The organism is Halobaculum saliterrae (assembly GCF_009831625.1).
Classification (GTDB): domain Archaea; phylum Halobacteriota; class Halobacteria; order Halobacteriales; family Haloferacaceae; genus Halobaculum; species Halobaculum saliterrae.
Genome location: NZ_WUUS01000004.1, coordinates 110,159 through 166,500 on the forward strand (window position 1 = coordinate 110,159; position 56,342 = coordinate 166,500).

The window sequence follows — 56,342 nt, forward strand, 5'->3', positions numbered from 1 at the left end:
CTCGAGGAACTCGGCGTCCTGCCGGTCGAACGCCTCCTCCCTATCGGTCGTCACTTGCAACACGCCCACGTCGCTGATCGGAACACTCACGACTGACCGAACGGCGACGTCCCGCGCCCGGTCCGGGTCGGACCGGTAGTCGCCGACGATCTGCGTCTCGCCCGTGCGGTACGTCCGCCCGGCGATCCCCTGATCGATATCCAGGCGAACGTTCACCTCGCCCTCGAGCGTGTGGCCGTGCGGATAGAACTCGTCGCCGTCGCGTAACGCGAGGACGCACCGCCCGTGTCCGAGGGCGTTCGTCACCGCCGACACAACCGTGTCGCTCACCTCCTCGACCGACTGACACGCGGTCAGCTCCTCCGTGTACGTGTTCAGCGCCGACAGCTTCGCGTTCGCCTCCGCGAGGGCGTTGCGCTCGCGTTCGCGCTCGATGCGCTCGGAGACGCGGCGCGCGAGGAGGTCCGTCCCGCCGTCGGTGGCGACGACTTCGTCGACCGGCACGGACGGGACCTCGTTCCCGTAGACGATCAACGGGACGTCCCTCGTCTCGGAGACGAGGTTCTCCACGCAGTCCGTCCGGTGCGACACGACCACGACACAGTCGAGCGTCGGCCCGATCTCGCGAAGGTACTCCGTGGCGACGGCGCCGCGTTTGTGCAGGACGGTCGCGTCCAGGCTGGACTCGATCGCCTCCACGACGTCCGCGCCGTAGTCGCTCGGCGTCCCGTCGGAGACCGCGACCAGAACGCGGGCGTCGTGTGAGGTGGGCATCGTTCGTCTCGTCGGTAATGACGGATCGCAGAGAGATAACTCATTCGTCTACCGAACGTCGTGACAGATCGAACTGGCACAGTGACGGACGGGTTCCGTGGCCCGCCTCTCAGACGTGTTCGTGGAGGAACTCGACGATCGCTCGGTACGCCTCGATCCGGTTCTCCAGCTTCGAGAAGCCGTGGCCCTCGTCCTCGAAGATCAGCTTCCGGGTGGGGACGTGCTCGCTCGCCTCCTCGACGATCTGCTCGGCCTCCCCCACCGGGACGCGCGGGTCGTTCGCGCCGTGGAGCACGAACAGCGGCGCGGCGATCTCGTCGACGTGGTTGATCGGGGAGACGGACTCGAGGAACTCCCGATCCTCCTCCAGCGACCCGTACTCGGCCTCCCGGAGCTCGCGGCGCCAGTCGCCGGTGTTCTCGAGGAAGGTCACGAAGCTGGCGATGCCGACGATGTCGATCCCGGCGGCCCACAGGTCGGGGTACTCGGTCATCGCGGCGAGCACCATGAACCCGCCGTAGCTGCCGCCCATGGCGACGATCCGCTCGTCGTCGACCGCGGGGTGGTCGTGGAGCCACTCGACTGCCGCCTCGATGTCGGCCACCGAGTCCATCCGCCGTTCCACGTCGTCGAGGTGCGAGTACGCCTTCCCGTAGCCCGCGGAGCCGCGGACGTTCGGCTCGAAGACGGCGTAGCCGTTGTTGAGGAAGTACTGCTTCACCGCGTTGAACGACGGTCGTCGTTGGCTCTCGGGGCCGCCGTGGATGTCGACGACGACCGGCGTGTCGCCCTCGCCCGCGTCGTCGGGCGTCGAGAAGAACGCGGGGATCTCGCGGCCGTCGAAGGTCGGGTAGTGGACCAGCTCGGGCTCGACGAACGTGTCCTCGGAGATGCCCGCCGTCGCGGCGTGCGTCCATCGCGTCGTCTCGCCGGACTTCACGTCCACGACGTACGTGTTCGTGTTGACGGTGCTGCCCGTGACCGTGACGGCGACGCGGTCGGCGTCGGGACCGAACGAGACGCCGCCGGCGACGCACTCCGGGAGGTCCGGTTCGGCGAACGCGTCGATCCGATCCGGCGCGGTGAACTCGCCGACCGTGAGCTCGGTGTAGCCCTCCACGTTTCGCGAGTAGGCGACCCGGTTGGTGTCCTCGTCGACGACGACGCCGTCGACGTTCCACTCGCCGCCGTCCTCGACGACGAACAGGTCGCCGAGCGCCTCGCCGGCCCTGTCCCCGTCGCCGCCGTCCGGTCCGCCGCCCCCGTCGCCGCTCTCGCCGTCGGTCCCGAGTGAGATCCGCTCCAGTCGGAGCGTGTCGGAGGCGTGATCGGTGCACACGTACACGCTGTCGCCGTCGGGGGACCACTCGGGGCTCTGAAACCGCGCCTCCGACGTGTGGGGCGTGAGGTGGGTGCGTTCCCCGGTCCCGATGTCGAGCACGTGGAGGTCGTGGTCGAAGCTCCCCCGGGCCTCGTGGACGAGCAGCCGCGTGTCGTCGGGGGACCAGCCGGCCACCGAGAGCCAGCCGTCGCCCTCGTACACCAACTCGGCCTCCTCGCCCGTCTCGTCGCGCCCCTGCACGTACACGTCGAAGACGGACTCGTCGCGGCGGTTCGAGGCGAACGCGAACCGCTCGCCGTCGTGGGACCAGCCGCCCCAGCGGTGTTTCGCCTCGGGCATCCCCGTCAGCTCGGTGACGACGCCGGCGTCGGGGTCGAGCCGGAACAGCTGCGCCCGCTCGTTTCCGCCCTCGTCCATACCGAACGCGAGCTCTCGCCGCTCCGGCGACCAGTCCACGAACGTGACGCGCTCGTCGTAGAAGGTGTGCTGCTCGGGCCACGCCCCCGGCTCGTCGAGGCTCCACACCTGCGGCGTGCCCGTGGTGTCCATCAGGAACGCGAGCGTGCCGTCGGGGGCGAACGCGGCGCTGTGGGCCGAGCGCACGTTCAGGTACCGCTCGATGTCGTACGTCGGGTCCGTCATGTCCTAACAGTCCCCGGCGCGCGTCGAAAGCGTTCGGGTCGGCGAAGCGTCCGGTCGAGGCGGCGGCGCCTCGGGGGCACTCGGCGGGCGCCCCTCGATGACCGTCGACGAGCGCCGACACCCGTCGGCCGATGACCGACGCCCGCGGGGAGTATCGCCTCCCTTTTTGTTCTCTCACCGGTAGCCGATCGCACATGCGCGTCGCGGTGGTCTCGATGGACACGGTGGCAACGCGGGACACCGCCGCGGTCCGTCGGACACGCCGCGTCGCCGCCGGGCTCGCCGCCCGCGGCCACGAGGTCCACTGGCTGTGTGCACAGTGGTGGGGCGGCGAGATCCGCCACTTCGAACAGGACGCGATCGAGTACCACGCCGTGACCGAGCGTCCCGCGCCGGGGCGCTTCCGGTCGAAGCTCCCGTTCCTCCTCCGCCGCGTCGACCCGGATCTCGTCCACGCCGTCTCCGTCCCGCCCGGACACGCGACGACCGCGAAGACGACCGCCGCGATACTTCGGGTTCCGGTCGTCCTCGACTGGTGGGAGCGCGACCCCGACCGCGGCTCCGACCGGCGCTACCGGAAGGCGGCGACGCGCGCGGACCGCGTGATCGCGCCCTCCGAGACGGTTCGAACGGCCGTCCGCGAGCACGGCGCAAGCGACGTGAGCGTCCGCGTGATCCCCGAGAGCATCGACGTCGACCTCGTTCGCTCGGCGGACGCGGACGACCGCTTCGACATGGTGTGGGGGCGCGACCTCGACGGCGACGCGAACGTCGGCGAGTTCCTCCTCGCGCTGGCGGAACTGCGCGACCGCGACTGGCGCGCGGCGGTCGTCGGCGACGGCCCCGCCCGCGACGACGCCGAGCGCATGGCCGCCGACCTCCGGATCGACGACCGCGTGCACTTCCTCGGCGACCTCGACGAGACGGAGTTCGTCCCGGTGCTCAAGGGCTCGCACGTGTTCGCGCAGACGGCCACCTACGAGCCGTTCGCGACCGAGCTGCTGTGGGCGCTTGCGTGCGGCTGCGTCGGCATCGTGGAGTACCAGGCGGGCTCCTCGGCGCACGAACTCGTCGAGGGGCTCGACCGCGGTCGGCTCGTCACCTCGCCGCAGGAGCTGGCCGACGAGATCGTCGCCTGCGGCGACCTTCCGGAGTGGGAACGGAACGACGGGTTCGCCGGCTTCGACCACGACGAGGTGCTCGACGAGTGGGTCGACTGCTACGAGGACGCGCTCGACGGGCAGGGCTGGTTCTAAACGAACCGCTTTTCACGGGGGCCTCGCGCCCCTCCGGGGCGCTCGACCCCCGCCAGACCTCGTTCATGATCAAACGGCCGCTCGCTCGGCCTTCGGCCTCGCTCGCGGTACGACCGCTAGCGACTTCCGCACCGCAACCGCGACCGCACCGCTTCAGCGACAGCGACCGCGTTCGCACCGCCTGCCCGCGGTCCCCCGACACGGATTCGATCGACGGATATACGTTCGGGACACGCCTAGCCGCGAGCATGGAAGACGACACGCTCAGCCGCCGGAGCTTCATCCGGGGTGCGGCGGGCGCGACCGCCGCCGCGGGCGCGGTCGCGGCGGGCGCCGGAACCGCAGCCGCACAGGCGACTGCCGACGGCTCCGGGACCGTGGAGGTCGGCGCCGGCAGCGACGGGCTGAAGTACACGCCGGGAACCGACGAACCGCTGTACGTGACGCCCGGGACGACCGTCACGTTCGAGTGGGTCTCCGGCGGCCACAACATCGCCGTCAACAGCCAACCCGACGGCGCCGGGTGGGAGGGTCACTCCCCGATCGAGGACGAGGGCTTCTCGACGGAGTTCACCTTCGAGACCACCGGCGTGTACGAGTACGTCTGTGAGCCGCACGCCTCCGTCGGCATGGAGGGCACCATCGAGGTCGTCGAGGAGCTCCCGACTCCCGAGCCGACGGCCGCCGGCCCGCCGGAGGTCCCCGACTCCGCGAAGAGCCTCGGCATCGCCTCGTTCATCGCGATGGTGTCGACGCTCGGACTCGCGTTCTTCTTCACGAAGTACGGCGGCGACTACGAGCCGCCCGAGGAGTAGCGCTTCACCCCTTCCCGCCCCAGTTTCCGCTCGTTCCGTGTGCTCGTTCCGCCCGGAGCGGCGGCGACGCGCTCCCGCGTTCTCTCTCGATCCCGACCGACGCCCCGTCGCCGACAGCGGCGCGAGCCCACCGACTCACCGCGTGGCGCAGCCGGGCTCGACACGTACCTCTCCACGATCCGGGATACACCGGGCATCCATCCTGCAATTAGTATCGGAATCTCGACAGATACATCACCGGCAGGCCGAAATCGGAGATGGGGGCGGAGGGGGATCCGAGAGGCACACGACGATCGCCCCCGACCGGGCGCGGTTCCGACGGGGGAGGGACCGCCCCGGAACCGTGATACGCCCGAGGCGACTCCTCGGCGGTCCGATCGCGAGAACGGTGATCCGACGGCCGTGTTATACTGCGCGGTGCAAGCGAGTCACAGCGAGTAGTCGTGGCCGCCGTCCTCGCTCGCGAGGAACGCCGTCAACAGGTCGATCGTCGAGCGGATGTCGTCGCCGTGAGCGGTCTCGGTGACTGTGTGGAGATACCGGGTCGGGATCGACACCGCGCCGACCGGCTTCGCGCCGTTGGCCTTCTGGAAGGCCGCGGTGTCGGTGCCTCCCGAGGGGAGCACCTCGAGTTGGTGCTCGATCCCCTCGGCCTCGGCCACGTCGCGCAGTCGGCGCGTCACCTTCGGGTTCGTGATGACCGAGCCGTCCTTCAGCTTCACTGCCGCGCCGTCGCCCAGTCGGGTCACCTGCTTGTCCTCGGCGACGCCCGCGGTGTCGGAGGCGATCGTCACGTCGAGCGCGATCGCGAGGTCGGGGTCCACGTCGACGCCGAGCGCCTGCGCGCCGCGCAGGCCGACCTCCTCCTGCACCGTCGCACAGAAGTGCACCGTCGCCTCCGGATCCTCCAACTCGCGGGCGGACTCCAGCATCGCGAACAGGCACACGCGGTCGTCGAGCGCCTTCCCGGTGACCGTGTCGCCCATCTTCACCGTCGACTGCTCCATCGTCACGAGGTCGCCGACGGAGACGACCTCCTCGACCGCCTCGGGCTCGCGCCCGAGGTCGATCACCACGTCCTCGACCGCGTCGTCCTTCTCGCGCTCCTCCTCCGAGAGCGTGTGCGGCGGCACCGACCCGATGACGCCCGTGAGGTCGCCCTGCTGGGTGTGGACGCGGACGCGCTGGGCGCGCAGCACGCGGGGGTCCCAGCCGCCGAGCGCGTCGACCTTGAGGAAGCCGTCGTCGGTGACGTGTTTCACCATGAACCCGATCTCGTCCATGTGAGCGGCGACGGCGACCTCGTAGTCGCCGCTGCCCTCGACGGTACCGATCACGTTCCCCATCTCGTCGGTACGTACCTCGTCGACGGCCCCGTCGAACACCGTGCGGACGCGGTCGCGAACGCGGTCCTCGTAGCCGGGCACGCCGCTGGCCTCTGTCAACTCGCGAAGCAGGTCGAAGTCGAAATCGAACGCCATGGACGACCGTTCGGCGGGGTCTGGATTAATCGCCGGGGTTCCGGCCCGCCCCGCCGGCTGTATAAACTGTCCCGGAGTTCCCCGTGGTTCCGGAACGCTTTTGCGGCTATCGCCACGCTGTATGCGTATGTCAGACGACGTCGAGGCCGACCTCCGCGAGCAGTTCACGGACGCGTTCTCCGGCGCCGACTTCCCGGTGTCGAGCCAGATGGACCTCGTGCCCGCGCTGCCGCAGGGCCCGGGCACGAAGTTCGAGTCCGGCGACTTCTCGGTCACCGCGATGGAGCTTGCCGCGAAGCTCGGATCCAGTCAGGACTTCCCCTACGAGGACGTCGAGACCCTCGTCGACGACGTCATCGAGGGGCTGAAGGACAACGGGATGATCTGAGGAAGGCGACGCCGCAGCGACGCCGAATCGACGGACAGCAGCGTTCTCGTTCCCATCGACTGCCGACCGTACCGTTCGCGCTTGAGCGACCGCGCCCGGACTCGCCGCGTACCCTGACGCTACGGGTCGGGACGGGCCGTTCCACCGGCGCCGAGGGGTTCAATAGCGCCCGTCGCCAATCGCGGGTGTGTTCGGTGAGTGGATCGCGGCGCTTCCGGGGTGGCTGGTGTGGGGAGTCGCGGCCGGCGTGGTCGCCTCCGCCGGCGTCGCGAGCGTCTTCCTCGCGGCGAACCGACTGTTCCCGGACCCGCCGGCGCGCTCGGGGGGTCCCGACCGTGGGTCGCTTCGCCGGGAGGCCGAGATCCGCGAGTACCTCCGCCGGATCGACGAGCGGTTCGTCGAGGACGTCGACCTCGACGGCACGCGCGTCGCCTTCTACCTCCCCGAGCGGGGCGTGGCGCTCACCTTCGACGTGCACGCCTACTTCGCCATCCGGGACGACGAGGAGCGTACGGATCGCGTGATCCTCTGTGAACACGAGATGCCCGGGCGTCACCTCGGTCGCCGCCTCCCGTTCGAGGTGCCCGAGGTGGACGTCGGCCCGGGCTCGGGAACCGCGGCGGGGTCGGCGCCGGTCGCCTCGGCGTTCGACACGCTCGAATTGCCGACGACCGCCGGCGAGGAGTCCGTCGAGCGGGCCTACCGAGAGAAGGTGAAGGAGACCCACCCGGACCAGGGCGGGAGCCGGGAGGCGTTCGCGGAGGTCCGCGAGGCGTACACGACCGCGCTGGAGCACGCGGAGGGCACCTCCGGCGACGGGCGCGGCCCCGGGGACCGAACGGTCGACCGCGGACGCGCCTGACCGTTTTTTCCTGCGGGAATCTCCCGACCCCGAGGACGCCTCCTACCGAGAGATGCCGCCGTCCCCCTCGTCGATCACTCGCTCGACCTCCGCCGGGGTGACGACCGCGAGGTCGCCGGCGATCGTTCGCTTGAGCGACGCCGTCGCGGCGCCCCACTCCAGCGCCTCGTCGACGCTCCCGCCGTCACAGCGCTTCGAGAGGAAGCCGCCGACGAACGCGTCGCCGGTGCCGATGGCGTCGAGCGTGTCGGCCTCGTACACCGGCTGTTCGAACACCTTGTCGCCGTGGAGCGCGAGCGCGCCGCTGTCGCCGCGGGTGACGACCACCGTCTCGAAGCCGAAGTCGGTCGCCAGCCCGTGGGCGATCTCGACGGCCTCGCCGTCGCGGTCGAGCACCGCCTCGGCGTCCCGCTTCGCGACGAACAGCGCGTCGACGTGCTCGAACAGCACCGTCAGGGTCTCGCGGGCCTCAGCGTGGCTCCAGAGCTTGCTCCGGTAGTTCAGGTCGAGGCTCGTCGTCGTCCCCGCGGTCTCCGCGCGTTCCAGCACCGCGCGCGTCGTCTCCGCGGCGGCCTCGGACAGCGCCGGCGTGATCCCGGTGGTGTGGAACGCGGTCGCCTCCCCGAGCACGTCCAGCGGAAGCTCCTCGGGCGTCACCGTCGTCACCGCCGAGTCGGCGCGGTCGTAGACGACGTTCGTGCCGCGGGGCTCGCCGCCGTGTTCGAGGTAGTACGTGCCGAGGCGCGCGTCGTCGTCCCACGCGACGCCCGTGCGGACGCCGTGGGCGCGCAACTCGCTGACGACTCGGCGACCCAGCGGCGAGCGCGGCAGCTTCGAGAGCCACACCGAGTCCAGCCCCAGCGACGCGCCCGCGACGGCAACGTTGCTCTCGGCGCCGCCGACGCGCACGTCGAACTCCTCGGTCGTCTCCAGTCTGGTCCCCCGCGGCGGGGAGAGCCGAAGCATCGTCTCCCCGAACGTGACGAGATCGGTCATACGCGGGACGACGGCCGGGGCCGTCAAGAAGGGTCTGGAAGCGCCCCGGCGTGGGTCGACCCGTGTCGCGATCGGCGATGGCCCCGAGTTCGCCGCCTCGGTGGTCCGACCCGGTCGGCGCTACTCCGCGCGCCGGCCGCCGTGGCCCGGGTAGTCGCGCTCGAATCGATCCTCGATCTCCTCGCGCCCGAACTCCACGATCACCGGGCGACCGTGCGGGCACGCGTAGGGGTTCTCACAGTCGTCGAGGGCGTCGAGCAGGTCGGCCACGCTCCCCTCGGTGAGCGAGGTGTTGCCCGTCACGGAAGGGTAACAGGCCAGATCCGCCAGCAGCGCGTCGGCCACCTCCGAGACGGGACGGTCACCGGCAGTCACCTCGTCGGCGAAGGCGGCGAGCACGTCCCGCAGGAGATCCGGGTCCAGCGTCGCGTCGAACACCGCGGGGACCGCCGTCACCGCGACGACGTGGCTCGGGGGAACGTCGCCGCGGTCGTCCCCCGCTCCCCCGTCGGCGTCGCCACCGACGCCGGTGACCCCGTCGTCGCCGTTCCCCCGATCCACCCGCTCCGCGCGGAAGCCGACCTCGCGCAGGGCCTCGCGGAACGTCTCGAACAGCTCGGACTCCCGGGCGGTCAGCTCCAACTCGACGGGCGTCGCGAGCGTCTGTGCCGGCGCCTCGTCGCCGACGGCGCCCCGAAGTCGCTCGTAGTTGACGCGCTCGTCGGCGGCGTGTTGGTCGAGCAGGACGAGGCCGGCGTCGGTCTCACAGACGACGTAGGTGTCGTCGTACTGGCCGAGCACGCGCATCGCCGGCAGCCGGTCGTGTTCGGTCCGCTCGTCGGTGGTACCCCCCGCGAGCGTCGCCTGCGAGGGCGCTCCCCACGTTCGATCTCGGGCCCGGTCGGCCGCCGTCGTCGCCGCGGGATCGGTGTCGGAGTTGGGGGCCGCGTCGTCCGATCGTTCGCCGTCGCCAGTCTCGTCACTGTCGTCCGCCTCGTCGCCGCCGGACTGCCACGCGCGCGGTGACGGCGCCCCGCCCGCGGTCGCGTCCGTCCGCCCGCGCTCGGGGTGGTCCGTCGGGCGGTCGGTCGCGTCGCCGCCCCCGCCGATGTCGACTCGCCACGCCTCGTCGTCGGCTGCGGTGTCTCCGTCCACAGGTGTCGGGTCGTCGGGCGTCCGCTCCTCCGCGCCGGACTCGGCGGCGTTCGAGTCCGAACCCGAGGTCGCTGGCGGCGTTACGCCGTCGGTCGGCGCGTCGGCCGGAGCTTCGGAGTCCGCGGCGTCGGAGCCGCCCCAGGCGTCGAGCACGGAGGAGGTCGTCTCCGAGCCGGGGCTCGTCGCGTCGCGGTCGTCGTCGCGGCTGACGGCGGCGTCGACGGAGTCGGCAGCGTCGTGGTCGTCGTCGCCGGCGTCGCCGTCCGCCTCCCGTCGGTCGCTCGCGGCGCGCTCGTGGTCGGTGCCGGCGCCGCCGACGACCTCGGGGTCGACGGCGGCCTCCTCGGGCGCCGAGCGCCCGCGCGGCGCCGACGATCGAACGAGCCCGTGCTCCAGCAGCGCGGCCCGAACCGCCTCGCGGACGGTGTCGACCACGCCGGCGTCGTCGTCGAAGCGCACCTCCGTCTTGCGGGGATGAACGTTCACGTCGACGGCGACGGCCGGCACGTCGACGAACAGGACGGCGAACGGGTAGCGGTCGGTGGCGAGTTGGCCGCCGTAGGCGTCGACGACGGCGCCCCGGAGGTCGCCGTCGCGCACCCAGCGGTCGTTCACGTACGTGGTGAGGTACTCCCGGCCCGCGCGGGTGGTCTCGGGATGCGAGACGAGCCCCGAGACCGTCACCTCCCCGGAGTCGGACTCGTACGCCACGTCCACCATCGACTCGGCGACCTCGCGGCCGTACACCGCGAGCACCGCCGAGCGACGGTCCCCGTCGCCGGGGGAGGCGAACACCTCCCGGCCGTCGTGCTCCAGCGACACCGCCACGTCCGGGTTCGCGAGCGCGTACGCCGAGACGACGCCGCTGACGCGGTCGAACTCCGTGGCCGGCGTCTTGAGGAACTTCCGACGGGCGGGCGTTCGCCCGAACAGGTCGCGCACCTCGACGGTCGTGCCGACGGGACAGCCCGCAGGCTTCACCTGGCCCTCGTCGCCGTGGTCGACGACCAACTCCGCGCCGGTGTCGGCGTCCGAAGTGCGCGAGCGGACCGTCAGCTCCGCGACCGCACCGACGGAGTGGAGCGCCTCGCCGCGGAAGCCGAGCGTGGCGACGCCGGAATCGAGGTCGTCCATCCCATCGAGCTTGCTGGTCGCGTGTTTCGCCACGGCCATCGGGATCTCCTCGGGGGGGATCCCGGCGCCGTCGTCGCGGACGCGGATCCCGTCGATGCCGCCGTTCTCGACGGCGACGGCGACCCTCGACGCGCCGGCGTCGAGGGCGTTCTCGACGAGTTCCTTCACGACGGAGGCGGGCCGCTCGACGACCTCGCCCGCGGCGATCTCGCGGACGGTTCGGTCGTCGAGCGCGCGGATCTCCCCAGTCATCGCTCCAACGCTCGGGGGCGAAGGGTATCAATCCCGTGTTCGGGTCCGCGATGCGCGCCCGAACCGAAGCGCCGTCGCGTCCGGTGTCCGCCGTCGTCGGCCGGCCGTGGCCGGCGGGGTACGGCCCCGCCCGCCCGCGATTCTACGCGCTGAGAACTTCGACAAACCGATTAAATACTCCCTCCGAATACATCCGGGTACGCAGATGAGTGGGAGCGGGACACGACAGGGAACGGGGCCCCGAGAGGACGAGTGGGAGCGTTCGTCGAACGCCGAGTTGGTGTTGACGCCGCCGGGACCGGAGCGACGGACGATGGTGAAACGGCAGGCCGTCGCGGGGTACGCGGAGCACCCCACCGTCGTCGAGTTCACGTACGACACCGACCCCGTGACGCTTCACGAGCGCTGGCGCACCGAGGTCGGGGCCCCGCCGTGTCACATGATCGTCGACGCGTCCGGAACGGGCGAGGTCCCCGGCCCGCGCGTCGCCGCCGACGGCGGGTCCTTCGCCGTCGAGGGGGCCCACCCACAGGACCTCACCGGACTGTGCATGAAGTGGCAGGACGCCCTGCAGGAGGCTAACGGCCGGGGGAACCTCTTCGTCGCGTTCGACTCGGTGACCGCGCTCCTCCAGTACGTCGACCTGAGCGTGGCGTACCGCTTCCTCCACACGCTCGTCACCGGCGTCCACCGCGCCGGCGCCCGCGCGCAGTTCTACCTCGACCCGAAGGCGCACGACGAGCGGACGGTCTCGACGGTCCAGGGGCTGTTCGATTCGGTCCGTCGGATCAGCTGAACGGTGAAGGAGCGTCATCACCGATCCGCGATAGGTTGATCTCTCCCCCTCGCGTACGGGCGGGTATGAAGCTCCGACGACGGTGCGCCGACCTCGACGTGTTCTGGGAGCGCCACGCCAACCCCAAAAGCGGGTGGTCGCGCCTCCTCACGATGCCGCTGCTGCTCGCGGCGGCGTACACCCGCGACCGACGGCTGCTGACGGTCGCGCTCGGCTGGACCGTCGTCAACCCGGTCGCCTTCTCCCGGGTCGACCGCGACCCCGAGGCCGACACGGCGTGGATGACTCGCGTCGTCGACGCCGAGCGCGCGTGGCTTCGCGAGGAGGTGACGCCGGGCCCGTGGGACCGGCTGAACGCCGTCTCCGGCCCGGTCTCCGCGTACGCGCTGTACGCCGCCTACCGCCGTCGTCCCGGCCGCGCCGCGCTCGCCGGGGCGCTGTCGATGGCGCTGAAGTTGGCGTTCGTGTGGGGACTGGAACGGCGGTGGCGGGTCGGAACCGCCGAGGAGAGCTGATTCAGGACGCCACGAGTCGGGCCGGAACACTTCCACACCGTCTCGCCCTCGGCCGCTCACGGGTCACTTCGTTCCCCGTTCGCTTTCTCGTGGCCCCCCTTCGGTCGGCCACACGCCGTTCGCGTTATCGAGGAAGTTCCACTTCCTCGCCGTCCGCCCACACGGTCGGCTCGGTCACGATCCCGTCGAGGTGCAGCGGCGCCTCGGTGTCGCCGCCGATCCCCGCGTCGTCGCCGATGGCGATGTGCACCGTCCCCGCGGCCTTCTCGTCCAGCAGCACCGAGCCCACCAGATCCGTGACGCCGACGTTCGTCCCGATCCCCAGTTCCGCGAGGTTGTAGGCGTCGTCGCCGACCTCCTCGGCGGCGGCCTCGACCTGCTCGCGGACCTCGTCGTCGGAGATGTCGGTGACGAAGCCGTCCTCGACCTCGAAGCGGAGTTCCCGCCCGTCCAGCAGCCCGTGGGGCATCATCGTCCCGTCGACGACGTAGGTCCCGTTCGCGTTCTCGGGGCTGACGAACACCTCGCCCGCGGGAAGGTTCGAGAACGACCCCGCCTCGCTCACGTCGCCGGTGTCGGACAGGAACTCGCGGTCGCCGGGTTCGAAGGTGATGTCGGTCCCCGCCTCCGTCGTGACGCGGATCTCGTCGGCGCCGTCGACCTGCGCGCGCACGTCGGCGCAGTGTCGCGCGATCGTCGCGTAGTTGGCGTCGAGACCGGCGACGAACACGTCGCGGGTGATCCCGGGCAGCGTCGCGCCGCGGGCGCCCGCCTCGCAGGCGGCACCGCGGGCGCGGGTGTGGCTGAGGCTCTTCGTCGTCGGCGCGAGGAAGGCGTCGGCCTCCCGCATCGCGGCGGCGACTGGGGCGGGCGGCTCCTCGCCGTGCTGAGTCGCGGGCGGGTAGCGGACGACACTCGCGTCGGCGGTCACCTCGCTTGCGACCGTATAGAGCGCCTCGCCGATCGTCTCCCGCTCGTCGTCAGTGACGACCGCGAGCGACTCGTCGCTCCCGAGGTCGAGACACTGGTGGATCGCCGTTTCGGCCGCGGCACGGAGGTCGTCGTCCATACCGACGCTGGGATCCGATCCGATTTGGGCCTGTCGGAGCGGACCTCGAACTACAACGCTCGGAACCGCCACCCTACTCGTCCGGCTCGCCCCGTCGACCGCGGGATCCAGCGTTCCTCCTGAATTCCGTGCTCTTACTCGCTCTGTAGTTGCTTTCTGATTACTCGACCCGTAACGATTAACCTCGGCCACGAGGGACCATCCGACAATGATCCAGGTTGGCGTCAACGGGTACGGCACGATCGGGAAGCGGGTCGCCGACGCGGTGGCCGCACAGCCCGACATGGCGCTGACGGGCGTCGCGAAGACGCGCCCGAACTACGAGGCGGAGGCGGCGGTCCGGAAGGGGTACCCGCTGTACGCCGCGATCCCGGAGCGCGCGGACCTGTTCCACGACGCCGGGATCGACCTCGCGGGCGAGGTCGAGGACATGGTGATGACCGCCGACGTGATCGTCGACACGACGCCCTCCGGCGTCGGCGCCGACAACCGCGAACTCTACGAACGATACGACACGCCGGCCATCCTTCAGGGTGGGGAGGACGCCGACGTGGCGGACGTGAGTTTCAACGCCCGTTCGAACTACGACCTCGCGCGCGACGACGACGTCGACACCGCCCGCGTCGTCTCCTGTAACACGACCGGGCTCTCGCGCCTGCTCACGCCGTTGATCGAGTCGTACGGCGTCGAGAAATCCCGCGTCACGCTGGTCCGCCGCGGTGGCGACCCCGGGCAGACATCGCGCGGGCCGATCAACGACATCCTTCCGGACCCGGCGACGATCCCCTCCCATCACGGACCGGACGTGAACACGATCATCCCCGACGTGGACATCGACACCCTCGGTGTGAAGGTGCCGGCGACGCTGATGCACCTCCACTCGGTGAACGTGACGCTGGATGAGGCGCCCTCGGCCGACGAGGTGCGCGACCTGCTCTCGGCCGAGTCGCGGCTGTTCCTCGTCCCCGAGGAGACGGGTATCGACGGGACGGGGAAGCTGAAGGAGTTCGCGATGGACACGGGCCGTCCCCGCGGCGACCTCTGGGAGAACTGCATCTGGGAACACTCCGTCTCGATGGAGGGCCGCGACCTCTACCTGTTCCAGTCGATCCATCAGGAGTCGGACGTGATCCCGGAGAACATCGACGCGATCCGAGCGCTCCTCGACTGGGAGGACCGCGAGACGAGCATGGCGACCACCGACGAGACGCTCGGCGTCGGGCTGGAGTCGCTGTTCGACGGGCAGCGCAAGCGGGTCGTTCCCAAGAGCAACGGCGACGACTGAGGTGAGACCGACCGAAGTCCTCGTGAACGGGGCGAACGAGGGCACGCGGGACGAGCAGGGCGAGTCTCGCGGAGGGAGTCCTCGGGAAAACGGCGGCGGACCCCGGAGGTCCGCCGCCCACGAACGCGGCGTGACGCGAGCGGAGCGAGGCGACGGGAGCGCGACGGAGCGGTCCCTCCGCCGCGCTTGTCTACCCCAGATCGTGGACGGTCACGTCGCCGGACTCCGTGTCGACGATCACCGCGGCCGGCTCCTCCTCTCGGCCGGGGATCGGCACGCCGCCGGGGTTGAGGTGGACGGTGCCCTCGCGATCCTCGTGGACGCGCTCGTGGGTGTGGCCACGACAGACGTAGTCGTAGCTCCCGCTCGCGACCAGGGCGTCGACGATCGGCTCGCTGGTACCGTGGTAGACGGCGAACGCGGTCCCGTCGAGCGTCAGCGAGGCGAACTCGCCGTGGTAGGTGCCGAACGCATCGACGGCGTCGGCGAGGGCCCACTCGCCGTCGTTGTTGCCACGGACGGCGTGAAACTCCCAGTCGGCGCCCGAGGCGTCGACCGCGTCCGGATCGAACGGACTCGCGGAGAACGGCGCGACGATGTCGCCGCAGTGGATCACGGCGTCGGCGCCCGCGTCCGCGAACGCGTCGACCGCGGCCTCGACGTACTGTGCGTTGTCGTGGGTGTCGGAGACGACGCCGACGAGCATGGTCGCCAGATCGCGTCGCCGCCTAATCAACCGTCCGCCCGATCCGTTGTGGTCACCTCGGCTTCCTGTTACGCGTCGCGCTCCGCGCTTCGGATCAGCAGTTCGACCGCCGGCAGCGGCTCGCCGGTGAGGGCGCGGATGTACGCGCCGCCGGCGATAGACACGTGTGAGAAGTCGTCCTCGTCCATCCCGTACATGGTGATGGCGCGAGAGGTGTCGCCGCCGCCGACGACCGAGAAGCAGTCGGTCTCGGCGATGGCCTCCAGCACACCGACCGTCCCGACGCTGAATCGTTCGTCCTCGAAGACGCCCAGCGCGCCCTTCACGAACACGGCCTCGGAGTCGCGGATGACCGGCTCGTAGTCGGCAACGGTGTCGCTACCGATGTCGAGGAACGACTGGGTCTTCTCAACGATATCGTCGACTGCGACCTCGGCGCGCTCGCCGTCGGCGTCCGCGTACGCCAGATCCGACGCGAGCGTCACCTGATCCCGACGCTCGTCGAGCACCGAACGGATCGTCTCCTCGTTGGCATCCCACTGCTCGTCGAACAGTTCGGTGTCGATGTCCTCGCCGACGGGGTAGCCGGCCGCCCGGAGGAACAACTCGCCGGCGACGCCACCGAGGAGGAACCGGTCGACCTTCCCGTCGAGCGCCTCCATCACGCCGATCACGTCGGTCGCCTTCGTCCCGCCGACGACCATCGTCACGTCGCCGTCGAACTCGCGCTCGGCGATGGCGGTGTTCGCCTCGTACTCCGTCTCCATGACGCGACCCGCGTAGCTCGGGAGCCGCAGCGGGAACCCGACGAGCGACGCGTGCTTTCGGTGGGCCGCCGAGTACGCGTCGTTGACGAACGCGTCGAACTCCGGTCCGAGCGTCTCGACGAAGTCGCTCGCGGCGTGTTCCTCGGGCTCCTTCTCCGGCAGTTCGTCGTCGGTCATCCGGGTGTTCTCCAGCAGGAGCACGTCGCCCGTGTCCAGATCCCGGACGGCGGCGAGCGCGTCGTCGCCGAAGGTGTCGGCGACGAAGTCCACGTCGACGCCGGCGTGCTCGGCGAGGATCTCGGCGTGCTGTTCCAGCGAGACGAAGGTGTCCCTCCCGGGACGGCCCTGATGGGCCATGAGCGCGACGCGGTGGCCGGCCTCGGCGAGTTCCGCGACGGTCTCGGCGTGGCGGGAGAACCGGCGGTTGTCCTGTACGACGCCGTCCTCGACCGGGGAGTTGAGGTCGAGACGGACGAGGACGCGCTGCTCGGCGGGGAGGTCGTCGAGAGTACGGAAGGAGCTCATCATCCGGGGTGTCGGAGGTTATCGACTTAGAAGGCGCGGATGGCACGAGCGCTGTCGCTCGAACGATGGCGAACAGGTGGCCGTGCTCGGGGCGAGGACGGGTCCGGTGTGGACGCCGACACCGTCGTCAGGACGCGCCGTCGGGCCACGCGCGCTCACGGCTGTCGCCGTTCGCATCGAGGCCTCCTTTGTCGGCCTCGCACTCCGCGTTCCGGCGCGCCGTCTCGGCTAGCGCATCGGCGATGCTGGTTCGGTATCGGTGAAGAAGGTTCACCCGCTTGCTCCGCTCGGTTCGCGCCTCGATCGCTGTGCGCGGGTCACTCCCGCCTCGATCGTGGGCGGCTCGGGCCGCGCGGCTTCCCCGCGCACACCTCGCCGTTCACGAGACCACAGGTCTCGTGAGCTCACAAATCGCAGAGCGATTTGTGAACGCCGGTTCTCCGAGGCCTCGGTCGCTCGCTGCGCTCGCTCCCCCGACCTCGCCTCAGTCGTCGCCGGCTTCCGCCTCGGTCCGCGAGGCGCGCTTCGCCGCGCGGTCGATGAACTCCTGGGGAAGCTCGTCGATCTCGCCGGCCTGCACGCCCCACAGGTGGCCGTAGAGGCCGTCCTCGCTCAACAGCTCCTCGTGGGTGCCGCGCTCGGCGATCCGGCCGTCCTCGAGGACGACGATCTGGTCGGCGTCCTTGATCGTCGAGAGACGGTGGGCGATGGCGAAGGTGGTGCGGTCCTCGGTGAGCTTGTCGATGGAGCGCTGGATGAGCATCTCCGTCTCCGTGTCGACGTCGGAGGTCGCCTCGTCGAGCACGAGGATCTCCGGGTCCTTCAGCATCGCGCGGGCGATGGAGAGGCGCTGGCGCTGCCCGCCGGAGAGCTTCACGCCGCGCTCGCCGATCTCGGTGTCGTAGCCCTCCGGCAGGTTCGTGATGAACTTGTGGGCCTCCGCCGCCTTCGCGGCCTCGATCACCGCCTCGTCGTCGGCCTCGAAGGTCCCGTAGGCGATGTTGTCGCGGACCGTCCCGTAGAACATGAACGTGTCCTGACTCACGTAGCCGAGCGACTGCCGCAGGCTCGGGATCGTCACGTCGCGGATGTCCTGTCCGTCGATCGTGATCGAGCCCTCGTTCACGTCGTACATCCGGAGGAGGAGCTTGAGCACGGTCGACTTCCCGGCGCCGGTCGGGCCGACGAGCGCGAGGGTGTCGCCGCCGTCGACCTCGAAGGAGATGTCGTCGACGATCGTCTCCCCCTCGTCGTAGCCGAACGTCACGTCGTCGTAGACGACCTCGCCGTCGTCGACGACGAGGTCTTCGGCGGCCGGGTCCTCGACGATGCGCGAGGGCGTGTCCATCAGGCCGAACAGGCGCGCGCTGGACGCGCGGGCGCGCTGGTACATGTTGATGATGGAGCCGAACTGCGCCATCGGCCAGATGAACCGCTGGGTGTAGAGGATGAACGTCGTGAACACGCCGACGGTCAACTCGTTGCCGCCGGTCAGCCAGAACGGCGCCTCGCCGAGCACCCAGAAGCCGCCGACCGCGAAGGTGATGACGAACCCGATACCGGCGATGACGCGCAGCGCGGGGAAGAACTTGATCCGGGTGGTGATCGCGTCCCAGTTGGCGTCGTAGTAGTCGTACGAGACGTCGTCGACGCGCTCGGATTCGAACCCCTCGGTGTTGAACGTCTTGATCACCTTGATGCCGCCGAGGTTGTTCTCCAGTCGCGAGTTGAGGTGACCGACCGTCTTGCGCACGTCGGCGTACTTCGGCTGGATCACGTCGATGAACTTCCAGGTCACGACGGCGATGACGGGCACCGGCAGAAGGGAGACGACTGCCAGCCGGGGGTTGAGCCAGAGCATGATGGCGGCGATCCCGATCACCATCACCGACAGGCGGAACGCGGAGTTCATGCCGTCGTTGAGGAACCGCTCCAGGCGATTCACGTCGTTCGAGAGCACGGACATCATCTCGCCGGTCTGCTTCTCGGCGAAGAAGTCCATGTTCAGCCGCTGCATCTTGTCGTAGGTGTCCGTCCGGATGTCGTGCTGGATGTTCTGGGCGAAGGAGTTCCAGCCGTAGTTGCGGATCCAGTGGAACACCGACCCGCCGAAGAACGCGAACGCGATGATGCCGACGGTGAACACCAACTGGTCCCGTGGACCGGTCGGGATGACGCTCGCGGGCACCAACGGGAGGTCGAACGGAACGTTCTGCTCGAACACGGCGTCGATCGCGATCCCGAGGAGAAGCGGCGGGAGCAGATCGAGCACGCGCGCGGCGACGCTGCCGAAGAAGCCCAGCCCGAAGTACCGGAGGTTTCTGGACCCGTACTCCGAGAACAACCGCTTCATCGGATTATCCGTCTTCTCACGGATGTCCTCGAAGGGGTCGTCCTCGTCGGAGGGATGACTCATTACCTACTCTCAGCGACACCAACGCCCTAAACGGTTCGCTTCGAAACGAAACACCTCCGGTTCGGAACGGTCCCCTCTGCCACGATCCGCGGCGGCGACGCTCAGTAGTCGCCGGCGATCTCGACGGTGTCGCCCTCGCATACGCCGTGGTCGGTCGTCCAGCCGAACGGCACTTCGAGCACGTACTTCCCGGTTCCGCGGTACCGTTTCAGTTCGGACTCGCTCGTTCCCTCGGGCGGGAGTTCTGCGTGGTGGATCCGGGTGATCGTGCCGTTGGCGGCGACGAACACGATGTCGATCGGGAACGCCATGTCGCGCATCACGTACGCGTGGCTGTCCTCGTTGTCGTGGACGAACAGCATGCCCTCGTCCGGCCCGAGCGACTCGGTGTCGGAGAGTCCGGTGTAGCGCTTGTCGAAGGTGTCGGCGACCCTGGCGTCGACGCTGCCGAGTTCGGTGCCGCTCCCGTCGACGACGGTGACCGTCGTGCGCTCGTACTCGCCGTCGTTCGCGACGTTCGCCACGGTGCCGGTGCAGCCGGCGAGCACGACCAGGAGCGCGAGGAGCGCGGGGGCGACGCGGCGGCGGAGGGCCATACCGACACAGTCGGGCGGCGATCGGGAAAGCGTATCGGGCGAAAGGTAAGCGTTATTCGAGCGCGGCCGGTGTGTCCGGGTACGGGCTCGTGGTCTAGTGGTTATGACGCTTCCCTTACAAGGAAGAGATCGGTGGTTCAACTCCGCCCGAGCCCACTCCTCCGCTTTAGACCCGTCGCCGACGGGGTGCCGAACGCGACGTTACTTCGCGGGAACGGGCTCCTCCGCGTAGGGGAAGTTCCCGATCGTCTCCTCGCGGAACGCCTCCTCGTCGAAGGAGTACTCGCCGTCGAAGAAGTCCATCAGCGTGTGGGTGTCGCGCATCGCGTTCTTGAGGCACGTCGAGGCCCCGGGCGACGGCGTGATGTTGAAGACGATGTCCTTGCCGACGATCTTCGCCTCCCCCATGTCGAGCGAGCGCTTCTCGGTGTCGACGATCTGCGGACGAACGCCGCCGTACCCCTTGGCGCGCTCGATGTCGTCGAGCTCGACGCTCGGAACGACCTTCCGAACGTTCGGGAGGAACTGCTTCGGTCCCACCGCGGGGAGGTCGTACACGAGGTTCCGGAGCACGTACGGCAGGAGGATCCGGTCCGCGAGGATGGTGGCGTAGCTGAGGAACGACGCCGCGTTGAGCCCGAACACGTCGAGGAAGTCCGACACCGTCGAGACGCGCCCGCGTTCGAGAGCGGGAACGAGCTTCGCCGTCGGGCCGAACCGCGTCACGCTCGGGTCGTGCACGTCCGCGTCGCCGTGGACGGCCGCGAAGGGGAGCTTCTTCATCTGCAGCGTGTACACCTTGCCGTTCAGGAGATCGTCGGCGAGGAAGAAGCTGCCAGCCACGGGCAACAGGACCTTGTTCTGGCCGTACCCGAGCTCCTTCGCCATCTGGAGGCTGTGTGAACCGGCGGCGACGACCGCCGCCTGCGACTCGATCTCGCCTGCGGACGTCTCGAACGTGTAGCCGTCGGGGGTTGGCTCGACCGACGTGACCGCCGTTCCGGTCTTGATGTCGACGGTCGTCTCCTCGCTGGCCTCCTCGACGAACGACTCCGTCGTCTCGCCGTAGTCGACGACGTAGCCGTCGGGCGTCTGCAGCGCGAGCATCTCCGTGCCCGGGTCGCGCCCCTCGACGACCTTCGGCTCGATCTCGGCGATCTCGTCGCGGCCGATCGGCCGGAGCTTCGGGAAGAGGTCCCCGAACCCGTTCTCGTAGCGCTGTTCCAGCTTCTCGACTTCCTCGTCGCCGACGCCGAGCACCATCTTGCTGCGCTTGGCGTGCATCTCCCGGTCGGCGTCCTGATTCTCGAGGTAGCCGGCGAGCAGTTCGGCGCCCTCCTTCACCTCCTCGGCCTTCTCGAGGGTGTAGTTGGTCTCGATGTCCCCGAAGTGCAGGGTCTGGGAGTTGTTCGTGTGATGGGAGTTGATCGCGGCGACCTCCGGCTCCTTCTCGATCAGCGCGATCGACTCGATGTCGGTGAACTTCGCCGTCGTGTACAAGAGCGAGGCACCGCTGATTCCGCCGCCGACGATAACGAGGTCGTACGTGTCGGGCATTGTGGTGGGTACTACCTACACCGCGATACTGGAGGGTGATAACTCGTCTTCTTTGTGTCCGTTATTGCCGGCCGCCCGCCGGGCGACGAACGGCGTCTCGTCGCGCCGTTCGCCCTCCTGTGTCTCCCACGACAGGATTTACAACGGTCCGAAGGAATCATCAGTGTCAGCGGAATCCGTCAGGACGAACCATGAGCGACCGGGAGACCTGGACGTCACGAGTCGGATTCATTCTCGCCGCCGTCGGCAGCGCGGTGGGGCTCGGAAACATCTGGTCGTTCCCCTTCCAGACCGCCTCCAACGGCGGGGCCGCGTTCCTCGTCGTCTACCTGCTGGCGGTGACCCTGATCGGGTTCCCGGTGATGCTCGGGGAGTTCGTCATCGGACGACGAAGCGAGCGCAACGCCGTCGAGGCGTTCCGGTCGCTCGGTTTCGGCGAGTGGTCGATCGTGGGCGGGCTGGGCGTTCTCGCGTCGTTCGTGACGCTGGCGTTCTACAGCGTCGTCGGGGGATGGGTGTTGAGCTACATCGTCGGCAGCGTCACCGGTGGCTACCTCGGCGACGCGGGCGCCTACTTCGCCGCCGTCTCCGCGGGTCCGATCACGGTCGCCGCCCACGCGGTGTTCATGGGGCTGACGATCGCGATCGTCGCGCTCGGCGTCACCGACGGTATCGAGCGCGCGACGAAGCTGATGGTGCCCGCGATCTTCGTTCTCATGGGCGGACTCGCCCTCTGGGTGAGTACTCTCGACGGCGCGGCCGAGGGATACGCGTACTACCTCTCCCCGGACGTTGGCGTGATCGCCGGCAACCTCGCGGGGATCGTTCCGCCGGCCGTCGGTCAGGCGTTCTTCACCCTCTCGCTGGGGTTCGGTGTGATGATCGCCTACTCGTCGTACCTCGGGCGCGACGACAGTCTCCCGGCCGACGGGTCGGCGATCGTCGTGGTGAACACGCTGGTCGCGCTGCTGGCGGGGTTCGTCGTCTTCCCGGTCCTGTTCGCGATCGAGGGCTCGATCCCCTCCTCGGGCGGGGCGGGCACGGCGTTCACGGCACTCGCCGGCGCGTTCAGCCAGATCCCCGGCGGCCGGGTCATCGGTCTCGGCTTCTTCGTCGTGCTCCTACTGGCCGCGCTCTCCAGCTCGATCAGCCTCCTCGAGGTCCCCACGTCGTTCGTCGCCGACCGGACCGGGTACGACCGAACCCCGACCGCGCTGGGGCTCGGCGCGCTCGTCGCGCTCGTCGGCGTGCCGACCGCGCTCGACACCGGCGTCCTCGGCTGGTACAACGACGTGGTGTTCAACCTGCTGCTGCCGCTGGCGGTGCTTTTCATCTCGCTGTTCGTCGGCTGGGTCGCCGACGACCAACTGGCGGCGGAGTTGAACCTCGGGAGCTCGTTCGGGAGCGGGTTCTCGTCGGTCTGGCTGTGGTGGGTCCGGATCGTGATCCCGGTCGCCATCGGGGGGACGCTGTTGCTCGGGATCCAGTCGCTGCTCGTGAAGGCGGGGGTCCTCGCGGCGCCCATCGTCCTCGGGTAGTCGGGTCGCCTTCCCGGGGAACTCGCTCGGCGGACGATCCCGGTGCCGCGACTGAATCCCGGTTGATCCGAGTTGAGGTGGACGAATGAACACACCTCCTTTTATCGCTCGCGACGGTACGTTCTCCCCATGCACGAACGCACCTGCGGGGGGAAGCCACGATGAACCTGAAGGCGCTCGCGGCCGTCGGCGCCGTCGTCCTCGTCGTCGCTGCCGGCGGTGCCGCGGCGTTCATCGCGGGGATCGGTCCGCTCGGCGACATCGGCGGCGGCTCGTCCGACACCGTGACCGAGACGCCGGCGTCGACCGGGACGGTGTACGGCGATACCGGCGGCTCATCCGGCGGTGACACCGATGGGAGCGCCGGCGAGAGCACCACCTCGGACGGTTCGAACACTGCCGAGTCGGTGCCGCCGTACACGTTCGCGGTCGAGTCGATCGAGGAGTGTGGACAGACCTGCCGGGACGTGACCGTCCGACTCGACAACAACCGCGACGAGACGGCGACGGGGATCAACGTCTACACGCGAATATTCGCCGGCAACTCCACCGACTCCGGCGACAAGGTGTGGGAGGGCACCCGCGACGTGGGGTCCCTCGAGGCGGGCGCCTCGACCACGGAGACGAGCCGGGTGGAACTCTCGTTCTCGGAGGGATATCAGATCCAGCAGGCCGACGGCTGGATCACGATCCTCACGACCGTCGAGTCCGACGACGTGACGATCACGTTCAAGGAGCGCCGTCAGGTCCTGTGACCGCCGGCCCGCGGGCGATTCGAAACGCTTTTTCATACCGCCGGGGTTCGTTGAGACGCGCCGCCTTAGCTCAGATTGGGAGAGCACTCGACTGAAGATCGAGCTGTCCCCCGTTCAAATCGGGGAGGCGGCATCTCCTCCGGCCGACAACGCGAACGAGCGGGGCGAGTGAGCCGTCGGCCGGTGGTCGTGCGTTCCCGACACGATTTGAACAGACGAGTCACAGCCCGGGAGCGCAGCGGAGCGAGCACCCCGGAACGCCTCGGCGAGTTCAAATCGGGGAGGCGGCATGTTCTGAACCCGTGAGCGACAGCGAACGGGTGAGGAGACGACGCCGGACCGATCTGAGCAGACGAGTCGCAGCGGCCGAGCGAAGCGAGGCCGACCGTCTCGGCGAGTTCAAATCGGGGAGGCGGCATGTTCTCGATTCCACCGTGGCGAGCGAGGCGAACACCGGTGGATCGTTCGTCACCGGAGCCGGCCACTGGACTCTGGGGGCAACGTCCTTGACCCCTCGTTGCGAAGGCCGAGCGATGGCAGACATGACGCCGTCCGACTCGTCTCGAAGGCGCCCCCTCCTGTACGCCATGAGCGCGGTGTACGTCGTCGCCGGCGTGCTGCACCTCGTCAAACCCGGACCGTTCGAACAGATCGTCCCCGAGGAACTGCCCGCACCGCGCGCGCTCGTGTACCTCTCCGGACTCGCCGAGGTCGCCCTCGGGGTCGGCGTGCTGGTTCCCCGGACGCGACGACGCTCCGCGAAGGGCCTGATCCTGCTGCTGATCGCGGTGTTTCCCGCGAACGTCAACATGGCGACTCGCGGGGTCGGGCTGGAGGCGGTCCCCGACCGGTTGCGACCCGCCGCGACCGCGGCGGCGTGGGTCAGGCTCCCGCTGCAGGCGGTACTGATCGCGTGGGCGTGGGTGTACGCCCGCGCTGACGACGACTCCAGTTGACATCGCCGTCGCCGTTCGATACCCACGTCGCCGGTCGATACCCACGTCACACGTCGCCGCCCCCTTGGACGACCAGTGGCGGCGGCGCAACGTCGCCGCGGCGTTTATCACGCGGGTCGCCGAAGCGGCCAGTCGATGACGAAGCTCGCGATCACCCTCCGGCGCCGGGAGGGAACGTCGTTCGAGGAGTTCCGGGAGTACTACCGCGAGGAGCACGCGCCGCTGGCGGCCGACCTTCCGGGGTTGGAGCGGTACGCCGTCTCGTTCCCGTCCGACCCGGAGTCGGCGTCGTACGACGCCCTCGCGGAGCTGTACTTCCCGGACGGCGAGACCATGGCGGCGGCGTTCGACTCCGACCTCGGCCGGGAGGTCACCACCGACGCCGAGACGTTCGCCGACATGGACGCCGCCGAGCGCGTCGTCCTCGAGGAGGACGTCGTCGTCGACTGATCGCGCCGCCGCCGGCCGAGCCGCGTCGATCGACCGGTTCGCACCCCGAACGGCTGTGAATCCGATCCCGTGAGTGGGTCCCTCTCACGCGCGACGACGACTCGGAAGGGTTAACCGTTACCCGCCGCTCGTACCGTGTATGGCAACTGGGAAGGTCGACTTCTTCAACGACACCGGCGGCTACGGATTCATCGAGACTGAGGACGCGGACGAGGACGTGTTCTTCCACATGGAGGACGTTGGCGGTCCTGACCTCGAGGAGGGGCAGGAGGTCGAGTTCGACATCGAGGAGGCCGAGAAGGGCCCCCGCGCGAAGAACCTGCAGCGCCTGTAAGGTTCCGACGAATCGGTCGAGAGACCGTACCGCAGTTTTCACCGTTTTTCATCCGACAGCGAGCGACCGCCGTGCCGTTCGGCCCCGAACGCGACGGGGCCGCGGTCGTTCGTCAGCGACGGCGGTAGCGACACCGACGGCACCGGCGGCTCCAGCGCGTCGCTTATCTTCGACCGCGCCGAACCCGCCGACGTGAACACGGGACGGCGGTGGTCAGGGTGACGGCGACGACGCTCCACGAGCCGGCACACCGGGAGGCGCTGTGGGAGCTGGAGTCGGCGTTCGACCGCGGCGACCTGGTCACGCTGTTCGGCACCTGTACGGTCGAGTACGACGGCCGCGCCGCCTCCTCGCTGGGGCCCGGCGCGCGGCTGCTCGTTCTGAAGCCGGACGGCTCGGCGCTGGTACACACCGACGAGGGCCGAACCCCCGTGAACTGGCAGCCGCCGGGGAGCGAACACCGCGCGGCGGTTCGCGACGGACGCCTTCGCGTGCGCAGCGTGCGCGAATCGCCCGACGAGACGCTCGACGTGTGGTTCACCGCGGTGGACCAGCTCGCCGCCTACGGCGTCACCGGCGGCCGCGCCGTCGAGGTGATCGGGAGCGAGGCGGACCTGAAGGAGCGCGTACTCGAGGACCCCACGCTCGTCGAGGAGGGGTTCGAGCCGCTGGCAACCGAGCGCGAGACGGACGCCGGGCCGATCGACGTGTTCGGTCGCGACGACGCGGGCCGCCCGGTCGTCGTGGAGTTGAAGCGGCGCCGCGTCGGTCCCGACGCCGCGGGCCAACTCGCCCGGTACGTCGGCGCCGTCGACCGCGAGGAGCCCGACGGAACGGCGGTCCGCGGGGTCCTGCTCGCGCCGTCGATCACCGACCGGGCGCGGGACCTGCTCGCCGACGAGGGGCTCGAACACGTCGCCGTGGAACCTCCGACGGGCGCCGACGAGGGCGGATCCGGCGGGGACACGTAGTCCACGCCCCCGTCCGAATGCTCGACTCACCCGCCCGTCGATCGGTTCATCCGCCCGTGCGGGCCGGCCGCACGGCGGGCGGGCGAAACGTAGGGTTTAACCACGCCACCGCCGTCGTCTCGGTCAAGTAACCATGTCCGAAAAGCCGGCCTCCATGTACCGGAAGATCGACAAGCCGTCGTACACGCGGCGTGACTACGTCACCGGTATTCCGGGTTCGAAGATCGCACAGCACAACATGGGCGACCTGACGAGCGACCCCGAGGACTACCCCGTCCACATCTCGCTGGTCACCGAGGAGGACGTCCAGATCCGCCACGGCTCGCTGGAGTCCGCGCGCCTGTCGGCCAACCGCCACCTCATCCGTGAACTCGGCGAGGGGAACTACAAGATGGTCCTCCGCAAGTTCCCGCACCAGATCCTGCGCGAGAACAAGCAGGCGACCGGTGCGGGCGCGGACCGCGTCTCCGACGGGATGCGTCAGGCGTTCGGCAAGCCCGTGGGCACCGCCGCGCGCATGAACGCCGGCGAGACCGTCTTCACCGCGTACGTCGACGCCGACCAGGCCGACGCCGTGAAGGAGGCGTTCCGCCGCGCGTACAACAAGATGTCCCCGCCGTTCCGCGTCGTCGTGGAGAAGGGCGAGGACCTGCTCGTTCGGTAACGTCGGACGGTCGACGCCCGGACCCCCGTTCTCATCGTTCTCGCTTCCGCGAGCGACGGCGTCGGTGCTCCAGACGGCGTCGTTCGCGACGTCGGCTCCGTCGAAAGACAACCCGGACCCGAGTGAAAACGCCACACAGCGCCAGCGAGAACACGGAACTCCGGCAGGTCTTTGGCCCGCGGGCGACCATCCACGCACATGACGGGAGTACGAGTCGCGGGGGTCGGGCTGACGCCGTTCGGCGAGCACGCCGGGCGGACCGGGCGGGACCTGTTCGCGGAGGCGGCGCTCGCGGCGCTCGACGACGCCGGCGTCGCCGGCGACGAGGTGGAGCATCTCAACTACGGCAACTTCATGGGCGCGCTCGCCGAGCGGCAGGGGCATCAGGCCCCCATCATGACCGAGGCGGCGGGCCTGCGCTGTGCGGGCACCCGCTACGAGGAGGCGTGCGCGTCGGCGGGCGTCGCCGTCCGCGAGGCCGTCCGCGCGGTCCGCTCGGGCGAGAACGACGTCATGCTCGCCGGCGGGATGGAGCGGATGACGAACCTCTCGACGGCGGAGGTGACCGAGTCGCTGGCGGTCGCCGCCGACGAGCTGTTCGAGGTGCGTGCGGGCGTCACCTTCCCCGGGGCGTACGCGCTGATGGCACGCGCCTACTTCGACGAGTACGGCGGGGACCGCGAGGACCTGGCCCACGTCGCGGCGAAGAACCACGCCAACGCCGTGAACAACGAGTACGCGCAGTACCAGCGCGAGATCACCGTCGAACAGGCGCTGGACTCGCCGCCGGTGGCGTCCCCCCTCCACCTGTTCGACGCGTGCCCGATCACCGACGGCGCGAGCGCGCTCGTGCTCGTCTCCGAGGAGTACGCCGAGGAGCACGACCTCGACGCGTCGGTCGCGATCACGGGAACGGGACAGGGCGGCGACCGCGCGGCGCTGCAGGACCGCACGGACATGGCCCGCACCCCCGCCGCCGCCGATGCGGCCGCCGAGGCGTACGGCGACGCCGGCGTCGGGAGCGATCAGGTGGACGTGGCGGAGGTGCACGACTGCTTCACCATCGCGGAGGTGATGGCGCTGGAGGCGCTGGACCTGTTCGACCCCGGCGAGGGGGTCGGCGCCGCGCGCCGCGGCGACACCACTCGCGACGGCGACCTCCCGGTGAACCTCTCGGGCGGCCTGAAGGCGAAGGGGCACCCGGTCGGCGCGACCGGCGGCTCGCAGATCGCCGAGATGACGCGCCTGCTGCGCGGCGATCACCCGAACAGCGACGCCGTGCCCGACGCGACGGTCGGGCTCACCCACAACGCGGGCGGAACGGTCGCAAGCGCCGTCGTTCACGTGCTGGAGGTGGCCGAATGAGCGACGCCGAGCCCGATCCGCCGGCGAACACCGGGTACGACGAGTGGGCCGACGCGCTGGCTGACGGGGGGTACTTCGTCGAGTGCGCGAACGGGCACGGCAGCCTCCCCCCGCGGCGCGTGTGCCCCGAGTGCGGGAGCACCGACCTCTCGGAGGAGTCGCTTCCCGAGACCGGGGAGGTCGCGACGTTCTCGGAGGTCCACGTCGCGCCCTCCGGCTTCGGCGAGGAGCCGCCGTACGTCACGGCGGTCGTCGGGTTCGGGTCCGTCCGGCTCACCGGCATCGTCCGGGACCTGTCGGCCGAGGAGATCGAGATCGGAACCCCCGTGCGCCCCGACGTGGAGCGCAACGACGCCACCGGGAACCGGCTGGTCGTGTTCCGGCCGGCCTGAGGGATCGGTCGACGTGGAAGTGACGCCGCCCCCGGTCGGTTCTCTCCTACTCCCGTTCGTCCTGCTCGACGGTCACCGTCCCGTCGGGTCGCTCGCCGACGACGACGTCGACGAACTGATCGCCGAACTCGACGTGCGGGAGCAGCATCGCGTCGTCGAACACGACCAGCTCGCAGCCGGCGGCGTCGGCTAACTCGCGCCCCTCCGACAGCGGCGGGAGGTCGGCCTCGCGCCCCCACACGATCGTCGCCGGGGCGTCGAGGGCCGCGAGCGCGCCCGCGAGGTCCACGTCGCTGTTCAGGAAGCCGGAGACGAACGACGCCGGCGCGAAGCGCGCGCCCTTCTGGTGGGTCGTGCGCCACTCGTACGCCTGCCACTCCTCGCCGGCCTTCTCGGGGTCCCAGTAGCCGTGGTCGGCGTTGAAGTAGGCGATGGAGGGCTTCGAGGCGAGCAGGCCGAAGACCGCGTCGCCGACGATCGGCGCCCGGAGCAGCTCCCGGACGGCGGTCTTGGGCGGCTCGGGGCCGGCGATCGCGGTCGGGCACACGAGGGTGAGATCGGCGAGATCGAGGTCCTCGGCGACGCCGACGACGTACGCCGCCGTCAGCGACGACGCGACGACGCGCGGCTCGTCGTACTCGGCGAGGAAGTCGCGTACGAAGTCCTCGTACAGCGCCGCCGAGTAGCGCAGCGGCGGCCGGTCCGAGCGACCGAATCCGGGGAGGTCGGGCGCGACGACGCGGTACTCCGCCGCGAGGGCGTCGAACACCTCGCGCCACTCGCCGGCGGATCCGGCGGCGTTGATCCCGTGGAGGAGGACGAGCGTCTCGTCGTCCTCGTCGCCGGCCTCCGTACAGGAGATGTCCATCCCGCGCCAGCGATAGCTCCGTTGTCGTCCGTCGAGCGGCGGCTCGAGTTCGCCCGCCCTCGCGCGCAGTGCCCGCGTCGCGGCGACGCTGGCGCCCGCGCCGAGCGCGACGTACTTCGCGGTCGAGGCGAGCTTCGATCGGAGAGTCATATCGTCTCATACGGGCGCCGTCGACTTAGTTCGCGTGGCACCAGCGTGACACGCCGGCGCGGGCGGACCGCCCGAACGGTCGGTGCCGTCGGGGATCCGGCGCCCGCCTACAGCGGCTCCTCGCCGTCGACGATCCGCAGGCACCGCTCGGCGAGCGCCGGCACCCGCGTCTCCATCGTCGGGTACAGCGGGTCGTCGCTGTTACCCTCCAGGTACCGCCGGTAGAACATCTCCCCCAGCGCGGCGAGCTTGTACACCGCGAGCGTGCGGTAGAAGCGGTCGTGCTCGTAGTCGATCCCCGTCGCGTCCTCGTAGCGCGCGACGAGATCGCGCCGGCTCGGGTAGCCCTCGCGCTCCATGAACGTCGAGGTCAGCTCCGGCGTCGCCGGCGCCGGGTCTCCCGGGTCGCGCCAGAACGAGAGCATCCAGCCCAGGTCCGTGAGCGGGTCGCCCAGCGCCGACAGCTCCCAGTCGAGGACGGCGACCAGTTCCGGCGGGGTCCCCGGCGCGAACATGACGTTGTCGAGCTTGTAGTCCCCGTGAACGAGCGCGTGCTCGTGGTCGGCCGGGCAGTTGTCCCGCAGCCAGTCCGTCACCTCAGCGATCTCGGGCACCTCGCGGTCCTCGGCGGTCACCTCGAACGCCCACCGGAACTGCGTCGCCCACCGGTCCACCTGTCGCTCGGTGAAGCCCGCGGGACGGCCGAAGTCGCCGAGGCCGACCGCCCCGGGGTCGACCGCGTGGACCGCCGCGAGGGTGTCGACGAGTTCCTCACCGACGCGGCGGCGGTGCTCGGGCACGGCGAAGCGCTCGGGCTCGTCGTCGCGGAGCACGTCGCCCGCGGTCCGGCCCATCACGTAGAAGTCCGAGCCGAGCACGTCGCGGTCGTCGCACGCGAGCACCGTCTCGGGCAGCGGCACGGAGGTGTCCTGCAACGCGTCCATCACGCGGTACTCCCGGAGCACGTCGTGGGCCGTCTCGGCGGTCTCGCCGGGCGGCGGCCGCCGGATCACGAGCTCTCGGTCGCCGTAGGTGACGAACAGGGTCTCGTTGGAGTGACCCTCCGGATGGCGGCGCACGTCGAACTCGTCGACCGGCCCCAACTCGGCGGACAGTCGCTCGCGCAGCGCTGGCGGGTCGACGAGGCGGCGGAAGTACGCCTCGGAGTCGTCCGACATGCGGGTCAGTTGCACACCCCGAACGAAAAGCGCCGGGGGTCGTGAGCACCGCGGCAGCGTCCCCGCCGTGCGGTTTGAGCGACCGTTCGGGGGTACTGTTTTGCCCCGGCGGCCGGACTCGATGGTATGGAGTACGACGACAGCGAGGCGGCGCGCGCGCTGGCCGAGCGGACGCGGGAGTTCGTCGAGGAGGAGGTCATCCCGGTGGAGCGGGAGGTCCTCGGGGACGGACCCGTGAGCGACGAACAGCTCTCGGATCTCCGGGAGGCGGCTCGCGAATACGACGTGTTCTGCCCGCAGATCGGCGAGGAGTTCGGCGGCATGGGGATGGACTTCCGCGACGTGCTTCCCATGTTCGAGCAGGCGGGGCGCTCGCTGTTGGGCGCGGCGGCCTGCCGCGTCGACGCGCCCGACGAGGGCAACATGCACACGCTGGAGCTGTTGGGCACCGACGAGCAGCAGGAGCGGTGGCTCCGCCCGCTCGTCGCCGGCGAGATCTCCTCGGGGTTCTCGATGACCGAGCCGATGCAGGGCGGCGGGTCGGACCCGAAGATGATCCGCACGAGCGCGGAGAAGGAGGGCGACGAGTGGGTCATCGACGGCCACAAGTGGTGGACCACCGGCGGCACCGAGGCGGACGTGCTCATCGTGATGGCGCGCACCGACCCCGACGCCCACCCGTACGAGGGGACCTCGCTGTTCCTCGTGCCCGCGGACGCGCCCGGCGTGAACGTCGTCCGCGACGTCGCCCACGTGGGCGGCGAGGTGACCGGCGTCGGGCACGCGGAGATCGAGTACGACGGCGTGCGCGTCCCCGAGGAGAACCTCCTCGGGAACCTGAACGAGGGGTTCGCCCACGCACAGCAGCGTCTCGGCCCCGCGCGGCTCACCCACTGCATGCGGTTCGCCGGGATGGCCGAGCGCGCGCTCGACGTGGCGAAGGCGTACACCAGCGAGCGACAGGCGTTCGGCGGGCCGATCGCCGACAAGCAGGCCGTCCGCCACGACGTGGCCGACGCCGAGACCGAACTCCACGCCGTGCGGACGATGGTGCGCGACGCCGCCGACCGCATCGACCGCGGCGAGGAGGGACGGGTGCAGGTGGCGATGAGCAAGACGTTCGCCGCCAACACGGTACAGGACATCGTCGACACCGCGCTCCAGCTGTGCGGCGGCAACGGGATCGGGAAGGACCTCCCGATCGCCGACTTCTACGAGTCGGTGCGGCAGTTCCGCATCATCGACGGCGCCGACGAGGTCCACCGGCGCGTCATCGCCCGGGACGCCTTCTCGGACGTGGACGAGTCGGAGCTCGAGAACGTCACCCGGTACGGCGAGCCGACCGAGTAGGCACGGACGGCGGTTCGGTGCCGCACGGGGACCGCCGTGGAGACGGCGGCTGACCGCCGCCCCGATTTTTGTCCCCGGCGGGCGACGCCACCGCCATGGTCGCACTCGACGCGGATCACGAGGCGTGGACGGCCGCCCAGTCCTCGACGACGGCCGTCGTCGACGGGAACGAACTCGACGTGGCGTACTACGAGGCGGGCGGCGACAACGACGGCCCGCCGGCGATCTTCCTCCACGGGATCCCGACGTGGTCGTTCCTGTGGCGGGGGATCGCACCGGCGGTCGCCGAGGACCGGCACGTGATCGCGCCGGACCTCGTCGGCTACGGCAACTCCCAGCGCAGCGACGACTTCGACCGCTCGATACGCGCCCAGACGAGCGTGCTCTCCGAGCTGATCGCCGAGGCGGGCTACGACGAGGTGGATCTCGTCGCCCACGACATCGGCGGCGGGGTCGCGCTCCGCTACGCCGCCGCGCGCCCCGAGGAGGTGCGGAAGCTCGTGCTGTCGAACGCGGCGTGCTTCGACTCGTGGCCGGTCGAGTTCATCAACTCCCTCGGCGTCCCCGGCGTCGTCGAGGGCTGGGACGACGAGGAGTTCGAGGGGAAGATGTCGTTCCTGTTCGCCGAGGGCGCCCACGGCGAGGCCGACCCCGAATTCGTCGCCGGGATGCGGGCGCCGTGGGCCCGCGATGGCGGCCGGACGGCGCTATCGCGGGCGGCCGTCGCGACGAACACCAACCACACGACGGGCATCGACTACGGCGAGATCACCGCCGAGACGCTGTGTCTGTGGGGGGCCGACGACGTGCTCCAGCCGATCGACAACGCCGAGCGCCTCGCTGATGCCGTCGCCGGCGACGCCGCGGTCGTCGGGCTGGACGACGCCTTCCACTGGGTCACCCACGACCGAACCGAGACGTACCGCGAGGAGGTCCGGGCGTTCCTGGCCGACTGATCGGTCCGGGACGGCCGCGATCTCGAAGGTGTTCGCCGCGGATCCCACGCGGCCGGCCTCGTCGGGAATTATTTGTCAGTGGAAAGTTTATCGCCGCTATGTCGTTCCAACTCTCGAGCGAACAGGAGGCCGTCCGCGACGTGGTCAGGGAGTTCGGCGAGAACGAGATCCGCCCGGTCGCGCGCGAGCACGACGAGACGCGCGAGTACCCCCACGACCTCGTCGAGGAGGCCGCGAAGTACGACCTCGTGGCGCCGACGATCGCCGAGGAGTACGGCGGCGCGGGGATGGACCTGCTGACCGCGGTCGTCGTCACCGAGGAGCTGTGGCGGGCGGACCCCGGGATCGGCTCGGCCATCGGCTCTCGCGGCTTCGGCACCACGATGATCCAGGAGTTCGGCGACGAGTGGATGAAGGAGGAGTGGCTCCCGAAGGTCGCCGCCGGCGACGCCGCGACCTGCTCGTGCATCTCCGAGCCGGCCCACGGCTCCGACGTGGCGGGCATCGAGACCCGCGCTGAGCTCGACGAGGAGGCGGGCGAGTGGGTGCTCAACGGCGACAAGATGTGGATCACCAACGGAACGATCGCCGACGTGGCGGTCGTGATGGCGAAGACCTCGCCCGGCGAGCGCCACCGCGGCATCACCGCGTTCCTCGTCGAGGCAGACCGCGAGGGGTTCGAACCGACGAAGATCGACAACAAGCTCGGCATCCGCGCGTCCGACCTGGCGGAGATCCGTCTCAATGACGTGCGCGTTCCCGAGGACAACGTGATCGGCGCGGTCGACCAGGGCTTCTACCAACTGATGGCCTTCTTCGCGGGCGGGCGAACCTCCGTGGCGGCGCAGGCGGTCGGCGCCGCACAGGGCGCGCTCGACGCGGCGATCGACTACGCCGAGGAGCGCGAACAGGGCGGCCAGAAGATCAAGGAGTACCAGGCGATCTCCCACAAGGTGGCCGAGATGGCCACGAACGTGGAGGCGGCCCGGTCGCTCACCTACCGCGCGGCGTCCGTCGTCGACGCCGACGGGAACGACCAGCTGGCCGCGAAGTTCGCGTCGATGGCGAAGCTGTTCGCCTCCGAGCGCGCCGTCGAGGTCGCCGACGAGGGGATTCAGGTCCACGGGGGCGCCGGCTTCGTCACCGACCATCCCGCCGAGCGCTTCTACCGCGACGCGCGCATCACGAAGATCTACGAGGGCACCTCCGAGATCCAAAAGAACATCATCTCCGATCAGGTTTTTTGAGGCCCCGTCCGGGTCGCGGTCCCCGCCGCCCCCGGGATTGATGTGACGCGCCGCCCGAGTCGGGGCCGATGTTCGAATCCCCGCCTCCGGACGGTTCGACGATGCATGCCACGCGAACGCCCGCGGATCCGACGCAGATCACGGGGTGGACGGCGTGACCGACGCCGGCGACGACGCCGCGTCCCGCCTCGCCGAACGCTTCTCGCTCGTCGACTCCACCGCGGTGATCACCGGCGCCTCCAGCGGCATCGGCCGAGCGATCGCCGAGGAGTTCGCGGCCGACGGCGCCGACGTGGTCGTCTGCTCGCGCGAGCAGGGGAACGTTGACCCCGTCGCCGAAGGGATCAACGAGGCCGCGGAGTCGGCGGACAGCCACGGTCGCTGTCTCGCCGTCGAGTGCGACGTGACCGACCGCGACGCCGTCGACGCGCTCGTCGAGGCGACCGTCGAGGAGTTCGGCGGGATCGACGTGCTCGTGAACAACGCGGGCGCTTCGTTCATGGCGTCGTTCGATGACATCTCCCCGAACGGCTGGGAGACCGTCGTCGACATCAACCTCCACGGCACGTTCCACTGCACGCAGGCCGCCGGCGACCACCTCGCCGACGGCGGCGGCGCGGTCGTCAACCTCGCGAGCGTCGCCGGGCAACGGGCCGCCGAGTACATGAGCCACTACGGCGCCGCGAAGGCGGGCGTGATCAACCTCACCGAGACGCTCGCGCTCGAGTGGGCCGGCCGAGACGTGCGGGTCAACTGCATCGCTCCGGGGTTCGTGGCGACGCCGGGCGTCGAGCAACAGATGGGCGTCTCCGCGGACGAGGTCGACCGCGGCGACGTGGACCGCAGGATCGGCACGAGCGAGGAGATCGCGGACGTCGCGCGATTCCTCGCGAGCGACGCGGCGAGCTATATGACCGGCGAGACGGTGGCCGCCCAGGGCGTTCCGCAGGGCGAGGAACTCCCGCAGCAGTAGCCGATCGCGTCGATGGCGAGGCGTCGTTCCCGGCGTCCGACGCGCCGCTCACAGCGTCCGAACCCCGCTCACAGCGCGATGCTGGCGAGGCCGAGCGCGGCAAGCGCCGTCACCGTGAACACGGCCGCTGTCGCGAGGCCGAGTCGAACGCGGACGGCGGTCTCGGTGCGCATACCATCAACTCCGCGACTCCCTACTTCAACGTACGCCTCCGAGAATCGGTTCTGAAAACGAGCGTTACGGCTCGTGTGACGCGTCCACGACCTCGTAGCCGACGGCGGTCTCGCGGAGCCCCTCGGCGTGCGCTGACAGTTGGCTGGCGACGACGACGAGCACGACGTCGAGCCCGCGCATGGCGGCCTCGCGGACCGCGTCAGTCGTGCCGAAGCGCACGTCCGGCTCGCGGTCGAGCCTGCCGAGGGCGGCCATCGACTCGGTTCCGGCGGCGACGACGAGGTCCGCGTCGTCGACGAGGGTCCGCAGCCGATCCGGGTCGACCGCGCCGCTCCCGCCGTCGCGGACCGCGGGGACGGGGACGGCCGTGACGGCGCCCAACTCGTAGTCGACGACGCCGTCGAACTCCGCGACGCCGACGTCGCGCCCGGACTCCGCCGAGGTGACCGCCACCGCGGTGGCGCCGTCGGCGTCGTCAGCACCGTCGGTGTCGCCGTCGGAACCGGCGGTGGCGTCGCCCACGTCGCCGTCCACGACGCTTCGCGCGTGGAGGGCCCCGTCACGCATCGACAGCGCGACGCGGTCGCCCTCCTGAACGGGACCGTCCGCGAGGGCGGTCTCGACCTCCACGTCCCCGAGCACGTCGCTGGTGACGTGCTCGAGGTACTCGCTGAGCTCGTCGGTCCGGGAGATGAGCCAGTCGACGCCCTCCTTGGTGACGCGGTAGCGGCCGCGCCCCTCGCGGTCGACGAAGCCGCCCTCCACCAGGTCGCCGAGGTGCTCCGAGACCGCCTGCGCGGTGATCCCGATGGCGTCGGCGATCTCGCGCTGGCTCACCGCGGGCTGGCGCTCGGCGATCTCGACGAGGATCCGGTACCGCGTCGCGTCGCGCTTGTGTCGGAGGACGCCGAGGTCGGCGCCGCCGTCCGTGCCGTCGTCGCTCACACCGTCAGTTGGTGACACGGACACAAATAGGATTGTGGTCCGCCTCCCGAAATCACGGCCGTGAGGCGTTCGACCGCAACCGCGTTTGTGCTCGCGGCGTCAGTTCCCCTCGAGCAGCCGGCGGAGGTGTGCCGGGGGCACCGCCCCCCGGGCGGCGTGGCCGTCGGCGACGAACGTCGGAACGCCCGTGACGCCGCGCTCGCGGGCCGTCTCGAACTGCGCCTCCAGCTCCTCGGCCAGCGTCTCGTCGTCGACGGCGTCGCGGATCTCCTCGCCGTCGACGCCGACCGACTCGGCCAGCTCGACGAGGGTGTCGAGGTCGTCGATCTCGCGGCCGTCCTCCCAGTGAGCCTCGAGGACGGCGTCGTAGAACGCGCGGAACGTGTCGAGGTCGTACGACTGCTTGACGTACAGCGCGGCCTGCTGTGCGTCCCACGAGTCGGCGTCGTGGACCTCGTCGAACTCCAGCATCTCGTCGGCGTCGTACTCCTCGCGCAGGCGTTCGACGTTCTCGCGAACCTGATCGTAGTAGTCCTCGTCCTTGCCGTCCTCGACGTCGTCGCGGATCTCGCCGTCGGGGCCGCGCTTGTGTCCGCGGAGGTCGAAGAACTGCCACTCCACGCCCACCTCGGGCAGGTCTCGCTCCGCCCGCTCGTCGCGGTACTGTCGCAGCGACGCCCGTCCGAGGTAGCAGAACGGACAGACGAAGTCGGAGTAGACCGTGACCGGTCGTCGATCGCTCGCCTCGTCGGCCGGGGTGGCGTCGTCGGTGCTCATGGACCGATCGAGGTCGCCCACGGGTTAGTGTTCGTCGCTCCCGGAGGAACACCGCTGCCGAGACGTCACCGTTCCGGCGGGACGCTCGGGCGCCCACCGGCGGATTTTTCAGGGGTGCGCGCCCCGTCGGTGGTATGGATATCCCCCGTCTCGGCGGTCCGACGGGTCGCAAGCGACCGTGGCTCGCGGTCCTCCTCGCGCTCGCGGTCACCGGGCTCGGCCACGCGTACCTCCGCCGGTGGCTCCGCGGGTTCGCGTGGTTCGCGGCGACGTTCGCGGCGGTCCTGCTGTTGGTCCCGCCGGACGTCATCGAGGCGCTCAACACGGCCTCCCCGATCGCGAACCCGGTCGAGGCGCTGCCGCCGGTGCTCGTCGTCGTCGCCAGCGCGGTCGACGCGTACTTCCTCGCGCGCGAGACCCACGAGCACGCGGGCGTGAATCGCCCGAGTACCGCCGCCGTCGCGGACGACGTGGACGGTGTGGACGGCGCGCCCCGAACCGGCGCCGCGAGGGGTGCCGCCGACGCGGGCGGGCGCGGGACGACGGCCGGTGCCGTCGAGGCGCCGGCGTGCCCCAACTGCGGGAAGGACCTCGACGCGGACCTCGACTTCTGTCCGTGGTGTACGACGAGGCTGGACTGGGGCGATCCCGGGGGATCGGACGCGACGAGGGACGGCGACGGCCGCAACGGATCGAACCCATAGCCCTCGCCTGGCCGACCTCGTGACCCTTGCCAGGCCGACCTCGTAACCCTCGTCTGGCCGACCCCGCCACGTTTTCCACGGTGGCCGACCGACGCGACGTATGGTCGCCGCTCTCGACTCGCTGATCGTGTTCGTCGTCGGCGCGCTGGTGGGGGGGATCGGGATCCACATCGGCGCGCTGGTGTTGTCCGACGCCCGGAGCTACGAGCACGCCGTCTGGACCGCCGTCATCGGCGCGCTGGCGTGGCTCGTCGCCTCCGTCCTGTTCGGGTGGCTGCCGCTGCTCGGGACCGTCCTCACCTATCTCGCGTACCTCGGGGTGATCAAGTGGCGCTACAGGGGCGGGTGGATCACCGCGGCCGGGATCGCGCTGGTCGGGTGGCTCGCGGCGTCGGTCGTGTTGTCCCTGCTGGCGGCGGTCGGCCTCGGCGGGTTCTCCGCGCTCGGCGTCCCCGGGGCGTAAGTGACGGCGTCGACGGGGAGGCACCGCGGGTTCGGAGGCGAAACGTAGAAGCGCCCGCCGGAACGCAGTAGGAACCGTCGCCGCTTCTCCGCGGGCGTCGGGTAGGGGCGTCGCCCCGGGCCGCGGCGGCTCCGTACCGCTGCTCGAGTCGGACCCGTAGCGTTTTACCCCGACACGGCACCACCCCCTACCAGACAATGACGACCGACGCCGGCGGCATCGTGGGCGAGTTCCTCTCGCTGAAGGAGTCCACGGACGCGGACGTGCTCGCGATGCAGTGCGGCGACTTCTACGAGTTCTTCGCCGACGACGCCGAGCTGGTGGCCGACGAGCTCGACCTCAAGGTCTCCCAGAAGTCGAGCCACGGGTCCTCGTACCCGATGGCGGGCGTTCCGCTCTCGGAGCTGACGCCGTACCTGAAGGCGCTCGTCGAGCGGGGCTACCGCGTCGCCGTCGCAGAGCAGTACGAGACCGACGACGGCCACGCCCGCGAGATCGAGCGCGTCGTCTCCCCGGGCACCGTCGTCGATCCCGACGGCGCCGAGGCGCGCTACCTCGCGGCCGTTGAGCACGACGACGGCGACGACGGCGACGCCTGGGGCGTCGCGTTCGCGGAGGTGACGACGGGGCGGTTCCACGCCGCGGCGTTCGCGGAACTGGACGACGTGCGCGCGGAGCTGCACCGCTTCGCGCCGGTGGAACTCCTCCCCGGGCCGGGGGTCCGCGACGACGACGCCCGGCTGGCCGACCTCCGGGAGGCGACCGACGCCCGGCTCACCCTCCACGAGGCCGAGGCGTTCGCACCCGGGCGCGCCAGACACCGCCTCGGCGACCACTTCGGGACGCAGGCGCTCGCGGCGGTCGGACTCGACGCCGACCCCGCGGTCGCGGCCGCCGGCGCCGTCCTCCACTACGTCGACGAGACGGGTGCGGGCGTCCTCGCCTCGATGACGAGGCTGGGCGGGCTGGACGCCGGCGGCCGGGTCGCGCTCGACGCGACGACCCAGCGCAACCTCGAGCTCGTCGAGACGATGCGGGGAGAGTCGACCGGGACGCTGCTGGACACCCTCGATCACACCGAAACCGCGGCCGGAACCCGCCTGCTCCGCGAGTGGCTCACGCGACCGCGGCGCGACCGCGCTGAACTGGAGCGCCGCGGGAAAGCGGTCGAGGCGTTCGCGAGCGCCGCCCTCGCACGCGACCGCCTGCTCGACACCCTCGACGGTACCGCCGACCTCGAACGGCTGGCCGCCCGCGCGACGAGCGGCGCCGCGGGGCCGCGGGATCTGGTCGCCGTCCGCTCGGCGCTGGAGCGACTTCCGGAACTGGCGGCCGCGATAGACGGCACCGAACTCGCCGACTCGCCGGTGCCGGACGTGCTCGCGCGCCCCGACCAGGGCGCGGCTCGCGACCTCCACGACGAACTGAGCGAGGCCATCGCCGCGGAGCCGCCGGGGAGCATCGGCGGCGACGGCGGCGTCATCGCCCGCGGCTACGACGAGGAGCTGGACGAGCTGGTGGCGGAGTACGAGGAAGCCGTCGACTGGCTCGACACGCTCGCGGAGCGCGAGAAGCGCCAGCACGGCCTGAGTCACGTGTCGGTCGACCGCAACAAGACGGACGGCTACTACATTCAGGTCGGCAAGTCCGTCGCCGGAGGGGTGCCCGAGCACTACCACGAGATCAAGACGCTGAAGAACTCCAAGCGGTTCGTCACCGAGGAGCTGGAGGAGCGCGAACGCACCGTTCTCCGCATGGAGGAGCGACGCGAGGAGCTCGAACGCCGGATCTTCGAGGAGGTCCGGGAGCGGGTGGCTGCGGAGGCGGAACTCCTGCAGGACGTGGGGCGCGCGCTCGCGGAGCTGGACGTGCTCGCCGCGCTGGGCCACCACGCCGCGACGAACGACTGGACGCGCCCGGCGTTCACCGACGGCGACGAGCTCCGGATCGAGGCCGGGCGGCACCCGGTCGTCGAGCAGACGACCGACTTCGTGCCCAACGACCTGCGGATGGACAGCGAGCGGGGCTTCCTCATCGTGACGGGGCCGAACATGAGCGGGAAATCGACGTATATGCGACAGTGCGCGCTGATCTCCCTGCTCGCTCAGGCCGGAAGCTTCGTCCCCGCCGACTCGGCGACGCTCCCGCTCGTCGACGGCGTTTACACCCGCGTCGGCGCGCTCGACGAGCTCGCACAGGGGCGCTCCACCTTCATGGTCGAGATGCAGGAGCTGTCGAACATCCTCCACTCGGCCACGGAGGACTCGCTGGTCATCCTCGACGAGGTGGGCCGGGGGACCGCGACCTACGACGGCATCTCCATCGCGTGGGCGGCGACGGAGTACCTCCACAACGAGGTGCGCGCGAGGACGCTGTTCGCGACCCACTACCACGAGCTGACCGCGCTCGCCGAGCACCTCCCGCGGGTCGCGAACGTCCACGTCGCGGCGGAGGAGCGCGACGGCGAGGTGACGTTCCTCCGACGCGTGCGCGAGGGACCGACCGACCGCAGCTACGGGGTCCACGTCGCCGACCTCGCGGGCGTCCCCGATCCCGTCGTGGGCCGCGCCGACGAGGTGCTCGACCGCCTGCGCGAGGAGAAGGCGATCGAGGCGAGGGGTGCCGGTGGCGGCGGAACCGGAGCTGACGGCGACGGGACGAGACAGGCGGTGTTCGACCTCTCGGCCGGGGAGTTCGTCGCCGGCGGCGACGGCGGTGGACGCGAAGACGCCGGGGACGCCGGCGACCCCGACCGCGCGGGCGACCCGGATCGACCCGCGTCCGCTGCCGGCAACGGCGCAGCGATCACGGCGAGCGACGGCGACGGGGAGGGCGGCGGACGCGGGTTGCCGCCCGACCGTGCGCTCGATCCGGAGGTCGAGGCGGTGCTGTCGGCGCTCCGGGACACCGACGTGAACGAGACGCCCCCCGTCGAGCTCATGGCGAAGGTGCAGGAGTGGCAGGCGCGACTGGACGACGAGTAGGGGGCCGCACGGCGTCGCTTCCACCTGTTCCTTTTCTCTCCTCTCCTTCGTCTCTTCCTCTTCCCCTCTCCTTCCTCCCATCCCCGACTCAGACACGCGCTCGCCGGAAGTTCGGACGAATTTCGGAGAGAGTTCGCCCCCACGCCGGACGCAGTCACGTCGGAGTTCGGAAATGGTACTTATACTGATAGGTGGTGGATGGAGGTGTAGCAATGACGGACCCACGACGCGGCTCGAACGAGACCGATGACGCACCGACCGACCGACTCTCCCGCCGCCGCTTCGGCGGCGCGCTGGCGGCCGCCGGGGCCGTTGGCATCGCCGGGTGTTCCGGCAACGGCGGCGACACGGCGACCGACGAACCCACCGAAGCGATGGACACGCCGACGGACACCCCCATGCAGACGGAAACGGAGACGGCCGAGCCGACCGAGGAGGCGCCGCCGAACCCGGACGTGGACGTGCTGAACTACGCGCTGACGCTGGAGCACTTGGAGAACGCCTTCTACCGGGAGGGGCTCGCGGAGTTCTCCGACGACGAGATCATGATGGCGGACTCCCTGTCGAAGTTCGGCGAGGCGGTCCGGATGGACGTTCCGGAGTTCCTCGCGGTCGCGGGCGAGCACGAGGCGGCCCACGTCGACGCCATCTCGGCGACCATCGAGGACCTCGGCGGCACGCCAGTCGAGGAGGCGGAGTACGACTTCGGCTACTCGAACCCCTCGGAGTTCCTCGCGACCGCGCAGGCGCTCGAGAACACCGGCGTCGCCGCCTACACGGGCGCGGCGGCGGCGATCAAGCAGAACGCGGTGCTGGGCGCGGCCGCGGGTATCCAGAGCGTCGAGGCCCGCCACGCCTCGTTCCTCAACCTCGTCAACGGCGACTCGCCGTTCCCGAACGGCGTCGAGGAGGCGGCGTCCGTCGACGAGGTGCTCGAGATCGCGGGCAACTTCATCACCAGCGACGTGGCGTCCCCGGCGCCGCTCGACGGAGAGGACGAGCCGACCGCCGACAGGAAGGCCGAGAACGACGTGAGCGACGTGGACGTGCTGAACTACGCGCTGACGCTGGAGCACCTGGAGAACGCCTTCTACCGCGACGGCCTCGCGGAGTTCTCCGACGACGAGCTGATGAACGCCAGCGTGCTCTCCGACTACGGCGAGGAGCTCCGGATGGGCGTTCCGGGCCACCTGGAGACCGTCGGCGCCCACGAGGCCGCCCACGTCAGCGCCATCGCGGACACCGTCGAGCAGCTCGGCGGGACGCCCGTCGAGGAGGCGAACTACGACTTCGGCTACACCAACCCCTCGGAGTTCCTCGGGGTCGCCCGCGCGCTGGAGAACACGGGCGTCTCGGCGTACGCCGGGCAGGCGGGCACCGTCGCCAACGACGCCGTCTTCGGCGCGGCCGTCGGCATCCACGCCGTCGAGGCGCGCCACGCGTCGTTCCTCAACGAGTTGAACGTCGAGTCGCCGTTCCCGATGGCGGTCGACGAGCCCCGAACCATGGAGGAGGTCATCGAGATCGCCGGCCAGTTCATCGTCGAGGAGTGAGCGTGTCCGAGCGTGACGGGCGGTGTGCCCTCGCCTCTCGGCCCGGCTCCGACCACCCGGTCGCGCTCGACCCCCCGCTGACGGCTTCCCCGGAAGCCCTCCGAACCACCACGGCGGCCGCCCGCGCGCCGCCGTCGATCTGTCCCTTCCGAACGCCGAACACAGCCGGGGGCGGGTGGTAGCGCGTGGTCTCCGTCTGGGCCGACGTCGCGCGGATCGCGGCCGCCGTCAACCTCGTGCTGCTGGCCGTGCTGCTGGTCGTGTGGGGGCGGAACGCGGTGCGGCTCCGATCGTCGCACGCGCTCGGGCTGAGCACGTTCGCGGCGCTGCTGTTCGCGGAGAACGCGATCGCGCTGTACTACTACCTCCTCGATCCGACGCTGTCGGCGTGGTTCTCCTCGGCGGTCCCGCCGGTCGCATGGCGAGCGATGCTGACGCTCCATCTGCTCGAGACGGTCGCGCTCGCGGCGCTGGTGCGGATCACGCTGGATTGAGGCCGGTACCCTCCGGCTACGTTCGAGGCGGCGCCGTCGCCCCGGCGTCGGTGGCTCGTCGGAACAGCATCGTGATCCGGTTCCCGCCCTCCGGTCCGTGTTCGAACCGGATCTCCCCGTTCGAGAGCTCGACCATCCAGTGGACGAGCCAGAGGCCGAGCCCCGACCCGTGGCTGAGCCGGTCGATCTCGGACTCGCCGGCGAGGATGGCGTACTCGTCTTCCGGGATCGGCGGCCCCTCGTCGTCGACGACGATCCCGACCCGTGCTCCTCGCTCGACCGTCGACACCGACACGGTGGGTCGGTCGGTCGCGGCGTGGGAGACGCCGTTCGTCAGGAGTTCCTGCACGGCGACGATGAGGTCCGGAACGGCGAGCGCGTGGAGGTCGTCCTCGACGCTCGTTTCGACCGTCGCCTCCGGGTGGTCGGCGCGGACCTCGTGGGCGGCGAACCGGACGGCAGCTCCGAGATCGACCGCGACGAGTTCCTCCGTGTCCGCGAGCGTCTCCACGATGGTCCGCTCCTTGTCGGCCGTCGCGAGCAGCGACTCGACCGTCTCGACGATCGACGCGAGCGTGGCGTCGGTCGGAACCTCCTCCCGGTGTTTCAACAGCTCCACCTGCCCGAGGATCACGTTGAGGTCGTTGCGGAGGTTGTGGCGGAGGAGCCGGCCTATCACGCGCAGGTGCTGCTCGCGCCGCCGCCGGTCGGTCACGTCGCGGACGAATCCGGCGACCCTGACGACCTCGTCGGCCTCGAACACGGGACGTCCCTGCACCCAGACCCAGCGCCGGAAGTCCGTGTCGGGGGCGACGCGGTACTCGATGTCGACCGGCTCGCCGGCGGAAAGCTCCCGCATGGCCGCACGGACGCGCTCGCGGTCGTCTGGATGGATGCCATCGAGGAACACCCTCGGGTCCTCCCGGAGGTCGTCGACGGACATTCCCCAGACGTCCTCGTAGGCGTCGTTGACGAACAGTAGCTCGGACCAGTCGGCGTCGAACATCCACAGGACCTCGGTCGTGTTCGCGGCGATCTCCCGGAGCAGCGACTGGATCTCCTCCCGTTCTGCCTCCGCCTGGCGACGGTCGGTCACGTCGGTCGAGCTGACGACGTAGCCGTCGAGCCGGTCGTCCGTCGAGTTCATCACTCGGCTCCGCAGCCACACGTACTCCCCGTCCGCGGTGCGGTGACGGTACTCCGTCTCGACGGACGCTCCGGGCTCGCCGGCGGTGACTTCCCCGAACGTCGACCGGACGCGCTCGCGGTCCTCGGGGTGGACGTAGTCGAAGCTGACGGTCCCGAGCAGATCGGTCGGCGCGAACCCCACGACCCGCTCGGTCGCCGCGTTGGCGTACCGGTAGGTTCCGTCGGCGTCGATGACGACGATCTTGTCGTGCGCGTTGTCGAGCAGCGCCAGCAGCTCCTCGGACCCGTACACGTACCGCGGTGGGTGGCGGACCGAGGTAAATGCACGCCAACGTGTTCGACGGCCGTCACGGTTCGCGATGTCCGCTCTCAGATATCGACCGGGCAGCCACGGATCTCGGCGCCGCGCATCCCGTCCGCGAGCCAGAACAGCGACAGCAGCAGCGGGACGAGCGCGAGCAGCGTGAACTCCAACCCATCGAACGGAAGGAACAACACCGCGCCCGACGCGCCCACCAGCGACAGCAGGCCGACCAGCACCGCCGACCCACAGGCGGCACACCCGGCGCCGAGCGCGCCCAGGAGGACGCCGAGGACGCTCCCGGCGCCGCCCGCGGCGTTGCCGGCGGTCGCCTCGCTCGAACCAGCATCGCCGACCACCCCGTTCTCGCGAAGGTGGTACGTCGCGACCGCGAGGTTCCCGCCCGTCAGGAGGGCGACGAGTATCAGCATCACCCCCGCGGCCGGCTCGTATGAGGTCCCGATCAACGGGTACTGCTCGAACAGGATGGTAAGCCGGGCGTCGAGCGGCAGACCCCCATCGATCACCGTGTCGCGCACGAGCGCGACGTTCTGTGAGAGCACGAACGCAGACAGCGCGAGGACTGCGACGACGAGCGCGAACAGCCCGTAGGCGGGCACGCCGAGGACGAGCCTGACGGTCCGCGCGACGAGCCGGAGATCCGCCCGTGACGACGGCAGACGCGGCAGGCCGAGTCGCCGGCGCGCCCGGGTGAGTCGGTTCACTCCGCTCATAGCTGGAGCGCCGACGCGATCGTCTCGTAACTCACGCTGCCCGACGCCGTGGTGACGTACGCTCCGTCGCGGAACAGGAAGACGGTCGGCGTCCGGGTCGTGTCCGCCGCCTCGCCGGCGTCGAGGTCCACCTGCACGGCGTCATCGTACGCCTCCGCCGCCGCGTCGTCGACGACTGCGGCCGCGTCGAGGTCCGTGTTCGATGTGAGCCACGACTCGGTCCGGTCGAGGACGTTGTCCTCGCTGAACTGCCCCTGCGTGGCGAAATAGTGGTCGAACAGGTCCCAGTAGACCTCGGCGCCGCCGTCACGGGCGTAGGCTGCTTCGAGCGCCTGTACGGCAGGCTTCCCCCACGGGTAGACGATGGGGTACACCCGCGAGACGAACCGGAGGTCGCCGTCGGCGACCGGGCCCGACCGGAGCCGGGCGCCCGCGTTCTCCTCGAAGTTTCGGCAGGTGGGACACGACGGGTCCTCGAAGGCGACGATCGTCGCGGGCGCGTCGCCCGGGCCAAGTGAGGGTTGGTCGGCAACGTCCGCAGCTGCCGGGTGTTCCGCCAGCGGCGTCCCACCTCCCCCCGACGCGCCGCCCGATGTCCCGCCGCCGTCGCCGAGACAGCCAGCGAGCGTGCCGAGTCCGACGGCGCCGAGCGTCGCGAGCGCCGAGCGTCGAGTGGAGTCCATACGTCGTAGAGGTCACGCCACACAAGGAAGTTCGCCCGAACTGGCGTCAGTGACGCACGACCGCACGGCACGCGGCTCGGCGGCGCCCCCGGCGACACCGTCGGCGGAACGGTCGTCCCCCGCGACCGGGTGTCGCTCCCCGGGCGCGGTGAGTTTAACAGGAGTCGGGAGGTAGGTTCGGACGGAACACATGGACATCGACGCACACGCCGAGGAGCTCGCCTCCGCTCTCGGCGAGGACAAAGAGGAGGTCAAGCGCGACCTGGAGAACCTACTGGAGTACAGCGTCCCCGTCGACGAGGCGAAGCAGTCGGTCCGCCGGAAGTACGGCGGCGCCGGCGGCGGCGACGCCTCGCCGTCGGCGGTCGATATCGCCGACGTGAGTCCCGAATCGGGCAACGTCACCGTCACCGCGCGGGTGCTGACCGTCGGGAGGCGGTCGATCCGGTATCAGGGCGACGACACCGTCATCCGCGAGGGCGAACTCGCCGACGGGACCGGGACGATCAGCTACACCGCGTGGCAGGACTTCGGTTTCGAGCCCGGCGACACCGTCACGATCGGCAACGCGAACGTCCGCGAGTGGGAGGGCGAACCCGAACTCAACCTCGGGGAGTCCTCGTCGGTCGCGATGGAGGGGGAGACGCTCGACGTCCCCCACGAGGTCGGCGGCGAGCGCGACCTCGTCGACCTCACGGCCGGCGACCGCGGCCGGACGGTGGAGGCGAAGGTGCTCGAACTCGAACAGCGGACCATCGACGGCCGCGACGGCGAGACGACGATCCACTCCGGGGTGCTCGGCGACGAGACCGCCCGGCTTCCGTTCACCGACTGGCAGGCTCGCCCGGAGGTCACCGAGGGCGCCGAACTCCGCATGGAGGACGTGTACGTCCGGGAGTTCCGCGGCGTCCCCTCGGTGAACCTCACCGAGTTCACCGAGACCTCGCCCGCGAGCGTCGAGGTGAGCGACGCGGCCCCCCGCGTCAGCATCGGCGAGGCGGTCACCTCCGGCGGGATGTACGACGTGGAGGTGCTCGGCAACGTGCTGGAGGTCCGCGACGGGTCCGGGCTCATCGAGCGCTGTCCCGAGTGCGGCCGGCTCGTCCAGAACGGGCAGTGCCGGAGCCACGGACAGGTCGACCCCGAGGACGACCTCCGGGTCAAGGCGATCCTCGACGACGGCACCGCGACCGTCACCGCGATCCTCGACCGCGAGCTCACCGAGGACATCTACGGCGGCACCCTCGACGACGCGCTGGAGGCCGCCCGCGACGCGATGAGCCGCGAGGTGGTCTCCGACGACATCGCCGAGACGCTCGTCGGACGGGAGTTCCGCGTTCGCGGTCACCTCTCGGTCGACGAGTACGGCGCGAACCTCGACGCGACGGAGTTCGCGGCGAACGACGACGACCCGGCCGCGCGTGCGGCCGACCTCCTCGAGGAGGTGGGCGCGTGAGGGACGACGATTCACGTCGAACCCACACGGACCACATGGGGTGGTCCGTGTGAGCGCCGGCGACGGCGGCGGCGACGGGAGCGACGACGCGGGGCCGGGGAACCGCGAGGTCGCCCACCGGGTGTTCGCCGCGGAGTTCGACGACGCCGACCTCGATCACTCCGAGAGCGACGAGGAACGCGCGCCCAACTACGTCGTCACGCCGACCGGGCTTCGCGTCAACCGCCTGTTCGCCGTCGGCGTGCTCACCGAGGTCGAGTCGGTGAACGATCAGACCCTGCGCGGGCGCGTCGTCGACCCGACGGGCGCGTTCGTCACCTACGCCGGACAGTACCAGCCGGACGAGGCGGCGTTCCTCGACCGCACGACGCCGCCGGCGTTCGTCGCGCTCACGGGGAAGGCGCGCACGTTCCAGCCGGAGGACTCCGATCTGGTGTACACCTCCGTCCGTCCGGAGAGTATCGCGACGGTCGACGCCGACACGCGCGACCGGTGGGTCGTCTCCGCCGCGGAGGCGACGCTCCGCCGGGTCGCGGTGTTCGCGGAGGCGCTCGCGATGGACGAGCGCGGCGATCGGCTCCGCGCCCGGCTCGAGGACGCCGGCGTCCCGACGGCGCTGGCCGCCGGGATCCCGCTGGCGATCGACCACTACGACACGGGGACGCGGTACTTGGAGGCGGCCCGGACGCTCGCCGTCGACGCGCTGGAGGTCGTCGCCGACGAGCGCGAGGAGGTCCGCGCGCTCGCGGCCGACCCCGGCGACCGCGGCGACGCCGACCTCGGCCCGCTCCCCGATGTTCCGTACGACTTCGAGAGCGTGAGCGCGCCGGAACCAACGGACGACGACGCCGAATCGGACGTCGATGGCTCGCCGGACGCCGCCGATCCGACCGCCGCGGGAACCGACGCCGCCGCGTCGACGGCGTCGACGGTCGGCGATCCCGACGCTCACGACGCCGACGAGCCGGACGGGGCCGCCGAACCCGCGGAGGCGGTGGATCCGACCGAGGACGACGTCGCCGTCGCGGAGGCCGACCCCGGCGCGGGTGCGGAACCCGAACCGGTCGAGTCCGCGGACGCGGATCGCTCCGACGAGGAGGACGCCGACGCTGGCGCCGGTCCGGACGCGGACGCCAGTCCGAACGCGGGCGCCGAACCCGCGGACGGCGCCGGCGACGACCTCGGGGAGTTCAACGACCCGGACGACGGTCTCGGGGAGTTCGACGCCGGCGGCGAGTCGGACGCGACCGACGCCGGGGGCGCGCTCGACGAGACGGACGACCTCGGGGAGTTCGACGCGGGCGAGGGCGACGCCGCGGAGACCGATGTCGACCCCGAGGACTTCGAGGACGCGCTCTCCGAGGAGGAGCGCCGCGAGGTCGAGGAGGAACACGGCGTCGAGTTCTCCACGGGAACCGAGGTCCCCGACGCGGGCGAGTCCGGCATCGAGGCGCCGGAGCCCGACGCCGAGGCCGTTCCCGCGGAGCCCGACGAGGGGTCGGATCCGGACGCGACCGCGTCGGACGCCGACGGCGCCGACGGCGACGCCGAGCCCGACGCCACCACCGGAACCGAAGCGGCTGCCACGGACGAGCCCGTTTCGGACGGTCCGGACGAGGTCGACGCCGTCGAGGCCGACGGCGACGACGCCGCGGACGCCGACATCGACCTCGAGGACGCCGCGGTCGCGGTCATGAGCGACCTCGACGACGGCGACGGCGCGGACCGCGAGGCGGTCGTCGCGGCCGCCGTCGAGCGCCACGGGGTCGACCCCGGGGACGTCGAGGACGCCATCCAGGAGGCGCTGATGAGCGGGAAGTGCTACGAGCCGACCGACGGCACGCTCAAGCCCATCTGATGGCCGACGGTGCGGACCGCGGGGCGGCTCGGGGTCGGCGGTCGCGGCCGCTCGTCGAGCCGGTTCCCGACGTGCCCGCCGCCGTCGCCGATCTCGGCGACGAGACCGGGTTGCTCGTCGCGGACTACCACGCCGGAATCGAGGCCGGCCTCCGCTACGAGCGTGGCGTGGAGCTCGAAAGCGCTGGCGACGAGCGACGCGAGCGCCTGCTCGACTTGCTCGCGCGGACCGGGGCCGACCGCCTCGTCGTCCTCGGCGACCTGGGGCATCGGATCGGTGGGGCGGGCGACGCCGAGACCGAGGAACTGGAGGCGCTGCTGTCGGCGATCGGCGTTCCCGTGACGCTCGCGCTCGGCAACCACGACGCGGGGATCGCGGACTCGTTCGGCGACCGGATCGACGTGACCGGGCCCGGCGGCGCCCGCCTCGGCGACGTGGGCGTGCTCCACGGTCACACGTGGCCGGCGCCGGAGGTGCTCGGGGCCGACGTGATCTGCATGGGCCACGAGCACGTCGCCGTCAGGCTCGAGGACGCCGTCGGCGGCGCGCGCGCGGAGAAGGCCTGGCTGCGCGGGCCGCTCGCGCTGGCGGCGTTCGACGGCGAGGTCGACCTCGCCGCCGCCGGCGTCGAGTGGCACGACCCCGAACTGGTCGTGTTCCCCGCGTTCAACGATCGCTCGGGCGGCACGTGGGTGAACGTCGAGGGGCAGGGCTTCCTCGCGCCGTTTCTCCCCGCGGGACTCGTCGACGCGGAGGCGTACCTCCTCGACGGAACCCGACTGGGTGCGTACCGCGACGTCTGATGGACTCTCCGGACGGCGCCGAGGGGTCCGACCGGATCCGATCGCCGTCCGTCCGGCGGCGGTCGGATCGGACGAACGAGGATCGCTGTGTGAGCGGATCACACGTTTCCGGCCGTGTGAGGGTCCGTATCACGCGTTTTCGGCACGGAACAGCGAAGGAGTTATATACGGAACCTGTCTATGTGCAGGTACCAGAACGCCTTCGGGCGTGGTGGCATCGATCGCTGAATGACACGGTGTTTTCACCCCCAGACGGACGCACGCAGCCGAGGAGCGTCCGCTCAGTCCGAAGCAGTATGGTGTCGAGGTAACGAACCATGGTAACGAAAGAGGAAGTTCTCGAAGAATACGGTCTCGATCAGTTGGATGAATCACGAAACGTCTCCCTCTCCGAGGAGGAGTTGGAGAACGATTCGAAGGGCCAACTGATCAAGAAGGCCGGTCAGCTCCGTGACCGACGTAACGATCTCAACCAGATGGCGTCCGAGCGCGCGTCCAAGCGCGACGACCTGAACGCGAAGACCCGCGAGAAGGTCGACGAGGCGCAGGAACACCGCGAGTCGCGGGACGAGCTCAACGAGCAGGTCCAGGAGCACAAGGAGTCGCGCAACGAACTCAACGCCGAGGCGAACGAGCTGTTCGACGAGGTCGAGGAGATGAAGCAGGACCTCGAGCTCGGCTCGGGCAAGTCCATCGAGGAGCTCAAGGAGGAGATCGAGGACCTCGAGTTCAAACAGCAGACCGAAGTCCTCGGCACCGACGAGGAGCGCGAACTCATCGAGAAGATCGAGAACAAGCGCGAGAAGCTCGCCGAGAAGAAGGGCAAGGTCGACCAGAGCGGCGAGCTGGAGGAGCTCATCGAGGAGGCCGAGGAGGTCCGCTCGGAGGCGTCGACGCACCACCAGAAGGTGACCGAGCTGGCCGACGAGGCCCAGGAGCACCACAACCAGATGATCGAGGCCTACCGCGAGGCCGACGAGATCCGCGACGAGGCGGACGCCATGCACGAGCTGTTCGTGGAGGCGCAGGAGTCGGCCGACCAGCACCACGAGGACTTCGTCCGCGTCCAGAAGCGCCTGCGCGAGCTGGACAAGGAGGAGGAGGAGGAGAAGAAGGAGGAGCGCGAGGCCAAGATGGAGGAGGAGCGCGAGGAGGCCGAGGAGATCTACCAGAAGTTCAAGGAAGGCGAAACCCTCGACACCGAGGACCTGATGAAGCTCCAGAAGACGGGGCTTCTGTAAGTCCGCCCGAAGCCGGCGTCCGAACGCCGACGGTTCTGCGATTTCCGTTCTCACGCGCTCAGCGACCGCGCCGCGAGTCGCCTGGGGTCGATCGATCGCACTGCGAGCGACCGCGCCGCGCGCCTCCGCGTCCGTCCGCGTTCCCGCACCCCCCGTGTCCCTGCGCCCCTCGGCGTCTCCACGTCCCTCCGCGTCCCCGTGAATCCGGGGGCCGGACGCACCGGAGTCTTATCCCGAGGGCGGACCAAGCGGGGCCGTGACAGACACGAACTCCACGGCCCGAACCGCCGTCTCCGCCGTCGCCCTCGCCGTCGTCGCGGCGGTCGCGGCGCTCCTCGGGTACCTCCTGTTCGTCCGGTTCCCGGGCGACCTGGCCGACCTGCTGGGCGTGCTTCTCGCGCTCGCGACCGTCGGGGTCGGCCTCAAGCTCGCCTCCGCGGCGCTGTCCTCCCGGTTCGCGGACTACACCGTCGCGGAGGTCGCCGTCGAAGGCCCGATCACCCGCGACGGCGACGCCGGCGGGTTTCCGCCGTCGCCCGGATCCCCCGGAGCCGACGAGATCGTCGATCAGATCGAGCGTGCGGACGACGACCCGAACGCCGAGGCGCTGTTACTGAAGCTGAACTCCCCGGGCGGGCAGATCGTTCCCAGCGAGGACATCCGGCTGGCGGCCGAGCGATTCGACGGCCCGACCGTCGGCTACGCGACCGACACCTGCGCCAGCGGCGGCTACGCGATCGCCGTCGGCTGTGACGAGCTGTGGGCGCGCGAGGGGAGCGTCGTCGGCTCGATCGGCGTCATCGGCTCGCGCCCGAACGTCCACGAGTTGGCCGACCGTCTCGGGGTCAGCTACGAGCAGTTCACCGCCGGCGAGTACAAGGACGCCGGCCTCCCGCTGAAGGAGGTCACGCCCGACGAGCGGGCGTACCTCCAGGGCATCGTCGACGACTACTACGACCAGTTCGTCGAGCAGGTCGCCGAGGGCCGCGACATGGACGAGGAGGCGGTCCGCGAGACGGAGGCGCGGGTGTTCCTCGGGACGGAGGCCCACGAGCGCGGCCTCGTCGACGACCTCGGGGACCGCGAAGCCGTGCTCGACCGGATGGAGGAGCTGACCGGAACCGAGGCCGCCGTCGAGGAGTTCACGCCCGGTCGGGGGCTCGCGGCGCGGCTCCGGGGCGGCGCCGCCGCGACGGCGTACGCCCTCGGCGCAGGCATCGCGAGCGCGTTCCCCGGCGAGGACGCCTCCGAGGGGATCGACGTTCGGTTCCGGCGATAGGAGGGTGGGCCGGGTCGCCGAGCTCTCACCCGTCGTCGACGACCGCGACCGCCTCGACCTCCACGAGCATGTCCGGGTCGATCAGCCGCGACACCTCGACCATGGTGGTCGCCGGGCGGACCTCGCCGAACGCCTCCCCGTGGGCGCGACCCACCGCCTCCCAACGGTCGATGTCGGTCACGTAGAGGCGTGTGCGCACCACGTCCGAGAGCGTCGCGTCGACCTCCGAGAGGCCGGCCTCGACGTTCGCGATCGCTCGCCTCGTCTGTTCGGCGGCGTCGTCGGGTGCGATCACCTCGCCGTCGTCGTCGGTCGCGGTCGTGCCCGACACCTCCACTCGGTCGCCGACGCGGACCGCCCGCGAGTAGCCGACCGTCCGTTCCCACTCGGTTCCCGAGGAGACGCGGCGTCGCTCCATGGCACCGATCGCTCGCGACAGCGACAAGTACGTCCCGCTTCCGTGTGGGGTGGCATTTTTCACCCGGGGGTGCCTCAGGTCGCATGTGACGACGCTGGTCCTCTGTGTGGACCGTTCGAACGACGTCGGCCGGAAGGCCGGCGTCGACACCCCGGTCGTGGGCTGGGAGGCGGTCCGGTCGCTCGTGACGGACCTCGGCCTCGCGGACCCCGAGGACGCCGGCGTCAACTCGCTGCTCGAGTCGCTCCGGGTCGCCCGCGACCTCTCCGACGAGGGCGAGGAGGTCGCCGTCGCGGTCGTCTCGGGCGCCGGCGACTCCGCCGTCCGTGCGGATCGCGCGCTCGCGCGCCAACTCGACGACGTGCTCGCGACGAACGAGTTCGACTCCGCGGTCGTCGTCATCGACTCCGCCGGCGACGAGCGCGCCGTCCCGATGGTCGAGTCCCGGCTGCCCGTCGACGCGGTCGACCGCGTCGTCGTCCGGCAGGCGCGCGATCTGGAGTCGACGTACTACCTCCTCAAGCAGTTCATGGCCGACGAGGAGCTCCGCGAGACCGTGCTCGTGCCGATCGGCATCGGGCTGCTCATCCTCCCTGCGTTGCTCGTGTACTTCTCCCCGGTCATCGCGGTCGCGGCGGTGACGACGCTGCTCGGCGCGACGCTGTTGTACTACGGGATGGGGATGGACGAGGTCGTCGAGTCGGCGCCCGACCACGCTCGCGAGGCGCTGTACTCGGGGCAGGTGTCGGTCGTGACGTACGTCGCCGCGCTCGGGCTCTCGATCGTCGGCGTCTTCCTCGGCGTGCTCTCGGCGTCGCCGGTGGAGGGCGCGGAGTTCGTTGCCGGCCTGCAGTTCACGTACGCCGCGGTGCCGTGGCTGGCGCTTGCGGCCCTGACGGCGTCGTTCGGCCGACTGCTCGACGAGCTCATCCGCGATGAGGGCGTCCGCACGCCGTATCTGAACCTCCCGTTCGGCGTGCTCGCCGTCGGGCTGCTGTTCCGCGGCTTCGCGGGCTACTTCCTCGAACAGGAGGCCGGCAAGGAGCCGCTCGTCCTCCTCGGGTACGCGCTGTCGCCGACCGAGCGGCTCGCGGTGTTCATCGTCGGCGGCATCGCGCTCGCGCTCGTCGGCGTCCGGGTCGCCGCCAGCGTCTCCGACGAGACGCTCGACGAGGTCATCGACGAGACCGGCGCGGCCTCCCCCGGCGAGGCGGGACGGGGGTCGAACCGCGGCGACGGCGGTCGAAACTGAACGCTCCCTCGACCCGGTCAGATCCGCGTCCCCGTCGACTGGTCGGGCTGCGGCCGGACCACGTCCGCGAGCGCGACAAGCAGTCCGAACAGCCACCCGACCGGCACGGAGATTCCCGTCCACATGAGCACGTAGGCGGTTCCGCGGAGGTCGAAGCGCGCGCGGATGAGCTCCCCGAGGCCGCCGACCGCGAGCGGACCGTCGAGGAGCCACACCGCGAGCGACGTGGTGTTCGGGAAGACCACGTCCGCCAGCGCGGGCGAGTACAGCGCCGCGACGACCGGCGGGAGGAGGAACGCGGTCACTGCGGCGGGGTACGCGATCAGGACGCTCGTTCCCCGGCCGCCGAGGCGGGAGCCGCCGACGGCGACGACCGCGGCGACGGTCGCGACCACGCCGGCGGCGCCGACGGCGAGCAGGCCCCCGGTCGAGAACTCCCTGACCCAGGCGGCGACGGTGAGCGCTCCCCACGCGACGAGCGAGAGGAGCACGACGCCGACGAGGCCCAGGCGCGTAGCCGCCGAGTCGACCCTCGTGACGTAGAAGCGCGCGGCGAAGCCGAACAGCAACAGCGGGTAGCCGACGGCGACCAGCGGAACGCCCACCGCCGCCCAGAGGTAGTACGCGAACGTCTGCGACGTCGTCTCGGGCGTCCACTTTCCGACGACCCGTCCGGGGTCGAGCTGTCGGGGGAACGCGAGCTCCATCCACGTGGCGTGGAGCCTGGCGATGTCGATGCGGACGGCGTCCAACAGCCCCGTGGAACGTTGCTCCATCGAGCGTCCGATCCGGCGGCCGCCGATTGAAGGTTTCGCTCGCGCCCCTCTCGTATCAGTCGGTCGATCCGTCCGCGTTCGACGGCACAGGAGCCCGCGGATCCACCCTCGCCGATCTCAGTTCCAGGGCGCGAATCCGGGGTCGACGCGGCGGTCCTCGCGGTCGATCGCGTCGATCGTCGCCACGTCCTCGTCGTCGAGTTCCAGCGCGAGCGACTCCCAGTTGTCGCGGATGTGCGCCTCGCTCGTCGCCTTCGGGATGGCGGTGACCCCCTTCTCGCGCAGCCACGCGAGGCTCACCTGCGCCTCGCTCGCGTCGTGCTTCTCGGCGATCTCGCTCAGCTCGGGCACGTCGAACACCTGCCCCCGCGCCAGCGGCGAGTACGCGACGACCTCCACGTCGTGTTCCGCGCACGCCTCCCGAAGCTCCGGCTGCTGGAGCAGGGGGTGCAGCTCCACCTGGTTTGCGAAGATCGGCGCGTCGCTGATCTCGATGGCCTCGGCAACCTGCTCGGGCTCGAAGTTGGAGACCCCGATGCGCTCGATCAGGCCGTCGTCGTACAGCTCGTTGAACGCGTTCAGCGTCGCCTCGGGGTCGTACTCGCGGGCCGGCCAGTGCACGTACATGAGGTCGACGGCGTCGACCCCGAGGCGGTCGAGGCTCTCCTCGGTCGTTCGGCGCACGTCCTCGGGCGCGAGGTTGTCGATCCACACCTTCGTGGCGAGGAAGACGTCCTCGCGGTCGACGGCGGCGCGTTCGATGCCGTCGCCGACCTCCGCCTCGTTGCCGTAGATCTGGGCGGTGTCGACGTGGCGATACCC

The 56,342-nt window shown here is 70.5% G+C and carries 52 protein-coding genes and 2 tRNA genes (2 of these 54 running past the window's edge); 33 read left to right on the plus strand and 21 right to left on the minus strand.

Features of this window, described 5'->3' with window-relative positions; all coding sequences use genetic code 11:
• Both GRX01_RS07360 and GRX01_RS07365 read right to left on the minus strand, forming a co-directional pair.
• Positions 1-774, minus strand: the 5' portion of a protein-coding gene (locus tag GRX01_RS07360; RefSeq protein ID WP_159665097.1) for a GAF domain-containing protein. Its footprint begins 405 nt before the window's first position; 774 of the gene's 1,179 nt are visible here — the first part of the coding sequence; the start codon lies at positions 772-774; its stop codon lies beyond the left edge, outside the window.
• 109 nt (positions 775-883) lie between these two features.
• The gene (locus GRX01_RS07365; RefSeq protein WP_159665099.1) at positions 884-2,758 is read right to left on the minus strand and encodes a S9 family peptidase; all 1,875 of its coding nucleotides are present in this window, start codon (positions 2,756-2,758) and stop codon (positions 884-886) included.
• 194 nt (positions 2,759-2,952) lie between these two features.
• Between GRX01_RS07365 and GRX01_RS07370 the strand changes: the two genes are divergently transcribed.
• Together GRX01_RS07370 and GRX01_RS07375 are read left to right on the plus strand one after the other, a co-directional pair.
• Positions 2,953-4,014 carry a glycosyltransferase family 4 protein gene (locus GRX01_RS07370; RefSeq protein WP_159665101.1) on the plus strand — a complete coding sequence of 354 codons (1,062 nt, stop codon included), beginning with the start codon at positions 2,953-2,955 and terminating at the stop codon, positions 4,012-4,014.
• A gap of 248 nt (positions 4,015-4,262) precedes the next feature.
• Positions 4,263-4,829, plus strand: a complete 567-nt coding sequence (locus GRX01_RS07375) for a plastocyanin/azurin family copper-binding protein (RefSeq protein WP_159665103.1) — start codon at positions 4,263-4,265, stop codon at positions 4,827-4,829.
• Positions 4,830-5,257: 428 nt separating this feature from the next.
• On the opposite strand, the gene GRX01_RS07380 is transcribed toward GRX01_RS07375, so the two are convergent.
• Positions 5,258-6,310, minus strand: coding sequence for a M42 family metallopeptidase (locus tag GRX01_RS07380; protein WP_159665105.1), 1,053 nt, complete (start codon positions 6,308-6,310; stop codon positions 5,258-5,260).
• Between the two features lie 127 nt (positions 6,311-6,437).
• On the opposite strand from GRX01_RS07380, the gene GRX01_RS07385 reads away from it, so the two are divergent.
• Positions 6,438-6,698 (plus strand): MTH865 family protein, encoded by a 261-nt coding sequence (locus GRX01_RS07385; protein ID WP_159665107.1) that lies wholly within the window; start codon positions 6,438-6,440, stop codon positions 6,696-6,698.
• Between the two features lie 187 nt (positions 6,699-6,885).
• Positions 6,886-7,560 (plus strand): J domain-containing protein, encoded by a 675-nt coding sequence (locus GRX01_RS18785; protein ID WP_321167954.1) that lies wholly within the window; start codon positions 6,886-6,888, stop codon positions 7,558-7,560.
• A gap of 42 nt (positions 7,561-7,602) precedes the next feature.
• Here the strand turns inward: GRX01_RS18785 and kdgK1 are convergent, their stop codons facing one another.
• Positions 7,603-8,556, minus strand: a complete 954-nt coding sequence (kdgK1, locus tag GRX01_RS07395; RefSeq protein ID WP_159665108.1) for a bifunctional 2-dehydro-3-deoxygluconokinase/2-dehydro-3-deoxygalactonokinase — start codon at positions 8,554-8,556, stop codon at positions 7,603-7,605.
• 120 nt (positions 8,557-8,676) lie between these two features.
• A complete protein-coding gene (mutL, locus tag GRX01_RS07400; RefSeq protein ID WP_159665110.1) occupies positions 8,677-11,097 on the minus strand; it encodes a DNA mismatch repair endonuclease MutL in 2,421 nt (806 codons plus the stop codon).
• Between the two features lie 205 nt (positions 11,098-11,302).
• On the opposite strand from mutL, the gene GRX01_RS07405 reads away from it, so the two are divergent.
• On the plus strand, positions 11,303-11,893 hold the full coding sequence (locus GRX01_RS07405) for a DUF7504 family protein (protein ID WP_159665112.1): 591 nt from the start codon (positions 11,303-11,305) through the stop codon (positions 11,891-11,893).
• A 65-nt stretch (positions 11,894-11,958) separates the two neighbouring features.
• Positions 11,959-12,408, plus strand: coding sequence for a DUF6653 family protein (locus GRX01_RS07410; protein ID WP_159665114.1), 450 nt, complete (start codon positions 11,959-11,961; stop codon positions 12,406-12,408).
• 124 nt (positions 12,409-12,532) lie between these two features.
• On the opposite strand, the gene GRX01_RS07415 is transcribed toward GRX01_RS07410, so the two are convergent.
• Entirely contained in the window at positions 12,533-13,477 is a 945-nt protein-coding gene (locus tag GRX01_RS07415; RefSeq protein ID WP_159665116.1) for an aminopeptidase, read from the minus strand.
• Between the two features lie 208 nt (positions 13,478-13,685).
• Here GRX01_RS07415 and GRX01_RS07420 point away from each other — a divergent pair, with 208 nt between their 5' ends.
• A complete protein-coding gene (locus tag GRX01_RS07420; protein ID WP_159665118.1) occupies positions 13,686-14,762 on the plus strand; it encodes a type II glyceraldehyde-3-phosphate dehydrogenase in 1,077 nt (358 codons plus the stop codon).
• A gap of 190 nt (positions 14,763-14,952) precedes the next feature.
• Here GRX01_RS07420 and GRX01_RS07425 read toward each other — a convergent pair whose 3' ends face one another.
• From GRX01_RS07425 to GRX01_RS07440, 4 genes are all read right to left on the minus strand, one after another.
• The gene (locus GRX01_RS07425; protein WP_159665120.1) at positions 14,953-15,468 is read right to left on the minus strand and encodes a metallophosphoesterase; all 516 of its coding nucleotides are present in this window, start codon (positions 15,466-15,468) and stop codon (positions 14,953-14,955) included.
• A 68-nt stretch (positions 15,469-15,536) separates the two neighbouring features.
• Positions 15,537-16,760, minus strand: coding sequence for a phosphoglycerate kinase (locus GRX01_RS07430; RefSeq protein WP_159665122.1), 1,224 nt, complete (start codon positions 16,758-16,760; stop codon positions 15,537-15,539).
• A 484-nt stretch (positions 16,761-17,244) separates the two neighbouring features.
• Positions 17,245-19,176 carry an ABC transporter ATP-binding protein gene (locus tag GRX01_RS07435; RefSeq protein WP_159665124.1) on the minus strand — a complete coding sequence of 644 codons (1,932 nt, stop codon included), beginning with the start codon at positions 19,174-19,176 and terminating at the stop codon, positions 17,245-17,247.
• A 101-nt stretch (positions 19,177-19,277) separates the two neighbouring features.
• The gene (locus GRX01_RS07440) at positions 19,278-19,772 is read right to left on the minus strand and encodes a DUF192 domain-containing protein (RefSeq protein ID WP_159665126.1); all 495 of its coding nucleotides are present in this window, start codon (positions 19,770-19,772) and stop codon (positions 19,278-19,280) included.
• Positions 19,773-19,855: 83 nt separating this feature from the next.
• Between GRX01_RS07440 and GRX01_RS07445 the strand changes: the two genes are divergently transcribed.
• A tRNA-Val gene (locus GRX01_RS07445) sits at positions 19,856-19,928 on the plus strand.
• A 45-nt stretch (positions 19,929-19,973) separates the two neighbouring features.
• Here the strand turns inward: GRX01_RS07445 and GRX01_RS07450 are convergent.
• Positions 19,974-21,329 carry an FAD-dependent oxidoreductase gene (locus tag GRX01_RS07450; protein WP_159665128.1) on the minus strand — a complete coding sequence of 452 codons (1,356 nt, stop codon included), beginning with the start codon at positions 21,327-21,329 and terminating at the stop codon, positions 19,974-19,976.
• A 191-nt stretch (positions 21,330-21,520) separates the two neighbouring features.
• On the opposite strand from GRX01_RS07450, the gene GRX01_RS07455 reads away from it, so the two are divergent.
• The 10 genes from GRX01_RS07455 to GRX01_RS07500 all read left to right on the plus strand — a co-directional run bounded on the left by GRX01_RS07455 (position 21,521) and on the right by GRX01_RS07500 (position 28,754).
• On the plus strand, positions 21,521-22,867 hold the full coding sequence (locus GRX01_RS07455) for a sodium-dependent transporter (RefSeq protein ID WP_159665130.1): 1,347 nt from the start codon (positions 21,521-21,523) through the stop codon (positions 22,865-22,867).
• A gap of 161 nt (positions 22,868-23,028) precedes the next feature.
• Complete coding sequence (locus tag GRX01_RS07460; protein ID WP_159665132.1) at positions 23,029-23,622, plus strand: hypothetical protein; 594 nt, start codon at positions 23,029-23,031, stop codon at positions 23,620-23,622.
• A gap of 59 nt (positions 23,623-23,681) precedes the next feature.
• Positions 23,682-23,755, plus strand: a tRNA-Phe gene (locus GRX01_RS07465).
• 400 nt (positions 23,756-24,155) lie between these two features.
• On the plus strand, positions 24,156-24,578 hold the full coding sequence (locus GRX01_RS07470; RefSeq protein WP_159665134.1) for a DoxX family protein: 423 nt from the start codon (positions 24,156-24,158) through the stop codon (positions 24,576-24,578).
• Between the two features lie 135 nt (positions 24,579-24,713).
• On the plus strand, positions 24,714-25,028 hold the full coding sequence (locus GRX01_RS07475) for an EthD family reductase (RefSeq protein WP_159665136.1): 315 nt from the start codon (positions 24,714-24,716) through the stop codon (positions 25,026-25,028).
• Between the two features lie 139 nt (positions 25,029-25,167).
• Positions 25,168-25,362, plus strand: coding sequence for a cold-shock protein (locus GRX01_RS07480; protein WP_073307057.1), 195 nt, complete (start codon positions 25,168-25,170; stop codon positions 25,360-25,362).
• A 218-nt stretch (positions 25,363-25,580) separates the two neighbouring features.
• The gene (gene nucS, locus GRX01_RS07485; RefSeq protein ID WP_321167955.1) at positions 25,581-26,333 is read left to right on the plus strand and encodes an endonuclease NucS; all 753 of its coding nucleotides are present in this window, start codon (positions 25,581-25,583) and stop codon (positions 26,331-26,333) included.
• A gap of 133 nt (positions 26,334-26,466) precedes the next feature.
• Positions 26,467-26,997 carry a 50S ribosomal protein L16 gene (locus GRX01_RS07490; protein WP_159665138.1) on the plus strand — a complete coding sequence of 177 codons (531 nt, stop codon included), beginning with the start codon at positions 26,467-26,469 and terminating at the stop codon, positions 26,995-26,997.
• Between the two features lie 198 nt (positions 26,998-27,195).
• On the plus strand, positions 27,196-28,362 hold the full coding sequence (locus tag GRX01_RS07495) for a thiolase domain-containing protein (protein ID WP_159665140.1): 1,167 nt from the start codon (positions 27,196-27,198) through the stop codon (positions 28,360-28,362).
• A complete protein-coding gene (locus GRX01_RS07500; RefSeq protein ID WP_159665141.1) occupies positions 28,359-28,754 on the plus strand; it encodes a Zn-ribbon domain-containing OB-fold protein in 396 nt (131 codons plus the stop codon). The genes GRX01_RS07495 and GRX01_RS07500 overlap by 4 nt, the downstream gene beginning before the upstream one ends.
• 46 nt (positions 28,755-28,800) lie before the next feature.
• On the opposite strand, the gene GRX01_RS07505 is transcribed toward GRX01_RS07500, so the two are convergent.
• Positions 28,801-29,772: an alpha/beta fold hydrolase gene (locus GRX01_RS07505; protein ID WP_159665143.1), complete on the minus strand. Its 972-nt coding sequence runs from the start codon at positions 29,770-29,772 to the stop codon at positions 28,801-28,803.
• 107 nt (positions 29,773-29,879) lie between these two features.
• Positions 29,880-30,950: a phosphotransferase family protein gene (locus GRX01_RS07510; RefSeq protein ID WP_159665145.1), complete on the minus strand. Its 1,071-nt coding sequence runs from the start codon at positions 30,948-30,950 to the stop codon at positions 29,880-29,882.
• Positions 30,951-31,076: 126 nt separating this feature from the next.
• On the opposite strand from GRX01_RS07510, the gene GRX01_RS07515 reads away from it, so the two are divergent.
• The 4 genes from GRX01_RS07515 to GRX01_RS07530 all read left to right on the plus strand — a co-directional run bounded on the left by GRX01_RS07515 (position 31,077) and on the right by GRX01_RS07530 (position 35,476).
• A complete protein-coding gene (locus GRX01_RS07515) occupies positions 31,077-32,300 on the plus strand; it encodes an acyl-CoA dehydrogenase family protein (protein ID WP_159665147.1) in 1,224 nt (407 codons plus the stop codon).
• 95 nt (positions 32,301-32,395) lie between these two features.
• The gene (locus GRX01_RS07520) at positions 32,396-33,256 is read left to right on the plus strand and encodes an alpha/beta fold hydrolase (RefSeq protein ID WP_159665149.1); all 861 of its coding nucleotides are present in this window, start codon (positions 32,396-32,398) and stop codon (positions 33,254-33,256) included.
• Positions 33,257-33,354: 98 nt separating this feature from the next.
• Positions 33,355-34,503, plus strand: coding sequence for an acyl-CoA dehydrogenase family protein (locus tag GRX01_RS07525; RefSeq protein WP_159665151.1), 1,149 nt, complete (start codon positions 33,355-33,357; stop codon positions 34,501-34,503).
• Positions 34,504-34,657: 154 nt separating this feature from the next.
• Positions 34,658-35,476: an SDR family NAD(P)-dependent oxidoreductase gene (locus tag GRX01_RS07530; RefSeq protein ID WP_321167956.1), complete on the plus strand. Its 819-nt coding sequence runs from the start codon at positions 34,658-34,660 to the stop codon at positions 35,474-35,476.
• Between the two features lie 237 nt (positions 35,477-35,713).
• Here the strand turns inward: GRX01_RS07530 and GRX01_RS07535 are convergent, their stop codons facing one another.
• On the minus strand, positions 35,714-36,595 hold the full coding sequence (locus GRX01_RS07535; RefSeq protein ID WP_321167957.1) for a DUF7839 domain-containing protein: 882 nt from the start codon (positions 36,593-36,595) through the stop codon (positions 35,714-35,716).
• Between the two features lie 99 nt (positions 36,596-36,694).
• Positions 36,695-37,372 (minus strand): DsbA family oxidoreductase, encoded by a 678-nt coding sequence (locus tag GRX01_RS07540; RefSeq protein WP_159665153.1) that lies wholly within the window; start codon positions 37,370-37,372, stop codon positions 36,695-36,697.
• Positions 37,373-37,506: 134 nt separating this feature from the next.
• Between GRX01_RS07540 and GRX01_RS07545 the strand changes: the two genes are divergently transcribed.
• From GRX01_RS07545 to GRX01_RS07565, 5 genes are all read left to right on the plus strand, one after another.
• On the plus strand, positions 37,507-38,076 hold the full coding sequence (locus GRX01_RS07545) for a zinc ribbon domain-containing protein (protein WP_159665155.1): 570 nt from the start codon (positions 37,507-37,509) through the stop codon (positions 38,074-38,076).
• Positions 38,077-38,176: 100 nt separating this feature from the next.
• Positions 38,177-38,539 carry a hypothetical protein gene (locus GRX01_RS07550; RefSeq protein ID WP_159665157.1) on the plus strand — a complete coding sequence of 121 codons (363 nt, stop codon included), beginning with the start codon at positions 38,177-38,179 and terminating at the stop codon, positions 38,537-38,539.
• Positions 38,540-38,736: 197 nt separating this feature from the next.
• Complete coding sequence (gene mutS, locus GRX01_RS07555) at positions 38,737-41,523, plus strand: DNA mismatch repair protein MutS (protein ID WP_159665159.1); 2,787 nt, start codon at positions 38,737-38,739, stop codon at positions 41,521-41,523.
• A 212-nt stretch (positions 41,524-41,735) separates the two neighbouring features.
• Entirely contained in the window at positions 41,736-43,076 is a 1,341-nt protein-coding gene (locus tag GRX01_RS07560; protein ID WP_159665161.1) for a ferritin-like domain-containing protein, read from the plus strand.
• A gap of 185 nt (positions 43,077-43,261) precedes the next feature.
• Entirely contained in the window at positions 43,262-43,570 is a 309-nt protein-coding gene (locus GRX01_RS07565) for a hypothetical protein (protein ID WP_321167958.1), read from the plus strand.
• Positions 43,571-43,586: 16 nt separating this feature from the next.
• Here the strand turns inward: GRX01_RS07565 and GRX01_RS07570 are convergent, their stop codons facing one another.
• From GRX01_RS07570 to GRX01_RS07580, 3 genes are all read right to left on the minus strand, one after another.
• Positions 43,587-45,011, minus strand: coding sequence for a PAS domain-containing sensor histidine kinase (locus GRX01_RS07570; RefSeq protein WP_321167959.1), 1,425 nt, complete (start codon positions 45,009-45,011; stop codon positions 43,587-43,589).
• A gap of 77 nt (positions 45,012-45,088) precedes the next feature.
• Entirely contained in the window at positions 45,089-45,754 is a 666-nt protein-coding gene (locus GRX01_RS07575) for a hypothetical protein (RefSeq protein ID WP_159665163.1), read from the minus strand.
• Entirely contained in the window at positions 45,751-46,437 is a 687-nt protein-coding gene (locus tag GRX01_RS07580; RefSeq protein ID WP_159665165.1) for a DsbA family protein, read from the minus strand. The genes GRX01_RS07575 and GRX01_RS07580 overlap by 4 nt, the downstream gene beginning before the upstream one ends.
• A 190-nt stretch (positions 46,438-46,627) precedes the next feature.
• Between GRX01_RS07580 and GRX01_RS07585 the strand changes: the two genes are divergently transcribed.
• The 5 genes from GRX01_RS07585 (at position 46,628) to sppA (ending at position 53,074) form a co-directional block, all read left to right on the plus strand.
• Positions 46,628-47,893, plus strand: coding sequence for a Single-stranded DNA binding protein (locus GRX01_RS07585; RefSeq protein ID WP_159665167.1), 1,266 nt, complete (start codon positions 46,628-46,630; stop codon positions 47,891-47,893).
• A 49-nt stretch (positions 47,894-47,942) separates the two neighbouring features.
• The gene (locus tag GRX01_RS07590) at positions 47,943-49,751 is read left to right on the plus strand and encodes a hypothetical protein (RefSeq protein ID WP_321167960.1); all 1,809 of its coding nucleotides are present in this window, start codon (positions 47,943-47,945) and stop codon (positions 49,749-49,751) included.
• Positions 49,751-50,554: a metallophosphoesterase gene (locus GRX01_RS07595; RefSeq protein WP_159665169.1), complete on the plus strand. Its 804-nt coding sequence runs from the start codon at positions 49,751-49,753 to the stop codon at positions 50,552-50,554. The genes GRX01_RS07590 and GRX01_RS07595 overlap by 1 nt, the downstream gene beginning before the upstream one ends.
• A gap of 317 nt (positions 50,555-50,871) precedes the next feature.
• Entirely contained in the window at positions 50,872-51,795 is a 924-nt protein-coding gene (locus tag GRX01_RS07600) for a coiled-coil protein (RefSeq protein ID WP_159665171.1), read from the plus strand.
• 256 nt (positions 51,796-52,051) lie between these two features.
• On the plus strand, positions 52,052-53,074 hold the full coding sequence (gene sppA / locus GRX01_RS07605) for a signal peptide peptidase SppA (protein ID WP_394351374.1): 1,023 nt from the start codon (positions 52,052-52,054) through the stop codon (positions 53,072-53,074).
• 25 nt (positions 53,075-53,099) lie between these two features.
• On the opposite strand, the gene GRX01_RS07610 is transcribed toward sppA, so the two are convergent.
• Complete coding sequence (locus GRX01_RS07610; protein WP_159665173.1) at positions 53,100-53,492, minus strand: RidA family protein; 393 nt, start codon at positions 53,490-53,492, stop codon at positions 53,100-53,102.
• 85 nt (positions 53,493-53,577) lie between these two features.
• Here GRX01_RS07610 and GRX01_RS07615 point away from each other — a divergent pair, with 85 nt between their 5' ends.
• Complete coding sequence (locus GRX01_RS07615) at positions 53,578-54,744, plus strand: DUF373 family protein (RefSeq protein WP_321167961.1); 1,167 nt, start codon at positions 53,578-53,580, stop codon at positions 54,742-54,744.
• Between the two features lie 17 nt (positions 54,745-54,761).
• Here the strand turns inward: GRX01_RS07615 and GRX01_RS07620 are convergent, their stop codons facing one another.
• Positions 54,762-55,520 carry a hypothetical protein gene (locus GRX01_RS07620; protein ID WP_233740931.1) on the minus strand — a complete coding sequence of 253 codons (759 nt, stop codon included), beginning with the start codon at positions 55,518-55,520 and terminating at the stop codon, positions 54,762-54,764.
• A 117-nt stretch (positions 55,521-55,637) separates the two neighbouring features.
• Positions 55,638-56,342, minus strand: the 3' portion of a protein-coding gene (locus tag GRX01_RS07625) for an aldo/keto reductase (RefSeq protein ID WP_394351375.1). 132 nt of this gene lie beyond the right edge of the window; only the last 705 of its 837 coding nucleotides appear in the window; its start codon lies beyond the right edge, outside the window; its stop codon occupies positions 55,638-55,640.

Bases quoted from the DNA above. Each gene is read 5' to 3' on its own strand.
- GRX01_RS07380 (WP_159665105.1), bottom strand. From the start codon at position 6,310: ATGGCGTTCGATTTCGACTTCGACCTGCTTCGCGAGTTGACAGAGGCC.
- GRX01_RS07420 (WP_159665118.1), top strand. From the start codon at position 13,686: ATGATCCAGGTTGGCGTCAACGGGTACGGCACGATCGGGAAGCGGGTC.
- GRX01_RS07560 (WP_159665161.1), top strand. From the start codon at position 41,736: ATGACGGACCCACGACGCGGCTCGAACGAGACCGATGACGCACCGACC.
- GRX01_RS07490 (WP_159665138.1), top strand. From the start codon at position 26,467: ATGTCCGAAAAGCCGGCCTCCATGTACCGGAAGATCGACAAGCCGTCG.
- GRX01_RS07520 (WP_159665149.1), top strand. From the start codon at position 32,396: ATGGTCGCACTCGACGCGGATCACGAGGCGTGGACGGCCGCCCAGTCC.
- GRX01_RS07575 (WP_159665163.1), bottom strand. From the start codon at position 45,754: ATGAGCGGAGTGAACCGACTCACCCGGGCGCGCCGGCGACTCGGCCTG.
- GRX01_RS07600 (WP_159665171.1), top strand. From the start codon at position 50,872: ATGGTAACGAAAGAGGAAGTTCTCGAAGAATACGGTCTCGATCAGTTG.
- GRX01_RS07540 (WP_159665153.1), bottom strand. From the start codon at position 37,372: ATGAGCACCGACGACGCCACCCCGGCCGACGAGGCGAGCGATCGACGA.
- GRX01_RS07480 (WP_073307057.1), top strand. From the start codon at position 25,168: ATGGCAACTGGGAAGGTCGACTTCTTCAACGACACCGGCGGCTACGGA.
- GRX01_RS07495 (WP_159665140.1), top strand. From the start codon at position 27,196: ATGACGGGAGTACGAGTCGCGGGGGTCGGGCTGACGCCGTTCGGCGAG.
- GRX01_RS07595 (WP_159665169.1), top strand. From the start codon at position 49,751: ATGGCCGACGGTGCGGACCGCGGGGCGGCTCGGGGTCGGCGGTCGCGG.
- GRX01_RS07510 (WP_159665145.1), bottom strand. From the start codon at position 30,950: ATGTCGGACGACTCCGAGGCGTACTTCCGCCGCCTCGTCGACCCGCCA.
- kdgK1 (WP_159665108.1), bottom strand. From the start codon at position 8,556: ATGACCGATCTCGTCACGTTCGGGGAGACGATGCTTCGGCTCTCCCCG.
- GRX01_RS07405 (WP_159665112.1), top strand. From the start codon at position 11,303: ATGAGTGGGAGCGGGACACGACAGGGAACGGGGCCCCGAGAGGACGAG.
- GRX01_RS07425 (WP_159665120.1), bottom strand. From the start codon at position 15,468: ATGCTCGTCGGCGTCGTCTCCGACACCCACGACAACGCACAGTACGTC.
- GRX01_RS07525 (WP_159665151.1), top strand. From the start codon at position 33,355: ATGTCGTTCCAACTCTCGAGCGAACAGGAGGCCGTCCGCGACGTGGTC.
- mutL (WP_159665110.1), bottom strand. From the start codon at position 11,097: ATGACTGGGGAGATCCGCGCGCTCGACGACCGAACCGTCCGCGAGATC.
- GRX01_RS07385 (WP_159665107.1), top strand. From the start codon at position 6,438: ATGTCAGACGACGTCGAGGCCGACCTCCGCGAGCAGTTCACGGACGCG.
- GRX01_RS07505 (WP_159665143.1), bottom strand. From the start codon at position 29,772: ATGACTCTCCGATCGAAGCTCGCCTCGACCGCGAAGTACGTCGCGCTC.
- GRX01_RS07370 (WP_159665101.1), top strand. From the start codon at position 2,953: ATGCGCGTCGCGGTGGTCTCGATGGACACGGTGGCAACGCGGGACACC.
- GRX01_RS07455 (WP_159665130.1), top strand. From the start codon at position 21,521: ATGAGCGACCGGGAGACCTGGACGTCACGAGTCGGATTCATTCTCGCC.
- GRX01_RS07610 (WP_159665173.1), bottom strand. From the start codon at position 53,492: ATGGAGCGACGCCGCGTCTCCTCGGGAACCGAGTGGGAACGGACGGTC.
- GRX01_RS07460 (WP_159665132.1), top strand. From the start codon at position 23,029: ATGAACCTGAAGGCGCTCGCGGCCGTCGGCGCCGTCGTCCTCGTCGTC.
- GRX01_RS07365 (WP_159665099.1), bottom strand. From the start codon at position 2,758: ATGACGGACCCGACGTACGACATCGAGCGGTACCTGAACGTGCGCTCG.
- GRX01_RS07470 (WP_159665134.1), top strand. From the start codon at position 24,156: ATGGCAGACATGACGCCGTCCGACTCGTCTCGAAGGCGCCCCCTCCTG.
- GRX01_RS07415 (WP_159665116.1), bottom strand. From the start codon at position 13,477: ATGGACGACGACCTCCGTGCCGCGGCCGAAACGGCGATCCACCAGTGT.
- GRX01_RS07450 (WP_159665128.1), bottom strand. From the start codon at position 21,329: ATGCCCGACACGTACGACCTCGTTATCGTCGGCGGCGGAATCAGCGGT.
- GRX01_RS07580 (WP_159665165.1), bottom strand. From the start codon at position 46,437: ATGGACTCCACTCGACGCTCGGCGCTCGCGACGCTCGGCGCCGTCGGA.
- mutS (WP_159665159.1), top strand. From the start codon at position 38,737: ATGACGACCGACGCCGGCGGCATCGTGGGCGAGTTCCTCTCGCTGAAG.
- GRX01_RS07585 (WP_159665167.1), top strand. From the start codon at position 46,628: ATGGACATCGACGCACACGCCGAGGAGCTCGCCTCCGCTCTCGGCGAG.
- GRX01_RS07545 (WP_159665155.1), top strand. From the start codon at position 37,507: ATGGATATCCCCCGTCTCGGCGGTCCGACGGGTCGCAAGCGACCGTGG.
- GRX01_RS07500 (WP_159665141.1), top strand. From the start codon at position 28,359: ATGAGCGACGCCGAGCCCGATCCGCCGGCGAACACCGGGTACGACGAG.
- GRX01_RS07375 (WP_159665103.1), top strand. From the start codon at position 4,263: ATGGAAGACGACACGCTCAGCCGCCGGAGCTTCATCCGGGGTGCGGCG.
- GRX01_RS07515 (WP_159665147.1), top strand. From the start codon at position 31,077: ATGGAGTACGACGACAGCGAGGCGGCGCGCGCGCTGGCCGAGCGGACG.
- GRX01_RS07475 (WP_159665136.1), top strand. From the start codon at position 24,714: ATGACGAAGCTCGCGATCACCCTCCGGCGCCGGGAGGGAACGTCGTTC.
- GRX01_RS07620 (WP_233740931.1), bottom strand. From the start codon at position 55,520: ATGGAGCAACGTTCCACGGGGCTGTTGGACGCCGTCCGCATCGACATC.
- GRX01_RS07410 (WP_159665114.1), top strand. From the start codon at position 11,959: ATGAAGCTCCGACGACGGTGCGCCGACCTCGACGTGTTCTGGGAGCGC.
- GRX01_RS07550 (WP_159665157.1), top strand. From the start codon at position 38,177: ATGGTCGCCGCTCTCGACTCGCTGATCGTGTTCGTCGTCGGCGCGCTG.
- GRX01_RS07430 (WP_159665122.1), bottom strand. From the start codon at position 16,760: ATGAGCTCCTTCCGTACTCTCGACGACCTCCCCGCCGAGCAGCGCGTC.
- GRX01_RS07435 (WP_159665124.1), bottom strand. From the start codon at position 19,176: ATGAGTCATCCCTCCGACGAGGACGACCCCTTCGAGGACATCCGTGAG.
- GRX01_RS07440 (WP_159665126.1), bottom strand. From the start codon at position 19,772: ATGGCCCTCCGCCGCCGCGTCGCCCCCGCGCTCCTCGCGCTCCTGGTC.